The following is a 57,671-nucleotide window of genomic DNA, read 5'->3' as shown; positions in this document are numbered from 1 at the left end:
TTGAAGTTAGCTACTTGACCTCTGGCGTGTGTCCCAGCGTCTGTTCGACCAGAACCGATAATCTCAATCGTTTCACCGGTCATTTGCGAAATGATCGCTTCGATCTTTCCTTGGATCGTTTTTTCATCATTACCAAGTCGTTGCCAACCAGAATATCTTTTTCCATCATATTCGATCGTTAATTTTATATTTCTCATGTATTCTCCTTCTATTGGATCAAATGATCCATTGTTTTCATTTAGTGTCAGTATAGCAGATAACACCAGCTTCTTCTCAAAAAAAAACGCAATCCAGAAATTTCTCTGTTTTGCGTTTTTTTCTTTTATAATTTTGATCAACCTAAGAATTTGAAGACTTCTTCCCGGTCGTAAAGTTTTAAGACTTTTTCAAATACCAATTGCGTAAATAAAGCAGCCGCGACTGGTACGACGAACCAACAAATCAACACCATCACGATATTTAGTCCAGCATCTAATGAAGCAAGAGGGCCAACTAAACCAACGATCCCAAAGCCCGCAGAAGCTGGTGTTCCTGATACAGAGAAAAGTGCAACAGGTATCGCTGTGATAACCGCACTTACTAAACATGGAACTAAGATGATCGGTTTACGGAATAAGTTCGGCATCATCATCTTCATCGCACCTAACGCAATCGCAATCGTGACACCTGATTTATTGACACGCCAAGAATTGACGATCAACACAAAGGTTGTTGCTGCAACACCCATAGCAGCAGCACCAGCAGAGACACCGTCTAACTGGATTGCTAAACCAATCGCCACTGTTGAAATCGGTGAGATGATCAAAAAGGCAAATGAACAACCGATCAAAATAGACATCAAAAGAGGTTGCAATGTCGTGAAGTTATTGATACCTTCACCGATTGCAGAGGTGATCGCTGTCACATAAGGGAATAAATAAAACCCAATAAGACCTGCGCCCACACCGACTACGATTGGTGTCAATACGATTGCGACTGACCCAAAACGATCGCCGATCAATAGGATCAGACCAACAGCAATCGCTGCAGTAATCATAGTATTGATGATATCTCCTGTACCTGACCCTACATATACACCTGCTTCACCAAGGTCTGGCATAAAGCGGACAACACCAGAACCGACAAATGAAGCACCAGCTACTACCATCATTTGCATCGGATTAAACCCAAATTGTAACCCGATCAAACCACCAATGATCAACGGAGTCGCTAATTGGAAGATCACAGCTAGTTGTGCGATCGTCACAGCAACAGGATATTCACTGAAATACTTTAAAATAGCTCCTAAAACAGCATTTGGAATCAGTCCTACGATGATCCCTGTTGCTGTTCCAGCTAATACTTTGTTCAAAAAAATTCTTGGCGTTAATTTATTCGTCGTATCCATTTATTTGTTCCTCCTATTTCGCCTGTAAAATCTGTTCTTTTGCATGCACGAGCGCTGTCAAAAAGTCACAGTAAGGCGTAGCGATCCCGTATTTCTTTCCTTTACGTGAAATCGCACCGTTGATATAGTCGATTTCTGTCAATCGGTTGTTTTTGATCAAATCTTGATGCATCGATGGGAAATGCATACCGATCGTCTCAGGATCAAAACAAGTTTCACAGTGTGCGACTGCTTCTTCCACATCCAAATCAATATTTTCGGCTTTTGCTACTTGACCAAATTCATTTACGATAGCAACAACCATATCATGAGCCGTAGAAGTACGACCAAGTCCTGCCATGTTCACGTCTAAAATCGTACATAAGCCGTTCATTGTGCCATTGACACAAGCTTTACGATAGATCGAGTAATGGATATTACTTGAATACTTCGCATTCAAACCCGATTCAGCTAAAGTTTCTGCCAATTCTTTCGCAGCTTCTTCTTGTCCGTCTCCTAAGTTTTGTAGTTCTACTGAACCACTACCAAATAATTTCACACGTCCAGGACCTTCTAGGCCTGCCGTCCACATTGTATTACCAATAAAAATATTTTTCATTGGTACAAATTTTTCAATAATATCTTCATGGCCGATTCCGTTCAATAAACAAAGGACTTTTGTCTCATCTTTGATCATTGGACGAATATCTTCCAACATTTTTTCTAGTTGCATTGCCTTCGTGAATAAGACGATCAAATCAACTTTTTCTACGTCATTGATTTCTGATTGAAGAACGACTGGGATATCGACAACGATGTCCTCACCGTTAAAGTTAGCTTTCAATCCGTTTTCTTTGATCGCTTCTACATGGTCTTTCCAACCATCGATCAATGTCACGTCATTTCCACCTTTTTGCAACATGAGTCCAAACCGACTCCCCATTGCACCTGCACCAGCAATTGCTATCTTCATTTCTTTGTTCTCCCCCTTTAATTTGGTTATACGACGAATAAGCAAATAATTCCCCTTACGATCATTCAATCATTCACAATGTCCGCTAGTTATGACTGATTATTCGCTTGAAAAACTATTTTACTTGACTCATTTTCCCATTTCCTTTAATTTATTTCAAATAGCCTGATTGATTGCTCACAAACGTAAGCGTTATCTAATCATTTTAAGCCCAATTGGATGGGTTGTCGCACGACACTAAGGAGTATTATACACTAAAAACAGCCCGTTTTTTTAATATAACCGCGATTATTTTTCTTAAATTTAAAATCATAAGTGTTATATAACTAATCACATAAACTTGTGAACTAACACACGATCGTATTCTAAAAATAGTATATCTTGTATTTGGCGGACATACATTTCGCTAAAAAAATACCTATTCCTCTTATTCGACACAAAAAAGCAGCTGCCAGAAATGTTCTTTGGCTTGCTGCTTTTCATTACATCATCTTATCTATTTTTATCTTCAATCAGGGTGCCGCATCAATCGATTGATATGCACACCTAGATAGGTGACTTCCTCATTCGTGATTTCCTGTTGGATCATTTTCTGGATATACTGCCTTACTTTGTCTGCATTTTCCATCGCCAATGGATACAAGATACACATTTGTTGATATAGCCCATCATCTTGACCATCCAACATCTTATTCGCAAACAACCGTTCAACGAAAAAACGAACATGAGTAATAAAGCGACTATAATGGATCGAGTCTGGAGCAATGTCGATCCGAATCGAATATTTTACTAAGTTGACGATCCCACCAATCAGCTTTGCTTGCTTCATACTATCGGTTCCTTGACTTTCTTGAGACAATGAATTGATGACGTGAAAGGCGATATTTGCCGCTTCTTCAATGGGTAACTCCACATCGGATTTTTCATTGAAGATCATCAAGGCTTCCTCCGCTGCTTGATATTCCTCCGGATAGTAATTCTTGATTTCCCAGTATAAACGATTGGTGATGATGATCCCTTGGGTCATACGTTCAACTGAAAAATGTAAATGATCAGGTAATGTTAAATAAATACTAGAGTTCAACCGTTTCTCTAGTCGTTTTTCCATACTAGAGACCATTGCTTTCGTTAATTCAAAATAGGTCAAAGGAACTTCTTTGATCAAATCCAATAATTGCATGGCTTTGCCTTCATCATAGGGTAGATAGATTTCATCAATCGAATCATCCGAGATGATCTCCCCGGGCTTTTTGCCAAAACCGATCCCTTTTCCTAAAGCAATCATTTTTTGATGATTGCTGTCGATCAATACCACACTGGAGTTAAGCACCTTTAGTATTTTTCTCATGATACCCTCCTTCGATCCAGTTCACTCCTTGAGCGCATCGAACAGTTCCTTCACTTGATCGATCGACCATTCGTTCTAATAACTTCTTTATACCAGTAAAATGAATCTTTACGCAAGCGATCATAACTTCCATTTCCTTCATCATCCGCATCTACATAAATGAATCCGTAACGTTTTGACATTTGAGAGGTTCCGGCACTGACTAAATCAATAGGTCCCCAACTTGTATAACCAATCAAATCAACCCCTTCATCGATGGCTGCTTTCATCGCTTTGAAATGTGCAGTAAAATAGGCGATTCGATAAGGATCATGGATTTCATCGTCAATCACTTCATCAAAGGCTCCCATGCCATTTTCAACGATCATCAACGGTACTTGATAACGGTCATATAATTCTAGTAAAGAAATTTTCAAGCCTAAAGGATCGATTTGCCAGCCCCAATCTGTCGCTTCTAAATAAGGATTTTTAACACCCAAAACGGTATTCCCCGGTGTCCGCTCTGCCTTTGGATCTGCGGATTCACACATAGACATATAATAACTAAACGATAGGAAGTCTGCCGTATGTTCTTTCAATAATTCTTTATCACCAGGTAACATGTCGATCGTGATATGACGGTTGGCTAAGTCTTTCAACACGAGTGGTGGATACATACCTTTTACTTGAACATCCGCATAAAAATGATTGTTCATATTCTTTTTCAATGTTCGTTCCACATCTTCTGGTCGACTCGTCAACGGATAGGTCATCAATTTGGTCAACATACAACCAACTTGGCTACCAGGGATCTTTTCATGGCAATGTTTCGTTGCTAAAGCTCCTGCTACAAATTGATGATGTAACGCTTGATAGATAGCTGCTTCAATTTTGTCTGGTTCGATCGTATCAGTCAAAATCCCGGCAGTCGTAAATGGGTGTCTAAAAATACTATCCACTTCATTGAACGTCAACCAGTAATGAACATACTCCCCAAATTCATCAAAACAAGTATCTGCAAATCGAACAAAGTCATCCACCACGCTTCGTTGAATCCAACCGTTGCCTTTCATCGCTAATGCTAATGGCATCTCATAATGAGACAAGGTCACAATCGGTTCGATTCCTAAGCGCTTCATTTCTTTAAAAACTTCTTTGTAAAATGAGACACCTTCAGGATTAGCTGTCTTTTCATCCCCATTTGGAAAGAGTCGGGACCACGCAATCGACAAACGTAATGTAATAAACCCCATTTCTGCAAATAACGCTAAATCCTCTTTGTAACGATGATAGAAATCGACCCCTCGTCGTTTAGGGAACCACTTGTCTGTAGGGTCGGCTATTGCTTCTTCTACTTTTTCGATCGTCACACCTACATGAGCTGCGTAATCTTTGTTGTCTACATTGGGTTTGTAGGTTGCAACATCGGCCACAGATAACCCTTTTCCACCAATATTCCATGCTCCTTCTACTTGGTTTGCTGCAATTGCACCTCCCCATAGAAATCCTTCGGGAAAACCTGTTTGTGTCATATCCATTTTTCTATTCCTCACTTTTATTTTTTCATTTTGCTAAAGCAGAAATCATCAATAACTCAGTTTCGGGTGTCACTGATTGATTTTCTACTTGACGATCGATGTGATACTCCTTCTGATTGGTCACGACCACCACAACGACTGGATCAAATCCTGCTTGTTTGATTTTTTCAATATCAAACTCAAGTAAACGCTCGCCTGGTTGCACCATCTGCCCTTCTTGAACAAGGGCATGGAAACCTTCACCTTGTAACTTGACTGTATCGATTCCTACATGAATCAGTAATTCTACTCCGCTCACCGTTCGTAACCCGATTGCATGACCTGTCTCAAATAGCATGGTCACTTGTGCTTCTTCAGGAGAAAAAACAATACCTTCTTCTGGAATGACCCCGACACCTTCGCCAACCATCCCACTAGAAAAGACATCATCTGGGACTGTTTCAAGAGGAATCACTTGCCCTTTGACTGGGCTCACGATACCCCAAGTTCCTCCCCTACGACTCTCGTTCTCTTCTTGTGTGGTTGCTTCTTCTTGATCTTTAAAAAATACCAAGCCACCTACAAACGACACAACAAAAGAAAGAGCTGTACAGACGAATGCCCAGACAAGATTCATCGGTTGATCTGCACTGGCAAACATAGTGATACTCGCAATCCCTGGTCCAACCAATGCGAAAGCTTCTAAAGCCATGATTCCGGCAAATATCCCGCCGATGAAACTAGAAACCATCACGATACTCAATACCCTTTTGTGTAAGATCGTGACCCCATATAATGCGGGTTCAGTGATACCAAACAAAGCTGAGATTCCTGCAGAAATCGCTGTTTGTCGCAATTTCATATTTTTTGTCTTTAAACTTACGGCAAAACATGCACCAGATTCAGCGATATTGTGAGCCAAAGAAGCCGGTAAATAGAGCATCTCTTTTCCTAACTCTCCCATTGAAGAAACAGCATAAGGAATCATCGCTTTGTGCATACCAGTAACGACCATCAATGGTAGAACTGCGGCAAGTAAGCCTGTTGCTAACCAGCCTAATCGTTGATATAACTCGACGATCAAATACGAGAATGCGCCACCAACGTTATATCCTAAAGGGCCTAAAATCAGCAGTGCAACTGGAACAGTCACTAATAAAGCAACCATCGGAACAAAGAAAATACGAATCGGCTTCGGAGAAACCTTCGTGACATATTTTTCGACGATACTGTAAAACAACACCGTTAAGATTGCTGGGAAGACTTGAGAAGCATACGCAATATTTTCAATTGAGAACCCTAGAAAGGAGGTTCCGTCTGCTAGAAGAGTTGCCATCTCTGGTAAAAGCAAAGCACTCACTGCTGAAACAGCTACGATCTCATTGACTTTTAGCTTTCTTGCCGTCGTCATCGCAACTAAAATCGGTAAGAAATAAAGAGGCGCTCCTCCGATCAAATTCAATAGAAGGTAAGTAGATGAGTTTGCATCCATGACACCCAATAAAGATAAGAGCAGTAAAAGTGATTTTAAGACACCGCCACCTGCAATCGCGGGAATCAACGGTTGAAAAACTGAAATGATAAAATCAAGTAAAATTGTTCCAACAGGTTTCTTTTCTTTGTTTATGTTCTGATCTGCAGAGATTTCTCCGATCAGTTTGGCTAATTCGTCATAAACTTCCACTACTTCATTCCCAATGATTACTTGGAATTGAGCATTGCTACGAACACCGATGACCCCATCTAAGCGTTCTAACTCTTCACGATTTGTTTGTTTGACATCTTTCAACGTAAAACGAAGCCTAGTTGAACAATGTTCCAAATGAATGATATTTTCTTTTCCGCCAACGAATTGTAAAATATGCTTTGCTAAAGTTTGATAATCCATTTTTTCCACTCCTTCTTTCGTTTTCCTTTTTCGCTGCGCAGACAAAAAAGAAAAAAGCAGGCAAGACCATAAGAAATAACAACAAAGGATTCTTTGTGTGTCTTTCTTTAGGTCCTGCCTGCTTTACCAGTCACATGCCTGTTTTATTTACATTTACTATAACAAGTATTTTTTAAAATTGCAACCCCTTTCTTTTTATTCATTTAGCCACGGTTAAAAATCTCATAATCGATTTCATCGACTGATTTTGCCACTAGGATCGCTGAATACACATCAGAATTGACATTCAAAATCGTGCGCAACATCCCTACTAACCATTCAACACCAGTCGAATCAATCAATTTGTCATTAATTTTTATTGGTCATTCGCCACTCGCCACTCTAACTCGTCTAACAGCGGCGTATAATCCACTTTGGTAAAATCAGTCACATCGAATGTATAAAGCGTTCCAAGTTCAAAGTGTTCATACTTTCGATCATTTATAACAGCTCTAAATTCTTCTTTGGTGATATGATTGGTTCCTAACGATCGATCGTCCAACGTATCTCCATAATGATAATGGTCCATGATATAACTCAAATGACGTTCAGGATCACGATCTCTTTTATAACGTCGTTGCCATAGTACATCAAAGTCTGCGTGCAAGCGAATCGTGATCACTTCATAGCCATATTTTTTTGATAACGCTTCTAATGGTCCTTTTTGTTTGTCACTGAAAGGATACTCTGAAACAATCACTTTCTTCCCAGCTTCCATGTACAGTTCCAACGCCTGATAAAAGAATGGATACACCTTGTTTTTTTCTTGCTCTGCTCGTTCAGCTAAATTATCGAACCCAATTGATTCAGCGTAATACTCTTTGACTTCATCTAAGGTAAGACGATACATCGTTGGAAACCGTTCGAAGAGTCGTTCCATCAAATAGGTTTTCCCTGTCCCAGGACTTCCTGCCAAAAGAAGCAAATATTTTTTCATTTTAGCTCTTTCCTGCATAAATCTCACTTCCTGTATTCAAAAACAGTCCTATCTTGTGCTTAATGATCGATTTTACTGCTTCGTTGGCTGGGATCACATTGTGGCGTAATGATCGGCTGACTTCTGTTTCACTAAAGCTTTCTTTTGCTGTTTTCGTCCAGTTGACAAGTAGCTCTGTCCCAACATTGAATTTACGGATTCCATGGTTGATCAACTCTGGATAATCTTCCTCTTTCACTCCAGTACCGCCGTGGATGACCAAGGGAACATCGACTACTGCGTCGATTTCTTTCAGGAGTGGTAGATTGACTTCTGTTTTTGATTTGAATTGTCCATGATTTGTTCCAATAGCAATTGCTAATGCGTCTACTCCAGTTGCTGCTACGAATTCTACCGCATCTTCGGGTTTCGTATACACTTTATCATCTTCTGCCACATGGATTCCTTCTTCCGTCCCACCAATCGTCCCTAGCTCCCCTTCCACTGAGACACCACGAGCGTGGGCGTATTCAACGACTGCTTTTGTTTTCAAGATATTTTCTTTAAAAGGTAAATGGGAACCATCATACATTACTGAAGTATAACCGCTATCGATTGCTTGCTTGATATCAGAGAAATCACGCGCATGATCCAGATGAAGAACAGCATCCACCATTTCTTCTTCAGCGATCGTTTTCACTACATTGACTAAGACATTCATCCCAATATATTTCGCCGTATCCACACTTGTTTGGATAATGATCGGCGCACCCATTTCTTTGGCTGCCCGTAACATTTCCGGCAACATCTCCAAGTTATGCGCATTGAATGCGCCCACGGTAAAATTCAAAGCTTCTGCTGTTTTTGTTACTTCTTTTAATGTCGTATACATTTTTTATAGCCACCTTTATTCTTATTTATTCCCTGTAATCGTGAGTTGTTTAGCAATTTGTCGCATCTCGTCCATTTTCCCCATATAATGATCAATCCCTTGATCGTTCCCAGCTCGTGCAGCTTCTGCTCTTTTTGCATTATATAAAGACATCAACTTCTTGTACCCATCATTGATACTTTTCTTCAGTGATAAACTTTTCTCAAGCTGTTCGATTGCCTGATCGTTATCCCCTAACTCAGCGAGTTTTAGTCCTACTTGTTCAAAAAGAACCGCTCGTTGGTCTGTTTCTTCTGTCTGGTCGATCTCTTTCTTGAGTCGTTCGATTGCTGTTTGAAGTTCTTCTTTTTCTTCGCTGGAAAGCGTCTGTATTACTTCAGGTTGCTCTTTTTTCTTTTTCAAAAAACCAAACATCATGATCCCTACTTTCACATTAGAATGCTTTTAAAATCGGACTTAAGATCCAAGCGTAAAGTAGCGCTACCACTACTGTATCGACATCTGTCGCTGTCGCACTGACAAATCCCATTGAGTTAAAAATCGTTACTAGTAATGCTGGCAACAAGGTAATAAAGAAACCATGAGCGATCCCGCCAATGATTGCTCCTCGTCGTCCCCCAACTGCATTACCAAAAATCCCCGCTGTCCCTCCAGCAAAGAAATTCGTCAACATCCCTGGCAGAATCATCGCTAATCCAAACATCGGCAACGTAAACATCGCAATGACCGTACCGATCGTTGTTGTGATAAACCCTAAAATCACTGCATTCGGACTATAAGGGAAGAACACCGGACAGTCTAACGCTGGAATCGCATCAGGAACTAGTTTCATCGCAATCCCACGAAAAGCTGGAACGATTTCGCCTAGTAATAAGCGGACCCCTGAAAGTAATACGTATACACCCACCACAAACTGGATAGCTTGTAAAAAGGCAAACATGATGTAGTTTTGGCCCCCTGATAGTTCAGCCGCAAACGTCTCTCCTGCAAACAACACAGTCACGATATAAAGAGGTACCATCACCACCATGACCGATAGATACGTATCTTGTAAAAATTCAAAGTGAGCAGGCAATTTGATATCTTCAATCGATTTCTTGTTCTCGCCTTTTTCACCAAAAATTTTTGCCACCCCAGCCTCAAATAAATAACCGATCGTACAAAAATGCCCTAAAGCAATATCGTTTGAACCAGTGACCTTGCGTATGATTGGTTGCGCCATCGCTGGCATCGCAATAGCAAAAACTGCCCCAATGAAACCACCAACTAAAATCAAGACAATCCCACGTAACCCAGCAAAGTATCCAAATACAGTGGTCATCGTCGCCATCCATAAGATTGCTTGACCAGTCAAGAAGATATATTTCCATTTGGTAAACCGTGCCAGTAAAATATTGAAGACAAAAATAGCTAAAAATGTTAATGCGATATCTCTACCTAGACCAAGTTCATTCATTGCTTGACCATTGATTGCTTCAATTGACGGGATGATTCCTTCCATTTGGAACCCTTCGGTAAAAATTTGCCCAAAATACGTCAAACTACCGACGATGATACTCGAACCCGCACTTAAAACTTGAAAGCCTAGCAATGTTTTCAATGTACCCGAAATAATTTGACCCGTTGATTTCTTTTGCAGGATCAGGCCTAGCATCGCAATCAAGGCAATCGTGATCGATGCTTGAGTCAAAATATTTTCGATAATAAAATTGATAACGCCCATGTTTTCTCCCCCTATTTTTTCTTGATTAGATAGCTCCCTTACTTTGTAAAACTGGTGTTAACTTCTCTTCGATCTCAACTTTTGAGACGATATTTTTCAAGTAAATCATGGCTGTTGTCGGATCAATGGTAAATTTCTCAAATTGTGAACGAAAATTCTCTGCGGTAATGATCACATCCGGTTTCATCGAAACGGCCGAAGAGATATCGCAGTGATCCAGCTTAGCTGCTACTCCTAATTTATTCAATACATCCTCGGCTGACATTTGAGCGGCAAAACTACTTCCTAGTCCTGCGCCACATACAAATAAAATATTCAATTTGTTCATTCCACTCTCTCCTTTTAGCTACTTAAATAGTCGTTTTTTAAATGAATCTACATTAGGACTTTCGATCAAACGAGTCAATTTCGTTTCGTCATTGATCAACTCGATCAACTCCTTCATGATTGTCAGATGGGAATATGAATCCACCGCTGCCAAGCAGAAAATGATTTTAACCGGATCCATCTCTTCATTGCCAAAATCAACTGGCTGACGAATTGTCGCGACACTCACCCCTAACTTATTGACGCCATCTTCTGGTCTGGCATGGGCTAATGCCAGATGCTTGCCAATAACGATATAGGCGCCATACTCTTCTACTGCACGAACCATCGCATCAACATAACTTGACTCAACGATATTTTCTTTCAACAATGGTTTAGCCACTCGTTCAATCGCTTCTTGCCAATTGTCTACGTGTTCTTGGATCAATATATGATTATCTGTCAAAATGTCTTTTAGCATTGGTTGGATCTCCCTTTTATTGATTTCTAAATGATTTTGCTCAAATAATGTTTCTAATTTGGTGTAGATTGGCCGATCGATCTTGCCTCCACTTTCTTCCACGATCCGCAAGACGTCGGTAAACAATTTTGTTTGCCCACTCTCTGTCGGAATCAGTCGTTGGACCTTTTGGTGAGCATTTAAAAAATCTGCAATGATCGGACGATTCGCATCGGTTAAAATAGGCTCCAACACAAGCAGCGGTTTGTTCTGATCTGATAATTGGAACGTACTGAAAATCAAGTCGACATCTAACTTATCCACCAACTCCGCTTCTTTAGAACTTAATACCGCGACAACTTCAATTTGTGGGAACTTCTCTTTTAAATTTTCTGCTAATAGATTGCCTGTTGCCAATCCATGGTGACAAACCACCACTGATTTATACATGTACATGACATTCTGTTTGATCGTGCTAGCAATCGTCGAAAAATGGATCACTAGAAAAGCAAGTTCATCTTCGATTATCTCTCCACCAATGACTTCCTCGATCGTTGGGACAAATAATTCAACTGCTTCATAGATGGGGCGGTAATTGGCCCGAATATTTTCTTTCAAAGGATTCGTGACTTGGATTCGATGTTTGATGCGAATGATCAAAGCCGTCATATGTTTATAAAGGTTTTCACACAGGATTTCTTCTTTTAAGTGAAATGGGATACGGGTCTGTTCCTCGACGAACTGGATCAGTTGGATCGTCAACAGTTGGGCTTGGACCCATTCCAACGAATTACTGATATCTTTTGAACTGAATGTCTCGATCGTAAAACGGAGGTAGTTTCTTTCAACCGGTGGAACGTCTGTCAAGCGAAACTCAACGATGACTTTTTCAATAAAATCAGTGAAACCGTCTTTTTTTTCGTTACTATTTTTCCAATTGATGGCTGCAATAAGTTCATGCTTTCTGACTCGCTGGACCCAAATCATCGTAAACAGCAACAGTTGATTTTTGTAGATATCATCTTCTTGTCTGATCATAGTATCTGTATAGATGGCTTCGAGCTTTGCAATCTCCGAAGATGGAAAATACTGTTGGAAAATTCTTTGAACTGCAGTGATTTTCGTACCATTTCTTGCTGAAAAATCAATTCTTCCTAGATTCTTATTGATCAAGTCATAAATCATCGTGCGGATGGAGCGCTCCGCTCCTTTATAGACTAATCCCTGTCTACCAAAACTCACGATCTCGATACCGTATTTGATCAAATCCGCTCGCAAACGACGCATATCTTCGTCCATCGTACTTTTCGAGATCATGAATGCTTCTTCCTTACGATTCAAATAAACTGGCTGTTGCTCATAAGCAATTGATAACACTAAATCAAAGGTCCTCTCGTCACGATTCAACAACTCCTCTTGATAAGTCACCAATGCTTCTGCCAGTCTTTTTTCTTCCTCATCGCTTAAACGCAACAGAAACCCTTGCTTACGAACCGTTTGGATTTCTCCCAACTGATTGACTCGCAGCCAACTATTGGCATCCAGCACATCTTGACGAATCGTTCGTTGACTGACTTGATACTCTAATGCTAATTGTTCCGCTTTGATTGGATAATGATATGCGCTAAATCTTTGAAGTAACTCAATCGTTCTCGTTTTCATATGATTGGATTTTCCTTTCTGAACCAAGTATATGTTGGCGCTTCCAAAATAAAAAGTAGAGATTTCTGCCAATTAAGTTGGCAAAAAAGTAAGAACGCCTGGACTAATTTTTCAAGCAAGAAAGTAGCAGATGTACCTACTTTCGAGAAATAAGCCGCACAAGTCGAAAATAGTCTCTCCTATTTTTGGCTTGCGCGGCTCATTTTCTGAAAAAAACCTTCAGGAAGCTCGCTTATTCGATTGTTTAGAAATAACCATTTCGCTCAACCAAACAGCTATTTTGTCACTCGTTTTAGTTGGTTGATACCTACTGATACGATCGTTAAATAATTGAAGAAGTAACTCAACCTTTGACAAAAACCTAGTTTATCTAATAGTGGAAGGTGATTCAGCACTGGGATCCTTGCCAGTCCGTAAATCATCGCACTCAGCAGACTCAAGCTTATTAAGACGATATACATTCGACTGATTGGTTGATTCGCTTCTTTTCGATAGAGCAATAAAGCAAAAACCGGAAATAAAAGAAAGCCACTATAGCCTAAACTAGAACCAACATTATGTACCCACGTTGAGAAATCCCACGAAGTAGCTTGGGTGTTAAGACTAAACAATCCTGTAAAAAGGCAATCGCCTATCGCATAGAAACCTAGTGAAACAACCAACCATTTCGCTAAATGAGTAGATACTTTTTCAAACGAAGCATACAGCGCAGGTAAGGATAAGCTAAAAAAGATGCCTGAAAAAACAGAACAAACAAGAAAGAATGTTCTCACTGGACTTGTGACGTCACCGAATACACTGATTGGTAGCCTCAGTTGATCTAAGCCTGGATAGAACAAGCCCAAAATATAAGGTGTAGAAAAATCACTCAACACTCCTAGAAATAAAAAATAAAGCCCATAACGTCGTAAAAAAACCATGTACTCCTCCAAAACACTTTTATTCTTATATACAGAATAACATTTTCAATTTAATTGCAAAACAAAAAATCCTATTGATTCTGTCACACTCAGTGGTTTAGGATCAAAGGATTTTTTGCTTTGATATAGCTTATTAACTATATTCTCAAAAACGTTATCATTTTAAAATCAATGGCTCACGACGAGCTAGTTTAAGTGAATGGATAATGAATGACCTCTTTGTACGTTTCAAATAATTCAGCATTCAATTGATGACCACCATCTATATTGGCAGAATAAAAAATCGGTGGGTGTTTCACTCCCTCAGAAATCAACTCTTCACAAACTTCTACGATGATCGTATTGAGAATGGTCCCTCCAATCACCGTAGAAGAAGGACCGACCTTTTGTGATAACTCTGTTAACAAATGACAATAGAAAGATTCCTCTATTGCAATTCACTCAAACGACTTTTGATCGAAACATCCTCGCCATTTCTTTTTCTAGCACCTAGTTCACCAATTGCGGTAAATAGTAAGTCACTGGAAGAATTTAGAGCTGTCTCAACTGAGTCTTGGATGACCCCAATAATAAACCCGATTCCTACCACTTGCATCGCAATATCATTTGAGATGCCAAATAAGCTACAAGCCAAAGGAATCAATAGTAATGAACCCCCAGCTACGCCAGATGCACCACAAGCAGCTAAAGCCGCCAAGATGCTTAAAATCAATTTTAAGCCAAAAGAAGCTTCGATACCTAGTGCCTGAACAGTCGTTAACGTCATCACTGTAATTGTCACTGCTGCTCCCCCCATATTGATCGTTGCTCCTAATGGAATCGAAATGGCATAAGATTCTTTTGTTAATTTCAGTTTTTCTGCCAACATCATATTGATCGGAATGTTCGCCGCAGAACTACGCGTAAAGAAAGCAGAGATTGCACTTTCTTTTAAACAAAAGAAAATTAATGGATAGGGATTTTCTTTGATAAACAAAAAAGTAAGTAATGGATAGATGATCAAAGCAACAAAGAGCATCGTACCTACTAACACAAGAACTAATTGGAGATACTCGGTCAGTCCAGAAAGACCTGTTGTTGCAATTGATTCATAGACTAACCCCAAAATACCGATCGGAGCGAAAGAAATAATTAATTGAACGACCTGTGACAATGCGACCGAAATCTGATCGATAACTTCTTTCGTTGCTTCCGTACGTGTCCGCAATGCCAATCCTAATAATACCGCCCAAAATAGCACACCTAAATAATTAGAGTCAATAATTGCTTGAATCGGATTTTGAGTGACATTGGTCAGCATCGTTGATAAAACAGTCCCAATATTTTGAGGCGCTTGTTCCGAAGCAGTTTCCTGCAGAGTAATCGGTACCGTAAAAATCGAACTAGTGATCACCGCCACAAAAGCCGCTAAAAAAGTCCCCCCTAAATACAATCCTAAAATCGGCTTTACGAATGTCTCATTCCCCATTTTATGTTTTGCAATTGAAGCTGCAGTTAAGAAAAACACTAAAAGCGGCGCAATCGCTTTTAAACAGCTAACAAACAACGTTCCCAATAAAGCAATAAATCCCCAGGTAGGTAAAAAAATACCTAATATTATACCAATTAAAATACCACAACCAATACGTTGAACTAACGACATGTCCAAGAATTTCTCTAACAAATAACCACCCCTTTATAGTTTAACAACCATTCTAACATCTTCATGAGAGAAACAAAAGGATAATTTTCAGAAAATTCTTGTTATTTTACATATCTATGTGTCCCTAAAAAAAATGACGAACGATTTTGATTTGGAAAAATAAAAAACATCATTGTAATCTTAGGCACAAATTACAATGATGACTCCTATAAATATTTTTTATAAAAAGAATGAATTTAGTGATAGATTTATCTTAAAGGCTAGTTCTTCGCCTAAAGACACGCTATCAATCTAAAAATATCGGTTGAATAAAATCTGCTTGCCAAATTTTGTCTTTTTCAGAGTAGTTGAAATACCATACTTGCGAAAAATAAAGCCTTTCCCGCTTATCTCCTGAAATCAACTGCTGGTTCTTTCGATCGACTAAGTAATCAAAACAACTAAAATCGATTCGAATAGAGAAACTAGTATCATTGATTTGTCGGTAGTTAGCCAATTCTTGAATGGCTATTTTCGTTGTATGATTTCTTACACCTTCATCTTTATTTTTTTGTAATACTTGCTGATGCTCTTCAAATAATCTTAAAGTATAACAATTTCTTACTTTTTCAGGAGCCTCTTCTTCCCAAGATTTTTGTATTGCATAAAAGATTCTGTTAATCTCAGAAAGCAATTTTTTCTTTTCACGCTTTGTTCCAGGCATTCTTGATAACAAATCATTGATATCCATATTGTGCCTTTTCTTTTTTTTAAATAAAGAAAAAACAAATATACTTCCTAATGATAAGCCAAAAAAGAGAAAATCTTCTGATGTACTGTTACTATTAGTCGTCCGACTCCTCCGATAATAGGAATTGGAACCTCCCCCTATCGAACCGCCACCAGAGCCCCCACCGGTTGAACCACCACCATGCCCACCTGCTACGGCAAAAGTTTGAACGGGCGTAAAAAACAAAAAAGCCATGATCAATAGACAAATCACTTGATAAGTTTTCTTCATCTGAACCCTCTTTCTCAATCCCCCACGATGATACCTTATCAAATAATTATTACAAGATTCCTATGGAACAATGAATGATTTCCTAATTTTTCTTTATTTGGTAGGATTTCATGATAGATACTCAAAGATACAGCACCTATGCTCCTAAATGCTTAAAGGTGGACTTAAAAATAAATACATATTCTATATAAACTTAAATTTTGGAAATTCTAGTAGTCATATTATTTCTTTTCAAACATTCTTCTGTTTATTCCCGTAATAGATTAGAATAATGGTTTCAAATGTACAATCCTTTCAATTGATGATCTTTCATGTGATTTTTATCTTTTTTCAATTTGATATTTAGAAGATACATCTGGAACTTCTCTTAAATTTGATATGATTTTTCCAAATATTAACGAAATTGTAGGTGATACTAATGAAACAAAAATAACCACTCCAAAGTCACCTGATAAAATTGCCGATACAAATAGGTAGCTTACAAACATACCATATACACATGATAAAAAATTACTCAGAAATACATAAATTTTTGACCTTTTATTTTCAACAAGTATTAACTGTACAATTGTCGTATCTTTAACGATTTCTTTCACTTTCTTATTGCTGTGTAATAGTCGACAGGTCGATATTATTCCATATGTACTAAGAACACTACCAATCAATAGAGCTAAGTATATTGATTCAAGATAGCCCAAAAATATAAGAAAAGGACTAATTACAAAAACTCCGAAAATCCCATAAGATTCAGGAACATAAAATTGTCTTTCAGGTGTTTTTTTACCTTCAATAATTTCTGCTGATCCAGTTACTTTATAAGCAGTCCAACTTTTTTTCGGAGCGTTGTTGTAAAAGGTACTAAACGGAAAAAAGTTTCTTAGCCTCATTAACTTAAAATAATCAACAATGTACGATCCATCATGTAATTCCAGTAAATAATATCTGCCATTAATTCTTTTAATATCTTGGACACAGTTGTTTTCTATCATTTAAAGCCTCCTCCAAGTTTCTCAGTTGATTCTGGAAAATTTAGCACTATAAGCTATTACTTAATTAGTTTCAAAACAGTTCTATAGTATTTTATTTCTGTGATTTTTTCATAAAAAACCAACCAAAACGATCTTCCTCCTCATCTTTAAATTGTATTTGATGGGCTTAATAATCCTTGCTAGCATTCTCATTAACTCAATATAAAATTAAAAACCAAATGTTTCTCCTTCCAATAAAGATTTTTTTCCTAAATCCCCGTATTCTTTTTTCTTAGAAGTATGTTTTAGATCAATAACTTTACCTTTAGGGATATCCAAATTATTTTGCTTCCATTCTTCTAAGACTGTTAAAACTGTTTTTTCATTTTTACTTATATATCCTTGATATAAAATTTCTCGAATGTCCTCGTTATTAAAATACGCTATTTCTTCAATATTATTTAAACCAGTTAGTTGAATTACTGCAGCATAATCTAAGTAATAAATTTCCTCTTGCATCTTCAAAATCGGTTGTCGCGCAACAATTAGTAATGGCATAATTCCTTCTTTCATGTACACAACACTACCTAAAGGCAGTAAGTTAGTTTGTTCCATATGTATTCTCCATTCTAGTTATTGTAGCTGTTGCTATTAGTAGGCTTAATCTTTTATTTCCGTCTTCTATTCCATAATACAAAAAAAGGATATAAACACTTACCGATCATCTTTATCAAAAATTATTTTATATTTCACCTTTTTTGTTGAATAGATTTTGCCATTAAATATAGTACTCACAAGAATAAACACTGTAAGAACAAATAATAATCTTTCTTGTATTATAAAAGGAATGACTAACGTAAACATGCCATAAAATATAAGCAATCCTATCAATACTGTTAATGCCTTTACATAATGAATCATTTTCATTCTCCTCACCACCATTTTAAAATTTTTTGTGTAATGATCAATGGAGTAATTGCATATCCCTTACCTATACGTTTTAAAGAACCACCTCTTTTTTCTAATTCCTTTTTTAGTCTATTTTTTCGCCAATAAGATACCACAGAAAGACAAATGACTAATGCTAACCAGAAGAAGAATAAATTAATGGTTCCTTCCAACATATCTATTGGCAAATTACTTTTGCCCCAAAGCCAATTCTGTGGAATAAAGTCCCTCACTAAGTTACTTAAAGGAAGTCCAATGGCTACTCCTAAATAACTTTTTTCTGATTTTTTCTTGATTTCCTTTTCCATTTCTAAACCAGAAATACTGAATTCACTCAAAGAAATACTGGCTTGATAGATCTTTCTATTAACCCTATACTGCTTGAAACCTACCATGAAATTGTTTTTTCTTATTAAATATTCTTCATTATTATCTGAAATCAATAGACACCAACCTGGAATTACTCTTTTTTTATCAAAGCATAAATTTCTAATCACACCATCTTCTATTTCCATATCATTTACTCAAGATACACTTTCTAACATTATATAGTTCACATCATTATTAACGAACCAAACTTTACCATTGAACAAAATAATTTTAACTATATAAAAACTCAACAAACTTAGCGATCTTGCTTGTACTAAAAAAGGTATTATAAACAAAAAAATGATTGTAAAACAAATAATCAAAACTAGACCAACTAGATTATTTATTGTCCATACTTTTTTTGTATATTTAGAATTATTAATCAGATTTATCCTTCCTAAAAAACTTACATCAAAACCATTATTCATCATTTTAAAAAGAAAATTTCTTTTTCTAAAGAATGAACAAAAGTACAAGCAAACTATTATAGTTAGCCAAAAAAACAATAGATTTTTTATACCTATAGAAAAATTAAAAGATTGATCAGAATTACCCCATAACCATTCAGCTGGAACTGTTTTTCTTATTATTGGATATAATACTAAAGCAATAGCACGACCTATGTAATTATTGTTTGATTTTTTCTTATCCTCTTTTTCCGCCTCTTTGTAGTCAACAGAAAAACTCTTTAAAGGAGTATTAGATTTATATATTTCTCTTTTTAAATGATAGTTGCCCAATCTTAACAAATTAGAGTTTTGTCGTACAATAAATTCCTCATTGTTTTCTGTTACTAATAACAACCATCCACGAATAATTTTATTTTTATGAAATGCAATATTATATATTTTGCCCTCAGCAATTTTACGGTTATATTCCATCTAATAGGCCTCCAATAAAACCACTTACCCCTTCAGTGAAATCACCCCATCCAGATACTACTGCTTGTCCCACACTATCTTCAAAATCTCTAACAAATTTAAATTTTTCTCTTAAAATATCATTCGCAATACCTACACCTATACCTACAGCTATAGAACCTACTATACCAATACTTACAGGAGCAGAAATTAGTCCAACTGCAGCTAATGCTCCCGTACTAAGCTTTATACCACTTACTAATCCTGCACTCGCTAATCCTGTAATTATTCCTTTTCCCCAAGCCTCTTCAGCACTATCACCTGAAGCTATATCTATCCCTACATCAATTAATAATCCTGCTCCTTCTGTTATTGCCTTGCCTCCATATTTAAATACCCCTTTTATTGTATTCTCAGTCGATTCTCTTGCAGCTAGAGTAGCTCCAGGAACTTCTCCCAAAATCTTTCCATCTGGTAATTCTAAAGAATATCGGTTTTTCCAGATATAATCGCAAGCTTTTTGGCCATGCTGTATCCCTTTGTGTATAAATATTCCCTCTGTTTTCTCACTAGCCAGAGCAACACCTGTTGTTTTAAGTACTGAAATAACGTTTTCATAATTTGCTAAGTTCATTTGATTAGAAGTAAACCACTTTTTATTCGTTCCCTCTGGTAACAAATATGAACCATCTGTCCTCACTTTCGTATTCTTTAATACTAATACACCCTGCATCGCCAGTTTCAATTCATCCAAACTATGACTGAATAATCCACTAGTTTGAGAATTGAAATTATGTAATTTTTTTAGCTTGTTTTGTATTTGATCAATATCTTGTTGAAAGCTCTCTGACATACGATCTAGATCTCGTTGGACATTTAGCAATGTTTCAATAATACCGACGAACGGATTACTTTGTGCTTGGGATCGGACAAAAGCAGAAGTCGTGTCTACTGATGCTTTCATTGTCCGTGTCGTCGCCAGTTGCTGGTTCAGTTTGTTTTCATCCAAGTATCCTTCCATAGCTACGATTTGATCCGCGACTTTATACCTCTGAAGCTCTTGTTCAATTTTTTCAATCGCATCCGTTGTTCGTGTAATTGTCGGAATGATCAATTCACTAAATAATCCTTTTCCTGCTGTATATGCTGCGCCGGATAGCTCTTTTCCATTGACAGCTGATATGATTTTTTGACTTCCTCTCTTTAGTTGATTGATCGTTTCTCTACTACTTGCTAGATTCTTTTTAAGCACTGACATAAAGTCTGATGATTCTCCACTCACATAAACTAATCCCACTCGAATGTTCTCCTTTCTGCAAACAACTCTTCTCTTTCTCCTTCTAATACTTGTAAAGTTTTACTATAAGAAACATCCAATTCTTCGTATGCCTGATGAAACCGCTGTTGAAATGCTCGTTGCTTTACTTCATACTCCTTCTGCATCCAAATTGCATTGGTCATACCTTGTTGGATATCTTCATGATTCAATTCAGATAATTGGCGAAAACCTCTTTGAAGTTCTTTTTCTAATTGAAGGAGCTGGTTTTCTAACCTACGTTTCCCATTTGCTAATTCGTCTTGTTGCTGTTCCACTTTCCAAATTTCTTTTTGATTCTCATAAATCCTTTCATTGTCTATTGCCATTCGTTCACCTTCCTAGAGATTTGATTGTTGGTTTCTTGAAACGTTCTTTCTTCATAAATGACAGGTGTTTGTCATTAGGTATTAGCCTTCTTAAACTAAATACGCATTTCATCTGCATTATTTTCACATTCAAATGATTAGAGTGATTTTTATCATTTAATAAAAAACTGTTACCCTTGCTTAACAAAACATATAAAATAACATATTAGATTTTTAAAAAATTTTATTCGCTCTCATTTTAATATAAAAAACATCTTTAAAATAGAATAAATAATAAAGTGTTGTTTTGATTTCATAATCGTTAAAATAACGAATTTAATAAAAAATTCAATTCATATTTTTATACTGGTCATCTAGAAGGGATAACTATATGAATCATTCTTTTTTATAGGATTATCAAAAGACAAAGACCGACTGTGGTTACTTCCAGTCGGTCTTGATACCTCGTACTTTATATTATTTCTGATACAGCGATGGCTATCGTGAAAAAAATTTTTTTCAAAATTAGTTAGTATACTACTAGATGATAAAATAAAAACAAAAGATGATTTCAAACAATTCTATTATTTCAGAACCCATTTGATAAAACTTATTTCAACCATTTTATTCAAAAGATTCCTTACTACAATTTCTTACATTCCTACAAGATTTCGCATCCACTTATTCATTTTTCAAACTATGAATATACGCTACTGCACTCCCACTACCAAATTTAATATCTGGTAAAGATCGTTTATATAAATTAAGTTCTCTCAACGTATCATCTCTATTCGATAATGCCTGAAACGCATAACGAGTCAAGCCATTTTCAAATTTCTTCGACTCTGAATAGCGCGAAGAAACTTTATAAGCAGCGACAACCGCATTATCTGCTCCTGTATTAACAGCTATAACATAGCGAATCCGATGTATTTTATCTCGACCGATCACCCAGTTACCTAGCGTACGAGATTTTTTAAATTAGTATCATCACGAAATCTGTCATCAATCAAATATTCTTGTGATTCGTCTTTACTTAGATCAAAAGCATCCCTCACTTTTACTGCTAATATCAATTCATCTGTTGCTATTTCATTGATTGGCATCGGTTGAAAACCATATCGGTCTTCGATTTCTTCAACTGACATCACCTTAGAACCATGTCCTTTTACTAAATTAGTTAACGAAATTCCTTGGATCAATTGAGCATAATTGATCAACGCGTTCTCACTGGCATAAGCCTCGCTCTCAGTTAAACCATAGCTAAGTATATAACTCGATATTTTCAGTTTCATCTCATTTATTTCTTGGATGGTTCTTATTTTTAAGGTTATAGCTGTTTCATTTTCGTCAAGTAAATCATATTTTCTCAACATACTCAGTGTCGCTTGACGATGGGCAAAAATACGATTTCCTTTTCCTTTCCCAATATAAAAAGTCTGGTTATTTCTAGGATCAACCAAACAATAGACATAGTAAGGATGTTTCTCGTCTTTTTGCAACTCGGCTAGAGTAGACGCAGAAAAATGGTTAAGTTCACTCATTTGTTACTCCCCTGTTTTACTATTTTTTCTCTGTCTTTAAAAAAATATCATTATTTATGATACGGCGCCCCCGTATTGATCCGAAACGCCCGATAGATCTGCTCAACGAGGATCAGGCGCATCAGTTGGTGCGGGTAGGTCATTTTGCCGAAGGATATTTGGGCATTGCTGCGTTGCATGACGTCATCGCTTAATCCTAACGAGCCACCGATGACAAAGACGAGCTGGCTTTTTCCTTGGATGCCTAATTGATCGATTTGCTTTGCAAAGGCTTCACTAGTAGGATTTTCACCTTGGATCGCTAAAGCGTAGACAAATTCATGATCTTTGATTTTTGCGAGTATACGCTCGCCTTCTTTTTCTTTGACTTGGCGCATTTGGGCTTCGCTAAGATTTTCTGGTGCTTTTTCGTCAGGTACTTCTATTAGTTCGATTTTCCCGTAGGCTTTCAGTCGCTTAACGTACTCATTGATTCCTTGAATCAGATATTTCTCTTTTAATTTTCCTACTGAGATGATTTTTATGTTCATAATTATTTCCTTTCCTCATTCTTCCAGGTCGATTTATTCCTTCCTTATTATAATTGAGGATGCTTATTCAAGAAAGTAATTTAAAAAAGTTTTCCCACATAGTTATACACATCTTCCACAGGTTTATCCACAGTTTATCGTGGTTTTATTGCTTATTTCATAAGTATTTCTTAAGCAAACATATGTTTCGCACAGGTTTTTCCACTTTTTCCACAAGTTGTTGATAACTTTTATGGACAATTATACGCATTTTTTACAAATACTTTTCCACAATTTCTGTGTATAAGTTTGTATTTAATTTTTTCATCTGAAAACAATTATTTTTCCTAATGTTTTTCATAAAAAGTTCACAGTCTGGAAGTAGACTAAATTTAGTAAATAAGTCTATACTTAACTTATCTAGAAAATAATAAATGGAGGCAGATCACATGGACAGAAGAGATGTGACACCAAAAATGAAAAAAAGAAAATCTAATGGCATTTGGCGAAAGCTAGGTCTTGGCGTAGTTGGTGGCGTGATTGGCGGATTACTGACTTTCGGTATTTTTTATGCAGCAACTGGAGGTGGTAACTCAGTAACGACTTCTTCTAGCAGCGGGACACAAAATGCATCAGGCGAAACAGTTGTCGAAAATGTAAAAGTCAATGTAGATTCAGATATTACTTCTGCGGTGGATAAAGTGCAAGGAGCAGTTGTTTCTGTTATCAACCTACAAAAACAAAGTTCATCATCTGACCCGTTTGGTTCATTATTTGGCCAACAACAAGAAAGTAGTGGTGAAGATGGCGAATTGCAAGCTTACAGTGAAGGTAGCGGTGTGATTTATAAAAAAGAGGGCGATTCCGCTTATATCGTGACGAATAATCACGTTGTCGATGGACAACAAGGACTAGAAGTTTTATTAAAAGATGGAACAAAAGTGAAAGCAGAATTAGTCGGTACAGATGCTTATACTGATTTAGCTGTTTTAAAAATCAGTGCTGATAAAGTCGATACTGTTGCTTCATTTGGCGACTCTGCTTCATTGAAAGTCGGCGAACCTGCGATTGCGATTGGCTCTCCTCTAGGTTCTCAATATGCAAACTCGGTGACATCAGGGATTGTTTCTTCCTTGAATCGTCAAGTAACAAGCTCGAATGAATCTGGTGAAACGGTCAATATCAACGCGATCCAAACAGATGCGGCGATCAACCCGGGGAACTCTGGTGGTCCACTAGTTAATATCGAAGGACAAGTCATTGGTATCAATTCAAGTAAAATTGCATCGACTTCTGATTCTTCAAGTGTAAGTGTTGAAGGAATGGGTTTTGCGATTCCAAGTAATGATGTCGTAAATATCATCAATCAACTTGAAAAAGATGGAAAAGTAACACGTCCTGCGCTTGGCATCACAATGACCGATCTTTCCGCCGTTTCTACACAACAACAGGAACAGATCTTAAAATTACCATCTTCTGTAACAAATGGCGTGATCATTCGTTCGGTTCAACCAGCAACACCTGCGGAAAAAGCTGGTTTAGAACAATATGATGTCATTACAAAAATCGATGACACAGAAGTCTCATCTGGTGTTGAATTACAGTCTGTGCTTTATGGTAAAAAAGTTGGTGACACTGTGAAGATCACTTATTACCGTGGCGAAGAAGAAAAAACTGTAGATATCAAATTGACAATTGATAATACTGCATTAAATCAAGGAAATTCAAATAGTTCCAATGGCTCAAATAATTAATAAAAAAGACGGCTGCCTCAGTGGAGGTAGTCGTCTTTTTTATTCATGCTAGTTTTTGAATGCTTCGCCAACTATCGCATCTTCAGGTAAAACTAAGATGCCTTTTTTCTCTGGAGCGTTAGGTACGTGAAGTTCCTTTGCAGAGCAAATCATGCCATCACTTTTGACCCCTCTTAATTCTCCAGGCCAAATCATCATACCGTCTGGCATCATTGCACCAGGTTTGGCAACGACTACTTTTTGACCAGCTTCGATATTCGGTGCGCCACAAACGATTTGTAAAACTTCACCACCATCTACTTCTGTTTCAGTTACAGATAAATGATCAGAATCTGGATGGGGTTCACAAGTTTTGACATAACCGACAACGATTTTCGGTTGGTCGTCTTTCTCCAATGTTTCTTCAAAGCCAGCTTCTTTGATCAAACGGTTCAATTCAGCTAGTTGTTCTTCTGAGATTGTTACTTGGCCATTGCCTTCAATTGTTAGATGATCTGAGATATGGAAAAAGTTCCATGCAACGATTTGGCCAGATTCATCTTTGATCTGCGCAACATTCCATTTGCGAATAGCGGTATTTTCCGTCCCTTTATCGTCGGCTACGATCACCATTAGTGTGTCGCCCACATGTGCGCGATTATAAGCAAAAATCATTTTGTTTCCTCCAATATCATTTGTTGAAGTTGTTTTTTATTTATGGCAACTGAATACATCGTACTTTCGGGAAACCCAACATAGTCCAGCGCCAAACTCTCTTGCTTTATCTTAACAAAAAAAGGCGGTTCTTGCATGATAAATTCTCTTAGAAAAGCTTGCCGGAATAAAAAGAAAGCACGGATCACAAAAAAAGACGAGGAAACGAAATGCACCATCTTTCGTTTCCTCGTCTTTTTTGTTCAAGGATCTGCCTATTGAATCAAAAACTAGGCTTCTCTTGGTTCTGAAACGACTAAGACATCACACGGAGCTTGTCGAATCACATAGCTTGCCACACTACCAGTCATAAAACGTTCAACGGCATTTAACCCTGATTGACCAATCATGATCAAGTCGATTTGATATTTCTTTGGTAGTTTTACTGCCATAGATTCTCTGACCGAACCGTAAGCCACAATACCTTCTATTTTTTGGTAGTCAACGGATTTTCCGTAATTTTTACATTCTTCAATCAATTCTTTTGCTGATTCAGTCTGTTGATCGATCAAGGATTGGTCAATAGGCGTATACCCCATAAATTGATAAAATTGTTGGTCGATCACATTCGTCACATATACTGTGCCTTCATTTCTACGAGCTACCTCAACGGCTTTTTTGAATGCAGCAAACGCTTGCTCGCTTCCGTCGATTCCAACTAATATTTTCTTATATGCTTGTTCCATTATTCCCACTCCTCTCGTTTCTCACTGCTGAATCGTTTTTGTTAAAAATTGTTCGATTTCTTCTTTTGTTTTACGATCTTTATTGACCAGACGACCTAGCTCTTTCCCATCTTTAATGACAATAAAACTTGGAATACCGAAAATATTCCATTCTGCTGCTAAGTCGATATACGCATCACGATCCATTTCGACAAATGTCCAATCTGAAAAGCGACGCTCGATCTCTGGCATTTGTGGTTTGATGAAGCGGCAATCGCCACACCAATCGGCAGTAAAGAAAAAGATATGATTGCCTTTTTCAACATAACCGGCTACTTCTTCAAGACTTTTAGGAGTAATCATAGGTTTACACTTCTTTCTTATTCTATATTCTACTTAAATTATACACCTTTACAAAAAACTGACCAAACTATATCTAAAAAATAAAAAACGAGCAAAAGCGGATAGCCTTCACTCGTTGATTACTTATTTTCCGTAAACGATCGTATTCACCGTTGATTTATCTAAGCCCTTCAATGTTTGGATCAACATTTCTCTGGCTGCTTCAAAGTCACGGATACTAAACATTGTTTGATGCGTATGGATATAGCGTCCAACCACACCGATAACAGTACTTGGGATTCCTTCATTTTGTGTATGAGCAGCACCCGCGTCGGTACCACCTTTTGATACAAAGTATTGATATGGAATATTGTTTGTTTCAGCAATATCTAGTAAATATTCACGTAAACGTGGCAACATGATCAATCCTGGATCTTGGATACGCATCAAGGTGCCTTCTCCTAGATGACCAAATGTGCCTTTTTTCGTTACTGTATCATCTGCTGCAGAGCAGTCTACCGCAAAGAATAGATCGGGTTTGAATTTGTTCACAGAAGCTTTTGATCCGCGTAAGCCCACTTCTTCTTGGACGTTGGCGCCGGCGATCAGCGTATGACCTAGTGTTTCTTTTTCTAGGGCTTCTAATGCTTCCAAGACCATCGTGCAACCGTAGCGGTTGTCCCATGATTTACTGATGATGTTTTTGCCGTTTGCTGTTTTGATCGTTTCTGCAAAAGGCACGATCGTATCTCCTGGTAAGACACCAAAACTCATTGCTTCTTCTTTTGATTCAAAACCAGCATCAAATAAAATGTCAGTTACTTCGACAGACTTTTGACCGCTTGTGCCACGTAATAAATGTGGTGGAACAGAAGAAGAAATACATGGGTAATTTTTACCTGATGACGTCTTCAATGTAAAGCGTTGAGCCGATACTACATAAGGATTCCAACCGCCTAGCGGAACCACTTTGAACAATCCGTTATCTTGGATCTGTGTCAACATAAAGCCAACTTCGTCCATGTGTGCTGCCACCATGACACGAGGTGCATCTGCTTCTTGGTGGTGGCGTAATCCAAAGATCCCACCTAATCCATCTAATTGTAATTCATCAACTAGTGGCTCCATGTGTTGTTCCATGTACGCGCGGATATCTTGTTCAAAACCGCTTGTTCCTTGTAATTCTGTTAGTTCTTTGATACGTTGAAATGTTTTTTCATCCATAATAATGATCGTCTATAATTCAGACTTGTCTCCTTTCAATCTCAGCTTTGATTTGTCTTAAAAAATAGTATCTGGACAAATCTATCGTGATTATTATACCGTATTTTATTTCAAAACGGTTATTTATTTCAAAGAAAATCAGATAGTGTGGTAAAATAAAGCCAAAGAAACTTGTGAAAGTGTAAAGGAGGGCAAGCAGCATGTATGAAGAAAGTGAACAGGCCTATTTCAAAGGTGGTTTAGCTGTCGGACTTGGTTTAGGATTATTAAGTGGCGTGGCAACTGCACTATGGTACAATCGCAACAAAACGATGTCCGCTGATGAAGTCTTAGCTACCATCAAAGAAGCATTTTTAGATGAAGGCTCGATTGAAGGCTCCTGGATCTCTTTTGAGAAAGAACCGACACGTAAATTTGCAATTCATTCAAAAGCTTATCGTGGTGGGATTTCTCGCATAGAAGATGGTGAAGTCGTCTATTATGAATTTTTAGCAGATGCCTATACTGGTACTGTTTTAGATATTTCTAGAAAAAAAGGAACAGATGCTTGATTTCATTTTTTAAAAGATTCTCTTAGAAATAGGCTTTCCTATGGATAAGAGCTTCTTTTTTTGCATAAAAACTGGTATAAACGTACATGATAGGTTATGCTTAGTTTAAACTTTTTCAATTTATTTAGGAGAGTGAAAAATGAATCACACAGAAAAAATTGCTGTCCTGATTCCTTGTTATAATGAAGAAGCAACGATTCCAACAGTCATTGCCGACTTTAAACGAGAATTACCAGAAGCAGATATTTATGTTTACGACAATAACTCAACGGACAACACTTACGACTTAGCAGTTGCAGCGGGTGCTATTGTAAAAAAAGAACCTCGTCAAGGTAAAGGAAATGTCATTCGTCAAATGTTTTTTGATATTGATGCAGACTACTACTTGATGGTAGACGGAGATGATACTTATCCAGCCGAAGCCGTACATGGACTTTTAGAAAAATTACGTTCTGGCGAAGCGGATATGGTCATTGGCGACCGTCTTTCTAATGGTACTTACTTTGAAGAAAATAAACGTGCCTTCCATGATTTTGGTAATAATTTAGTCAAAAATACGATCACTCGTTTATATAAAACAAAAATAAGAGACGTGATGACTGGCTACCGAGGATTTAACCGTATTTTTGTCAAAAGCTTCCCGATCATGAGTGCTGGATTCCAAATCGAAACGGAATTGACCATTCATGCCTTAGATAAAAAATTCAAATTAGTTGAGCTCCCTATTGATTACCGTGATCGCCCAGAAGGTAGCGAATCAAAATTGAATACCTTTTCTGATGGATTCAAAGTCATTATGATGATTATTAAAATGTGTAAAGATTATAAACCTATCCTATTTTTCAATATCTGGACAGTCATTTTCTTTTTAGCTGGTCTGTTCACTGGGATTCCTGTCATTCGGGAGTTTATGTTGACGAGCTTTATTACTAAAGTCCCTTCAGCCATATTAAGTACAGGATTGATGATCCTAGCTTTACTTTCACTAGTTACCGGTATGATTTTAGATACGGTCGTTACAAATGCAAAGAAAGAGTACGAACTGAACCTCTATCATGTATATCATGAGTATCATCAAAATAAAAAAGAAGAGAGATGATTTTATGCAATCATCCTCTTCTTTTTATCTTATCATTTATTTCTCTGATGCAATCGTCACAAACTTCACTTCGACATATTCCTCTACCCCAAAAGTTCCGTTCTCACGGCCAAACCCTGAATGTTTGACTCCCCCAAATGGTGTCGCAGAATTTGAGATTGTCGTATCATTGATACCGACCATGCCATATTGCAATTTATTGCTTACATTGTTGATCGTATGGATATTCGTCGCAAAGAAATATGATGCTAAACCAAAAATCGTATCATTGGCATCTTTGATTACTTGTTCTTTGTCTTCAAATGTAATGATTGGGATCACTGGTCCAAATGTTTCATTGTAGAAAATATCCATTTCCTTTTTCACGCCATCTAATACTGTCGGTTCAAAGAAGAAGCCATTTGCATACTCTCCGTCCGTCAGACGATGACCACCAGCCAAGATTTCTGCTCCTTTAGCTACTGCATCTTTTAATTGTTCTTCAACTTTTTTTACGCCTTCTTCATTGATCAATGGCCCCGTAGTTGGATCGTCTAACCCATTTCCAACAGTCACTTCTCTGATTTTTTCCACAATCAATTTTGTTGCTTGTTCTTTGATTTCTTTATGGATAAAAATTCGATTTGGTGACGTACATACTTGTCCATTGTTGATAAATTTCGTTTTGATCAATGTATCGACTGCTAATTCTACATCGGCATCTGGAAAAATAATAAATGGCGCATGTCCACCTAGCTCCATAGAAACTTTTTTCAAGGTAGGTGCTGCTTGTTCATTTAGAATTTGTCCAACTTCTGTTGAACCTGTGAATGTGATTTTTTGGATATCATCCGATTCAGACAAAATCTTTCCAATAGTTGAGGAGTCCCCCATGACGATATTTACGACGCCATCTGGAAAGCCAGCTTTGTGGAATAGTTCCATCAGCGCAAGTGCTGATAGAGGCGTTGATTTTGCTGGTTTTAAGATTACCGTACAGCCTGCGGCGATTGCCGGCGAGATTTTACGAATGATCATGTTGGATGGAAAGTTCCATGGTGTGATGGCGCCGACGACACCTACTGGTTGTTTACGTGCTTGCCATTGTTTCCCTTCAGGTGAAGGAATGATTTCTCCCATGATTCGTTGGCCTTGCGCTGCATTCCAGCGAAGGTTTTCGACATTTGTTTGGATTTCTGCTGTCGCTTGAGCAAGCGGTTTCCCTTGTTCCATCGTCATGATTTTTGCTAAACGTTCGCTGTCTTCTTCTACTAGATCAGCCATTTTATTCATTAATTTTGCTCGTTCGCTTGGTGCTGTTCTTGACCAACCTTCGAATGCCTGGTTGGCAGCTTCAATGGCTTCTTTTGTCTCTTTTTCGCCACCTTGTTGGACGCTTGCTAATGTTTCACCAGTTGCTGGATTGACGACATCAACTGTTCCTTCAGAGCCTTCAAGCCATTTGCCATTAATATAAAGATGAGTTTCTACTTGCGGTAAATCATATTTCCCCATAGTTTGCCTCCTCTATTCTTAATTACATAACAACCGTAACATTAATAAAGTCAAAGCTCAAACCATCTGTTTAACGTGACTTTGTCTCACTCAGCCTTACAAATTCAATTTTTTTATTCTTTTGAAGAATAAATTGCTCGTTCATTCAAAAGCTTTGTTACAATGAAGTAGATTACTAAAATGATTTTATCCTACGACTAAAGGAGTGTTTTTATGGGGCTATTTGATGGCTTGATGGGTAACGCTACCCAAAAAGATACAACCAATATCACAAGAGAAGTTCAAGAGATCCTGATTCCAATGGAACAGGTAGAGTTAGCGTTCAAATTAGTACGTGATTTGATTATTTTCACCGACCGTCGGATGATTATCGTCGATAAACAAGGAATGACTGGTAAAAAAAGCGAATATAAATCGATCCCTTACCGTTCGATTTCACGTTTTTCGATTGAAACAAGTGGGCATTTTGATTTAGATGCTGAATTGAAAATTTGGATCTCTAGCGCAGAACTACCCGCTGAATCGTTACAATTTAGAAAAGATAAGAATATCATCGCCGTACAACAGGCACTTGCAACAGCTGTTTTATCTTAAACTCATAATCAATACAAAGAAGCCTACTCATCCAAAACTTGAAGTATTTTGGGGTGGGTAGGCTGATTTTGCAGTGTTGTCGACTTCTGCAAAAACGCTTCTAGAGACTTAAAATTTTATAATACATAGCCTTCATTTTTTTGATCTTTTGCTCTTTTTTCTTTAAAGTCCATTTTTTCTAGTTTAAGTTTTTTCATATTTTCCGCTTTGATTTTATTGATTTCTGCAAAAGAACGTTGTTTGATACTCTCAATTTCTTGTCTTCTTTTTTCTTTTATCTTATCTAGATCTTTTTCTTTCATCTTGCTCTCCTTTCTTTTTGAAGAAGTTTGGTTTCTAAGATTCACTGTAACCCTACAAATCTAGAAAGTAGCATCAATCGAACAAGAGAGTGGGACGTTCAAGTATCTTCTATTCATATTCTAGATTTTTGAAAATTTATCTCTCTTTATTTTTTTCACTTTGCCCAATAGCCTGAGAATCACCACTGTGTGATACTTCTTTACTATCTTTAGTTACTTCTTTATTTCTGTCGACTTCATTTAATGCTTGCTCTTTAACTGTTGCTAAAATTCGCGCTTTTCTTTCTTTAAGACTTTCTAGTGTTTCGTGTTCCATCGTAATCCCTCCTTTAGCAATTATTCTACTGAATAAATGGATAAAGAATGAACAAATTTTTTTTGAAAATAAAAAAAGTATTTCCTCCAAACTATAAAGAGAAAAATTACTGTTGGATAGTCGCTTGTGAACATTCAGCAGACTAACTGTATTATTGATTCATCACTTCACTCTTCAAACAAATAAAAATATACAAAAAACTGCATGTATCCACTTGATTCAGTGAATACATGCAACTATCTATTTTGCTATTATTTACTCACTCTATCAGCCTTGTTCTTTTTGAAGAAAATCTTTGAACCAACGAAAGCTTTTTTTGGGTACGCGTTTCATATCACGCAGATCATGATTTCCTCTATTAACGTAAACCATTCCGTATCTCTTTTCCATATCACCTTTTGAGCTAGGTAGATCAATTAATCCCCAGCCTAGATAGCCTAGTACTTCACAGCCGTCAATGCGCATGGCATCTTGCATCGCTTTAATATGTTGTTCATGGTAATAAATGCGGTAATCATCTTGAATAGGTGTACTACCATCCCACTTTTCCTGCGTGCCTATCCCATTTTCAACAGGGAAAATCGGTAGATTGTATTTTTGATACATCTTGTTGATGATATCTCTAAAGCCAAGAGGATCAATTCCCAGATTCCACTCATTCATCGAAACAAATGGATTTTCCACTTCACCATACGTCAAATAATAGTTTGGTGCGACATCTGCTGGAATGTTTTTATGGCTGATACTTCCGGTACAATAGTAACTGAATGCTAAATAATCACTTGTTACTTTTCCGATCTCAGCAAGTTCTTCCTCTGTCATATCTACGTTCAAATGCTGTTTTTCAAACGTCAAAACTTGTTTCGAATAACCACGTCCACAAAAGGCATCCAAAAGATTCTGGTTGATAAATTCATCCCATTCTCTCGCAACCAATACATCTTTGGGATGATTAGTCGCAGGGTACATATTAGAATAAGCTAACATCCCACCGATTTGCCCCTCTGTTGTTTCATGGATGTAGTTGGCGATTTTTGCATGTGCGACCATGATATTATGAGCGATTTGATGAATATTATCCGCTGTATCTTCCGTATTCAATGTTCCCCCATATAATAGTGCCAAAGGTGTTGAATACAAATTTTGTTCATTGAAAGTCACCCAATATTTGACTTTGTTCTTGTAGCGATCCACCATTTTTTTTCCGTATTCCACAAAAGCATCTACGACATGTTTACTCATAAAGCCATCGTAATTCTGCGCAAGATGAAGCGGCATATCAAAATGATAGAGACATAGCATCGGTTCAATATTCCGTTCTAACATCGCATCGATATAGCGATCATAAAATAAGAGTCCTTCTTCATTGAATGCCCCATCACCTGTTGGATTGACACGTGACCAAGAAGTTTGGAAGCGATAAAAGTTCATGCCCATTTCTTGCATCAAATCAAGATCTTCTTCATATCGGTGATAGCGATCAATCCCATGCTTCCAATCTGAGGTAGTTTCAGTGGCTTCACGAACGTCATAAACAGACAAGCCTTTTCCGCCTTCGTTCCAAGCGCCTTCTGTTTGCATACTTGAGGAGGAATCTCCCCAAAAAAATTTTTTCTTTCCCATCTTACCATTCCAATCATCGTTCTATTTATCATTTGTGTATTTCCTTTAGCAATCGGTTAAGAAAGACTCATCTCAGCATTTGTACGAGCAACCCGTTCACTGATTTTTAAGAATGGCAGATATAAGAAGACTAACGCGACAATAATGACTGCTTGAACAACAATTGCTCGCCAATCACCTGCAGTTGCTAAAAAGCCACTTAAAAACGGTGGTGTTGTCCAAGGAATGGTCACCACACAGCGATTGACTAGCTCCATTGATGTTGCTAAATAGCCAATAGTCGTACCTACGATCGGTGATAATACAAAAGGAATGATCATCGGTAAGTTGAAGACGATCGGTAATCCAAAAATCACAGGTTCATTGATGTTGAAAATATTAGGACCTAACGCCAACTTAGATAAATCTTTATATGCTTGATAGCGACTAAAAAGTAAAATTGCTATCACTAAAGCAATGGTCGAACCAGTACCACCCATCAAAGCGCCATATACTTGGTGGAACGCTGAGTTGATAATGTGAGGAGCAGCTTCCCCATTCGCAGTAGCTGCCATATTCTCATTCATATTTACCATCAATAATGGATCTAGGATCGGACCGGTGATGACAGATTGATGGATACCGAAAGAAAATAGTAAGTTTCCAAAGCAAACTAAAAACAAGTAGCCAAAAAATGAAGTCCCTACACCACGTAATGGCTCTTGGATGAATTGTTCAATGATTCTCATAAAATCATTTCCTGTTAATTGGATCAAAAATGAAGCAAAGGCAAACAATGAAACGACAATGATCAATGGGAACATCGTGTTAAAAGATTTTCCTACTGCTGGCGGTACACTATCTCCTAAATTGACTTGCAATTTCTTAGAACGTGTCAAACGAATGTATAGCTCTGTTGCCAATAATCCAGTAATGATGGCAGCAAAGACTCCTTTTGAACCAATATTCCCGTAACTGATGACCCCACTGATTTCCACAGCCGTTTCCCCATTGATCGGTGTTGTCTCAATCATTGTTGGAAGCAACGTCAAAAATGCTGGAACAACAGCGATCACAACCCCAATTGGGTTATCATATTCTCTATTTTTTGACAAGAAATAGCCAATGGTGATCACAAGAATAATCCCAGTGATATTAAGGGTCGCGTTCGTAATGATCGATCCCCAGTTTTGCCAAGATGCCATTGTGTCCGCGCTGATCATATTTTGGAACCAACCTGACGGATCTAACACGACCGAATTAATTAAAATAGCAATACCTGCTAAAATGAATAAAGGCATGATAGTAGCAAACGAATCACGTAGTGTTCTCAAATAAATTTGATTGCCGATTTTTTGTGCTGTTAAAACAAATTTCCCCATCAAAGCTTCCCTTTTTTTCACATCCATTTATTTATGCCTCCTAAATTGTCTATAGTTGTATATCAACTTCTAATACAGAATATCACCTGAAAACGTTTTTGTAAATACACAATTAAAATTAGTATATACTTATTTCTGAGAAAAAGAAAAAAGACCACACTTGATCGTGACAAGCACAGTCTTTTAAGCATTATTATCTAATTGATATCGGCTACTATTTTTCCTGACGTATAGGGATATCTTGTCTTAGATAGATCAAACGGCGTACCATCATCAAAAAAGACGATCTGATTGGTTTCTAAAATCGGTTCTCCTACCTCGATCTCAAACTCTTCACTGTCTAAATGATTTGCTTTTGAAGCAATGATCACTCGACGGGCCGCACTGACCACATAACCCAACTCTTCTCTGATATAGTTGTAGATAGACCCCTTTAAAATCTCTTCATCCAAATCTTTGATATACTTAAGAGGCATGATGGATGTCTCTATACTTCTCGCCTCTCCATTTACATACCTTACACGTTTGATGTCATAGACCGGATCAGTCGCTTTTATTTTCAGTTCCTCAGACTCATAAGAAGTGGGGAAACGCACGTCAAAGCGGATGATTTTACTGGTCACCTCCGTCCCTTCTTGAGCAGAAGTCCCGAATACACTATTGATCTGGGTCACATTCTCCTTGTCCTTTTTAATGTTGCTTCTCACATATGTCCCCGATCCTCGTCTTGTGTACAGTAAAGATTCATCGATCAGTAACTGTATCGCTTTTCTAATCGTTACTCGACTCGTATTGTAGGTTTTTGCTAATGTTTCTTGATTTGGTAATAGCTCGCCTTCTTTAAACTCCCCTTCAATGATTTTATTTTTCAAGGAGTGGGCAATTTCTATATATTTAGGCATGTTTATTTCACCTCCGGAAATTTGTATACACTTATTATAATATTAGATAAACAACTAATTGTAAATAACCTTTACAACTATAACACATAAATAATCGATTCATTGACCGAATGTTTCTTCATTTATCCAAATAAGCAAGATTCGGAGTCAAAAAAAGCCTTCAGAGAATCTATTTCTCCGAAGGCCATATGCCACTCAAGTCTTTATCACTTATTACCTATTGAATTTTATCATGTTTGATCAAAAATAAGCGTACAACTATTTCTGACTTTTGCAATTATTATTTTACTACGAACAAACATATTTTCAGTCTTTACTTCGCCAAACGATAGATAGCATCCGCATAGATCGCTGTCGCACGAAACAAGTCATCTAGACTCATAAATTCATTCGCTTGGTGCATTGTATCTGTGTAGCCTGGGAACATTGCGCCATACGCAACACCGCGTTTTAATAAGCGTCCGTATGTGCCGCCACCGATGATTTGTTCGTAGCCTTTTTCGCCGGTATGATCTTCGTAGACTTGTAATAATGTTTCAACCAACGGATCATCCATTGGTACATAATGTGGTTCCATTACACGGGCACCACGAGTAACTGATGCACCTTCGTCTGCTACTGTTTTGTTCAATTTGCTTTCTAATTCATCTGTGGTTGTGCCTTTAGGAAAACGGAAGTTCATGTTGATATAGTTATCGTCTTCTGAACCATTTTCTTTAAACGCAAACAACCCAGCGTTCATTGTTAGTTTACCCATTTTTTCGTCTTCGTGGGCAACGCCTAATTTCTCACCATAAAAGTCTTCATGGACGTAAGTAGCTGCCACATGGATGAATTGTTTAGCTGCACCGATAAATTCGTAATCATCAAGGAAGTTTGCTAAGAAAGATCCGGCATTGATCCCTGATTGTGGGCTTGCGCCATGTGCACCTTTTCCGACTACGTTGATCGTAACAAATGTATGCTCTGCTTCGATCGAACCGTTGATTGGATTTGCTTCAATAAATTCATAAAATGCCTTTTCTAATGCAACTGCTGCATCTGCGCTTGGTACTTCGATTTTTGCAGTCGCTGTTCCTGGCACCATGTTTTCACGTAAACCTGACGTAAATGATTTCAGTACATAGTCGCCGGCGTTATCGCCTTTAAAGCGGAATGCGAAAGAAACATTGCCTTTTTCTCCGTTGATGATCGGGAATTCCGCATCTGGTGAGAAACCGAAATCAGGTTCTTCTTCATGTTCAAAGTAGTAAGCCATGTCTGCCCAACCACTTTCTTCGTCACTACCTACGACAAAGCGAACTTTTTTCGATAATTCTAAGTCTAGGTCTTTGATGATTTTCATCGCATAGTAGGCAGCCATACTTGGTCCTTTGTCATCACTTGAACCACGAGCAAAGATTTTTCCATCTTTGATCACTGGTTCGTAAGGATCAGTATCCCAGCCATCGCCAGCGGGCACTACATCCATATGACCAAAAATACCTAAGGTTTCGTCTCCTTCACCTAGATCGATGTGTCCTGCGTAATTGTCCACGTTTTTTACAACGAAGCCATCACGTTCACCATAAGCAAGCATGTGTTTCAATGCGTCACGAGGCCCAGGTCCAAATGGTGCATCTGCAGTTGCTTTTGAATCATCACGTTCACTGCTTACGCGTAAAAGATTTTTTAAGTCTTCAAGCAAGTCTTCTTTACGTGCTTCGACTTCTTTTTGCCAATTGATTGTCATAAAGTTACTCCTCCACTCATTCAGTCTACGAGTTCATCATAACATAAATCAGACAAATTGTTTAAAAAATCAGACAACGGATAAACGAAACAGTTTTTTCCCTAAATATTATGGGCTATAATGAAAAAAAGGAGGCTTTCCCATGGAACTAAATGAACAATTACTCCAACAAGTGATTACTCCTCGCCCCATCGAATCTCATAAAGGTACATTTGGTAAAGTCCTGTTGATTGGCGGAAACGAGCAATTCGGTGGTGCGATCATCATGAGCGCTTTAGCAGCTGTCCATAGTGGGGCTGGCTTGACAACTGTTGTAACAGATCCTAATAATCATGTGGCCGTCCATAGTCATTTACCAGAAGCAATGGTGGGGGATTGGACAAATAAAGAAACATGGTATTCGGCTTTTGAAGATGCGGATGTCTTACTAATTGGTTCGGGATTAGGAACCAATCAACAAAGCCTTGAACTTCTGCAATTTGTCTTGACCAATCAAACAAAAAAACAATGGTTAGTCATTGACGGTTCTGCTTTGACATTGCTCGCTACGCATTCGCTGGAGCTTCCTTATCCAGAGCATACCGTTCTCACTCCCCATCAAATGGAATGGCAACGTGTCAGCGGATTGAGTTTAGAGGAACAGTCTAGAGAAAATAATCAGCTGAAGCAACAAGAATTAGGTGCATCACTTGTTTTAAAAAGTCATCAAACAACGATCTATGGGCAAAATGGGATCTATTACAATACAGCAGGTTCACCAGCCATGGCAACAGGTGGTATGGGTGACACGTTAGCTGGTATGATTGCTGGTTTTTTAGCTCAGTTTCAAAAAAACGAGGAAACGATCAGTGCCGCTGTCTATTTGCATAGCTTTATCGGCGACCAATTAGCAAAAGAGCGATATGTCGTTTTACCAACTGAAATCAGTCAGCAGATCCCAAGATGGATGCATTATTTTAGTCAAAGATAAGAAGGAGCATCACAATGGAAAAATATACCGGCTACCTTAGAGAGCCTTTTTATTACGAAACCGATCAAATGGGTATCATTCACCACAGCAACTATATCCGCTGGTTCGAAGAAGCACGTGTTGCCTTGTTAGAACACTTGGATTTTAGTTACAAGAAAATCGAAGAACAAGGCATCATTATCCCTGTACTAGGCGTAAGTTGCGAATACAAAGAAATGATCCGTTATGGGGACAAAATCTTGATCCAACCGATTATCGAAAGCTACACAGGCACACGCTTGAATTTCCGTTATGAGATTTACGGTACAGAAGATCAGCGTTTACGGACGACCGGTACAAGCCAGCACTGTTTCTTACTTGCAGAAAATCAACGTTTAGTCAAACTAAGCCGTGTCAATCCTAGCTTGGATAGTCTGTTTAAAACTTATGCAAACATCGACGCAGCCCCTGATTCTGCAACAGAAATAAAATAAAAGAAAAAATAAGTGTTTATTCTTGCCTTTTAACCCCCGATTTGTATAATGGAAAGAAAAAAAGCAGGTGATTATGATGTATGTCGTGAAAGTACTACACGGTTATATTGATAAAACTGGCTGTCGCACACGTGAAAAAAACCCGGAAAACTTGCTTGTCTTCAAAGACAAAAAAGAATCAGAAACCTTTGCCAATCAAATCGGTGGTCGTGTCAAACAACTGCAGGAAGTTCGCCCAGATTGACTGTTGCTTTCGTGAAAGGATGAGATGTTCGCACTATGGATATGTATTGAAAAGAGTCGACAAACCAATTGTTTGCGGCTCTATTTTTGTGTTTCTGTTCGCTGATCAGCTCGTCCCCTTACTCTATTCTCAGGAAAGGATATGCTATACTAGGTATAGCTTTTTGAAAGGGGTGTTCTATGGGGAACAATTTGCAACAACAAGCATACGAAGCCATCAGACAACAAATCATCTATTCTGAATTAGCTCCTGGGAGTAAGATTTCCGACAGAATCTTAGAAGAACAACTAACGATTGGACGCACGCCAATTCGAGAAGCATTGATCCAACTTAGAAATCAGGAATTGATCAAAACAATTCCTCAATCCGGTACATATATCTCAAAAATCGACATACGTTCCGCAGACTTGGCACGTTACATGCGAGAAAAATTAGAACAACCGATTTTACAAGAGTGCAGTGCTAAAATGAACGATACCGCTCATCAACGCTTGGAGATGATTTTAGAACAGACGGATCAAGCCATCTTGGCACAAGACAAAAAAACCTTCTTTCTTTTGGATAAAGCCTTTCACCAAATGTGTTACAAAGTTGCGGGGAAAGAAGAAATATGGACTTGGCTTGAAAGCTATAGCACTCACTTAGATCGTTTCCGTTGGTTGCGTTTGACGATTTCTGAATTAGATTGGGGCCGTGTATTAGATGAACATCAAATCTTATTGAGAGCCATGAAAGAACACGCACTTGATGAAGTGGGATTTCTTTGTAACCTCCACCTCCATATGATCATTGAGGAACAAGAACAAGTGATCCTTCATTATCCGAATTATTTTGAAGCATCCTCTGAAAGATGATTCAAAAGAGGCGTAACGCTCCGCAATTTTTAGGAACGTTTGCGCCTTCTTTTGCCTTATTCAAATAGATTTACAATGACTGAACAAGTCGCTCACAGAGTAGAGGATCATACGGCCAAATCATAGCGACTTCTAACACATATGGTGAAAATCCTACGTTATTCAACTTCTCCGAAAAGCTCATCGCTGCAATCTCACTCAATGTTCGGATCTTAGACTGATGGCGATACCCAAAAAATCGCCATAGTTCTACAGTTTTCTGTTGGGTATACAATGTAGGATCGCATGTTTCAAGATGATGATACAATTCATGCGCTAAAATCAAAGAGGTAACTTTTTCCAACGGGAGCGCAGTGATCTTTTCCTGTTCAAACTTCTGGATTGGTTCTGTCATTAAACAGATCCCCGTTGTTTCATCGTAAGTGGCGAGTGTCAAACGATCATTCCGCCATGCTGTTTCTCCATAGGAGATAGCGACATTTAATGTACGACAAAGCGCATGAATATTTCTTGTATGGTACTTTCGATAAATTACTTCTGCTAACCTTTCTCCACATTGTCTCGCCAGTTCTCCCCACGCTCTTTGCTCAGAAAGTGAGAGTTTCCCTACTAAAATCTCTCGTTTAAATTGATAATCACACCACTGTTTATCAGAAATCGTCATTAATTTTGAAATCAACTCATCTAGTTTACTTTTGCTTGATATTTCCCGCAATCACGATCACTTCTTCCGCTGGTTCCAACATCGCGATTTCTAACTCCATCAAGAGTTGTAGTTGTTCAAATTCTGTCGCCGAAAAATCTGCGACACGTGCGCCGATACATAGATAAAATTCTGGACGAGCAATCAGTTCAGTCTGATAGACCGCCAGTTCATCCCATAACTGTTGAACAGCGAAGAGATATTGTTCAGCTGTGGTTTTTAAACATTTGGCATACCCTCTTTGAACTTTGATAAATCCTTTTTGGTCGATAATCCGTAATGCGCCGATAGAATGTTCTGGACTATTTTCCCCAATCACATAGAAGAAGTCAGTATTCGCTAATAAGGAAACAGCTTTTAGAGGCATCCGCAGGTCTTCTGACGCTATTGACAACGCCTCATTTTTACTGATCTGTTTTGTTAAATCAGTCGCTTTGACTTCCGTTGATCCTGTGGCAATTGCTGTGATTTTTGAGGTTTGAGGATCAATTTCAACATGGACTTCAATCGATTCCGGTGTGGCGCCAGATTCGATTGCTTTATTCATCGCTTCATTTTTCAATCCTCGAATATCTTCTTTGCTTGGTGAAGGAATGATCCGTTCCACTACATCTCTCACCATCGCTAATGCCACACCGATCGAAGAAATCACTTCTGCATTTTCCGGTATGGAGTACTTAACACCCATTTTCCGACTAAAATAGGTGATCAAGGAAGCTGCTCCACCGCCTACACCCACCAAAGAGATTTGTTCTTTCTCCAATTGATATTTTTCTGCCAGTTCCAAAATGACTGGTTCGATTTTTGCATAAGCTTTTGCCATGATCTGCTCAGCGATGTCTTCCACAGTAGTCTGACAATACGCAGCCAAAGCTTCCATGGCTTTTCTTGCGGCTTGTGGATCACCATAGGAAAAATGTTCTTCTTGGACAAGACCAAGAACATTCGCTGCACAAGAATTGGTGATAGTGACCTCTTTTCCGTCTGCCAAAATTACTTTGACATAATCAGCCGGATCTCCTTCAACAGGGGAGAAAAAGACAACTTTCGGTTGATCGATTTTTTCAATCGGTGTGAATACAGCATAATCCAACCCAGCGATATGGGCAGAACGTGGTCCTACATCAAGAATCCCTGTCCGATCTGCCCGAACCATCGAACCACCGGCAACACCTAAGACACGAACATCTAAAGAGGAAATATAGGTCGCATGCCCGCCGACCACTGAGTAATCGATGGCAGGACGCCCATTTCTGATGACACCAATATTTGTCGTTGTCCCTCCTACTTCAAAATACACACCATTCGAGGCACGTAAATACATCAAAGAACCCATGACAGAGGCAGCTGGTCCTGAAAGCAACGTTAAAACTGGCCGCTTCTTCATTTCAGCGATTTCCATTACCCCACCATCGCCACGCATGATCATCAAAGGAACATTGACACCGGCAGCTCTAACCGAACGTTCAGTCGACGTCGCTGTCTCCAACATTTTAGGCAAAATCGAGGCATTGATCGCTGCCGTTCGCGTTCGTCTCGTCAACCCATAAAGCTTAGTGATCTCAGAAGCCATCGTTGTTGGTATCCCTTGTTCCGAGGCAAGGGAATAAATGACCTGTTCCGACTCACTATTATCTACGCCAAAAGCCATTGAAGAAACCAAAACTTCCGCCTGTTCCTTTTTCAGTGTAGCAATCGTCTCTAACACTCGTTCGTTTGTCAGTTGTTTAAGTGGTAAGAAGACATTTGCAATGTCTATTTTTCGATTATTCCCTAAATCGATCGGGGCTAACCGAGTTTGTCTTTTCGCCAAAAAACCTTCGAATCCACCCTTTGCCATTCCGATCACTCCTACTTTTGCCACATCTCCTTCAATCAAGGCATTCGTTGCTTGGGTCGTAGAATGCGCGACAAAAACGACATCTTCCGGACTGATCAGATTTTCTTGCAAACAATTTTGAAACGATTGTACGACCCCGGCAGCTACACCCTCTGGATGGTGATGCGTTGTTTTAACAGATGATTTACCGATGATTTCATGTGTCGCATTGTCGATTGCGACTGCTTTTGTATGGGTACCACCTACATCGATGCCCATTCTTACTGCACGCTTCATTTTTGCATCCTCCAAATTTTTTACTTTCTATAACTATCAAAAATTACCATAAAGGATCAACGTCAAGATACAGACGATCACACCGATCGCCCACCCTGTCGGAATCGATTTTTTCATGAATTCACGAGAGGAAACTTTTGTATACCCTAATCCCCAAGCGATCCATGATTGAGTTATATCTAAATGCTGCGGCGCAATGGTCGTTGTCGCAAATAATGGAAATAAAAAGGCAACGGGCATCGTCGGATTGACTGCTAAAACTACTGCTAAAATCGCTGATCCCGAACCGACTAGACTCAACGGACCACGGAAAAACCCGAGAGGGGTCAACAATGCAAAGGCAAGTGCCAATACAACAGGTGTCTGGGGAATAAAATCGCCAAGGATCGCAGAGAAATAAGAAGAAGCATACACCGCCGAATTATTGAACATCGCTAAAGTCATCAAAAAGCCAACCATTGGTGCCACATCTGTTGCTCCATCTGTAAATAATTTAGCGAATTGTCGACAGATCTCCTTGTATCCCCCACGTAATTTCCCTGTAAATAGCAACGCCCAGATCCCAGCCAACATAAAACCAAGAATGATCGGGATTTCTAACACCACCACTCCTAACACAGGTATAACGACTGCCAACCAAGAAATCATTGGCGCTTCCCCACCTTCTCGTGGAAGTTCAGCTGCCATTGCATAGCGTTTCTTCGGGTTCATTGATATATTAGCTACAAGCAGAACGATTACTAAACTTACGATCATGCCAATCATTCCGATTTGAAAGTAATCATTGTATGTATAATTTTCAGCCGCAGAATTAAACCCTGCATAGATCGTTTGGTATTGCTTGAAATTGACAATATTTGCAAAGATCCCTGCCATAATCGAACCCATGAATGCAAATAGAGCAACAGGTGCAGCAATTCCTAACGACATCAAAATCGGTAAGACGATCACGGCAATTGAAATCACTGGGCCAATCCCGGTCATCGACATAAAAATAATTGACGTTACAAGACATAAAAGGCTCATCGTGATCCGCGGTTTATCACCGCCAAGCTCTACGACTTTTCGAATCAATGTAGCCGCTATCCCACTATCTACCAATACTCGACCAAAAAAAGCACCAAAGAATACATTCACTAAAATCGATTTCGCATATTCCGCTGGACCAGTAGCATATACATGGGTCAACACATCAATGACTGACTGTCCTTCCATTGCGGCATTCGGTGAGAAAAAATTACCAACCAGCGCCAATCCCATCCAAATCGTCGCCATGATCGCTAAACCGACCATCAAATTAAGTCCTTTGACACAATACCAAACCATAAAGAAGAACGACAAAATCAACAACATACCAATAATCATTTCACTCATAGACTCACTCCATTCTATTTCATCTCACTGATATATCAGTTGATTCATTCTACCTCACAGAGAAATCGCTTTCATTAAATATTGACGACAGAACAAGGACATATGATTAAAGAAGATTCATTACGAGCTACTGAAATGTTTTTTTAAAAAACATTTCAGTCAGATAACTATATACACAAATTCATTATCTAAGACATAAAATGAGCTATAATCACCTCTCTTTTCAAAAAAATATCATGTACTTTATCTATTTGGTTATTTCAATTTATTTGTACATAACAGAAATTTTATTGAAGTTTGATAGATATAAAAAAACACATCCAGAAAACCTGGATGTGTTTAGCTATTCTAGCGCTTATTTAGCTAAAGCGTCTTTTGCTTGGTCAGCTAATGCAGTAAATGCTGCTGCATCATGGACAGCCAAGTCAGCTAACATTTTGCGGTTGATGTCGATTTCAGCTAATTTCAAACCGTGCATCAATTTTGAGTAGCTTAAGCCATTCATACGAGCCGCTGCGTTGATACGAGCGATCCACAATTTGCGGAAGTCGCGTTTCTTTTGACGACGATCGCGATATGCGTAGTTGTATGAATTCATTACTTGTTCTTTTGCTGTTTTAAATAAAGTGTGTTTTGAACCGTAGTAACCTTTTGCTAATTTCAGCATTTTTTTGCGACGTTTACGAGTTACTGTTCCACCTTTTACACGTGCCATGTATAATTCCTCCTAATAAAAATAAATCTTTAAATTTCAGTTATTTTACGTTCTTATTTCATTTTTGCTAGTTGTTGACGAATACGTTTGAAATCGCCACTAGAAACCATGCGCGCTTTACGTAATTGACGGCGTTGTTTTTTAGTTTTACCGTGGAAACGGTGACTTGTAAACGCACGGAAGCGTTTCAATCCGCCTTTACCAGTACGTTTGAAACGTTTTGCTGATCCGCGGTGTGTTTTTTGTTTTGGCATGACTATATTTCCTCCTCAAAATCTTTCGTTATCCGACTATTGACTGTCCAACAATCAGTTAGTCATTCAAATTACTTACTGTCGTTTTTCGGTGCCAGCGTCAAGAACATGCTGCGTCCGTCCATTTTCGCTTTTTGTTCCACTGTTGCAATATCAGCAGTTTCTTCAGCTAAGCGATCCAAGACTTTTTGACCAATTTCTTTGTGGGTAATGGCACGGCCTTTGAAACGGATAGAAGCTTTCACTTTATCGCCTTTCTCTAAGAACTTACGTGCATTACGAAGTTTTGTATTGAAGTCATTCAAATCAATCGTTGGACTTAAACGAACTTCTTTTACATTGATCACTTTTTGTTTTTTACGCGCTTCGCGGTCTTTCTTTTGTTGCTCGAAACGGTATTTTCCGTAGTCCATGATTCGCGCTACTGGTGGTTTCGCACCTGGAGCAACTAACACAAGATCCAAGTTTGATTGTTCTGCAATTTGCAATGCTTCTGCTTTTGACTTAACTCCTAATTGCTCACCATCTGAACCGATCAATCGTAATTCACGTGCACGAATGCCGTCGTTAACCATCATATCCTTTGCTATGGTCATTCACCTCCAAATATTATGAGAGAAAGAAAAGCTTACCGAATGAACGGCAATAAAAAAAACGAGTTCTTTTGATAGAACCCGCACGTACTCCATCTATACTACATATAGATGAAAACTATCTAGCCCAGTGACTGTATCAACTAAGGCGAGAAGCGGGTGCTTCTGCTTTTATTTCTCAACTTAATTATCATACCAAATCTATTTCTTTTTGTCAATCATTTCTTCACTTTTTTCTATTTGATCGTAGCACTTCCTCATCTTGTACGCATTCTAAATGGACTGTTGTTCCGCATATCACCAATCGAATATAAATTCCTTCTGCTACTACTCCATCTACGTTTTATATAATTCCATTTCTTTTATTTTAAGATAACTACAACAAAACCTGAACAAATCATTCATTTCTTAATCCCCTAAAAAGTATCCTTTTATCAAAAATTTATTTACGCTTTCAAAAAAAGGTACTAAAACCCTTAAAAATCAACATTATAACAAATCGTATTATTTATGTTCCTATTATTTTTTTACCTACACATCGGTATAAACTGATTCGTAACTACTTGTTTTTTTTGATAATCTTAATTTCAGATAACATAAAAAAATGATAATTACGAAACTCATCGTTCAATATATGTTATCTAAATCTTATTTACATATGGAGGAAAAAATGAAAAAACAAATTTTGGGTACAGTTTTATGCTCGGGGATCTTATTTGGAGCAAGCTTAGCGATTGGAGAACAAGACGCTTCTGCTCACGGGTATGTCGAATCACCGATCAGTCGTGCGTATCAAGGACATTTAGATCGTAATGTTAATTTATCCGCTGCAGCAGCAAAATATGGTCCTGTCATTTATGAACCACAATCATTAGAAGCTGGGAAGGGATTCCCAGAAAGAGGTCCTGTCGACGGTCGTATTGCTTCTGCAAACGGAGCGGTTGGCGGAAGCTTTTTGCTAGATAATCAAACAGAAACAATGTGGACAAGACAAAACTTAGATACAGGCGTGAATACATTCAGATGGCGCTATACACAATCTCACCGTACAACTAAATGGCATTATTACATTACTAAAGTAGGATGGAACCCGAATGCACCACTGAAACGTAGCGATTTAGAGTTGATCACAGAAATCCAACATGATGGAACTGCTTCTGCAAATAATCGTAACCACACAGTTAACATTCCAAACGACCGTATCGGTTATCATGTTGTTTTAGCTGTATGGGACATTCATGATACAGGCGGTGCCTTCTATCAAGTAGTCGATGTCAACTTGAAAGGTGATTCAGCGATCCCAGTAGCACCAACAGCACCACAAAACGTGCGTGCGACGAATGTAACTTCTTCAACTGTCCAATTAGCTTGGAATAGTCAAGCGAACACTGCATCTTACAATGTTTATCGTGATGGCGCATTGGTCGGAAATACATCATCGCCAGATTTCAATGATACAAACTTAACTGCAGATACTTCTTATAACTATGAAATCGAAGCAGTTGGACAAACTGGCTTAGTCTCTGCTAAAACAGCTTTGACAGTAAAAACTGCAACAGAAAATACACAAGAAAAACCAACTACACCGACTCACTTGCACTCAATGGGTCAAACAAGTTCAAGTGTTTCATTGATGTGGGGCGCTTCTACTCATTCAAAAGGAATCAAACAATACAACATCTACCGTAACAATCAATTGATTGGTTCAACAAAAGAAACAGAATACGAAGTGTCTGGATTAGCTGCAAACACTGCCTACTCATTCGTGGTTCGCGCAGTCAGCAATACGGATGAACTATCTGATGCAAGCAATGCGTTATCTATTACGACAGATCGCGATGACAATGGCGGCGACGGTGGTGGTGAAGTCACTCCAGGACGTCAATGGACAGTAGGAAGCTTATTCGCACCGGTTTCTTATACAGCAGGTGAAGAAGTTGTTCACAACGGTGTGACATATATTACTTGGCAATCTCACTTGAACTATGGTGATACAAACTGGGCGCCAGGAATTGCTCATGCTTTATTCTATCCTAAATAAAATAAACCTTATCAACGTAATTAAAACGATAATATAGAAAACATTCCACGTAAACAAAACCCTATAAGAATGAGGCTAGAACAACTTTCTTTGCCTCAAAAATAAGCCAGCACCTGTAACATTCGAGACGAATATTACAGGCGCTGTTTTTTTCAAAGCGCTTATCCATTATCACAGATTGCAAAAAACATTCTCCCTCTCTTCGCATCCAGTTCCTTCTATAATTAGGTAAAATATATAGAATTGCTTGTGAGGTGGTATTTAGTCATCTCGAAACTCTTGAATCCGAATAAATGATATTCTAAATTGACTTTTTTCGATAATAAGACCGAACACTCCTATCACAATCTCAGACCAAAAAATCGATGATCAAATCCATAAAAAAGGAATAAAACAGCCAATAAAAAGATATATTTTAAAAATAAGTAAACGTTAAAAAATAACTGCAAACGCCAATACAAGCTTTCTCAATTAGAATGAAATTTTATCTTTTTGTTTTCCCGTTGTTATTCATTATGCAAAATAAATAACTGATAAAAAATAAAAAAGACAACAAAAATGCCTTTAAATCAATATTTATTCATGTTTCGAATAAAAACACCGTCATCTGAAGTCAAGACCCAATTTTACCTAATGTTCGGTATAAACAGATTATCCAATAGTCCAATTCTCTGATAATATTAAATACAGATAACAACGAGACACATCGAAAGAGTCATACTCATCGACCTTATTAGTTATCTAAAATATCATTTTATCTATGGAGGGAAACATGAAAAAACAAATCTTAGCAACAGTTCTATGCTCTAGCGTTTTAGTAGGAGTAGGTTTATCTATCGGAGGACAAGACGCTTCAGCTCACGGTTATGTGCAGTCACCGATCAGTCGTTCATATCAGGGACACCGCGACCGCTTAATCAATCATGATGCAGCATTAGCAAAATACGGTCCAGTGATTTATGAACCACAATCATTAGAAGCATTGAAAGGCTACCCAGCAGCTGGTCCTGCTGACGGACAGATTGCTTCTGCAAGCGGTGCAGTTGGAAACAACTTCAACTTAGACCGTCAAACTTCGACAATGTGGACAAAACAAGACTTGAACACAGGTCTTAATACATTCACTTGGCGCTATACACAATCACACCGTACAACTAAATGGCATTACTACATCACAAAAGCTGATTGGAATCCAAATGATCAGTTAGATCGTAGCGATTTTGAATTGTTAACAACGATCAACCATGGTGGGGCTCAAGCTGCAACAAATCCATCACACTCAGTGAACATCCCTAATGACCGTCTTGGTTACCATGTTGTTCTAGCTGTTTGGGATGTAGATGATACAGCAATGGCATTCTACCAAGTAATCGATGTGAACTTGAAAGGTGATTCAGCAATTCCAGTAGCACCAACAGCACCACGTAACGTTCGCACTACTAACGTAACTTCTTCAACAACTCAATTGACTTGGGATGGACAAGCAAATGCTTCATCATTCAACGTTTACCGTGATGGTCAATTATTAGGAAACACAGCTTCACCAGATTTCAGCGATCAAAACCTAACTGCAGAAACTACATATAAATATGAAATCGAAGCAGTTGGACAAACAGGGCTAGTTTCTGAAAGAACAGCTTTATCTGTTACAACTTTATCTGAAACTACAGAAGAAAAACCAACTGCACCTAGCCACTTACACTCAATGGGTCAGACAAGTTCTAGCGTTTCATTGATGTGGGGAGCTTCTACTCACTCAAAAGGAATCAAAGAATACGAAATCTTGCGTGATGGCCAAGTCATTGGTTCAACAACTGAAACTGTTTTTGAAGTAGAAGGCTTAAAAGCTGAGACACAATACTCATTTGTAGTACGCGCAATCAGCAATGAAGGCGATGTTTCAGATGCAAGTAACACATTAACAATCACAACTGATCGCGATGAAAATGGCGGCGGTGACGAAAATGGTGGCGATGGCGGAAACGGCGGCGGTGAAGTCGTTACTGGACGTCAATGGACAGTAGGAAGCTTCTTCTCACCTGTTTCTTATACAGCCGGTGAAGAAGTTGTCCACAATGGTGTGACTTATATTACTTGGCAGTCTCACTTGAACTACGGTGATACAAACTGGGCACCAGGAATTGCTCACTCATTATTCTACCCTAAATAAATCAACTCACTACCCTTTGTTCGACTAAACAACGATTTAAATAAAAAAAAGGCAATCACTCATTCGTGGTTGCCTTTTTTGTGATTTCTTTATTTGAGCAAATAAAAGTTTCGCTAACGTCAGAACAGTTTTAGACACTTAATTCTTCACGGATATCTGTTAGTTTTTCTTCGATCATTTGTAACACTTGCACTTTTGCTGTTTCATCTTCCACAAAGTTCAAACGATCACCATCAATTTGAATCTTAGGACTTTCATCGTAAGCTTCATACCATTCATCATAACGGCGATTCAACTCTTGATAATACTCATAGAGACTAGGGTCAAAAGAAAGTTGCTCGTATGACCGACCTCTTTTTTCGATCCGTTCTAACATGGTTGAAAAAGATACACGAATATGAACCAATAGATCGGGATGTTTTTTCGATGCCGCATAGGGCAATTCTTCCATCATGTTTGCCAATAATTCATCGTAGACTTGGACTTCTGTTGCTGTCGCTCGACCAAGATCTGCATTTAAATGAAACAATAATGAATCCTCATAGATCGAACGGTCTAACACATTGTTATCCTCTTGCATCGCTTGCTTGATACTTGCAAATCGCTTATTCAAAAAATAAATTTGCAATAAAAACGCATATTGTTCAGGGTTTGCATAAAACAAAGGCAATACTTCGTTGTCATCGATTGATTCGTAAAACGCCTGACTCTTAAAATGGTCAGCAATCATTTTTGTTAAGCTTGATTTCCCTGCTCCTATCGTTCCTGCTAAAACAATCACACTCATTTCCCTCCAACTCACTTCTCCCACTAAATACAGTGTTTTTTTCTCATGTTTCTAAATATAACCCCAATATCTTGTGGTGTCAAACGAAATCGACAAGATTCTTTCCTATGAAAAATCAAAATTTTATTAAGAAAATCACGTTTTTTGTCGAGAAATCGTATTCTTTATTTTACTTCTTGACTGGTTTTAGTAAAATAAAGAAGGACTGTTTTTTTGGACAAACATTGCGCACATAGTAATAGGCGCTTTATTTTTTGTTAAAAAGCTACTCTTAGAGGAAAAGAAGGAGTTGTATTATGGCAATTCATGGCCAAGGGGAATCGAGTGGAAAACTGATTTTAATGGGTGAGCATGCTGTCGTTTACGGCGAGCCTGCCATTGCCTTTCCGTTTTATGCAACAAAAGTAACAGCTACACTTGAAGCACTCCAATCATTCAATAAAGATCAACTTATTTCTTCCTACTATATAGGAAATTTACATGATGCACCACATGCGTTGAATAATATCAAACAGCTGATTGCTGGTCTGAAAACTCACTACCATGTGCAAGACACATTGCGTTTAACGATTGAGAGCACCATCCCTGCAGAACGTGGGATGGGTTCCAGTGCAGCCGTAGCCACTGCGATCACACGAGCTTTTTATTCCGCCTATGAGTTGCCATTATCACGAGAAAAATTATTGGCACATGTGCAAGTTTCTGAAAAAATCGCACATGGAAATCCCAGTGGAATCGATGCTGCCGCAACAAGTGGATTCGAACCGATTTATTTTACAAAAGGCCATCCTTTTGATTATTTTGCGTTGAATATCGATGCTTTCTTGATTGTCGCTGATACGGGAATCAAAGGACAAACACGTGCAGCGGTGAAAGATGTCGCACACCTTTTTGAGAAAGATGCGCAGAAAACTGGACAAAAAATCCAACAACTAGGATACTTGACGAAACAAGCTAAAAAAGCAATTATCGAAAATTCGCCAGAAAAGCTAGCTGAAGCAATGAATGATGCTCAGCGCATTCTAAAAAGTTTGACGATCAGTAATGACTTTTTAGATAGTCTGATCGCTACCGCACGTGCTACTGGCGCTTTAGGAGCAAAATTGACCGGTGGCGGACGTGGTGGATGTATGATTGCCTTAGCACAAACAAAAACAGAAGCTCAAGAAATCAGCCACGCACTAATACAAGCAGGCGCAGCTGAAACTTGGATTCAAGGATTAGGAGTACATACCTATGCTTAGTGGTAAAGCCCGTGCCTATACAAATATCGCCTTGATCAAATATTGGGGCAAAAAAAATGAAGAATTGATTCTTCCAATGAACAACAGTTTATCTCTCACTCTCGATGCTTTCTATACAGAAACCGAAGTGATTTTTTCAGATTCGTTCACAGACGATCTGTTCTATTTAGATCATGAATTACAAACAGAAGCAGCAACAAAAAAAATCAGTCGCTTCCTTGATCTTGTACGCATACAAGCGAATACAAACAAACGCGCAAAAGTGATCAGCCATAACTTTGTTCCAACAGCCGCAGGTTTAGCTTCTTCTGCAAGCGGTCTAGCTGCGTTAGCTGGCGCCTGTAATGAAGCCCTAGGACTAGAATTGGATAAACAAGCCCTGTCCAGACTCGCTCGTCGGGGTTCTGGTTCGGCTTGTCGTAGTATTTTTGGTGGCTTCGTGGAATGGGAAAAAGGGCATGATGACCAAACTTCATATGCGCAACAAATCCCTTCTAATGGATTTGAAGACGAACTCGCCATGGTATTTGTATTGATCAATGATCAACAAAAAGATGTATCTAGTCGTGATGGGATGCGTCGAACAGTGGAAACTTCGCATTTTTATCAAGGGTGGCTTGATTCAGTCGAAACAGATTTACGGGAGCTGAAACAAGCAATCGCTGAAAAGTCGTTCCAAAAAATGGGCGAAATCATGGAGCGAAATGGGTTAAAAATGCACGGCACCACGTTAGCGGCTAATCCACCCTTCACCTACTGGTCTCCAGATAGTCTGAAGGCGATGCAAGCAGTTCGTGAGCTACGTGCTTCAGGCATTCCTTGCTATTTCACGATGGATGCAGGTCCAAACGTCAAAGTATTAGTTGAAAAGAAAAATCAAACGGCTGTTCAAGCAAAATTCATTGAATTATTTAGCCGTCAACAAGTGATTCTTGCTCATGCGGGGCAAGGAATCACGATTATTGAATAAAGGGAGATTGTTATGGTTGAAGTATCTGCACCTGGAAAACTTTATATCGCTGGAGAATACGCAGTTGTCGAAACGGGGCATCCTGCAATCATCGTGGCAGTCGATCAATTCGTCACAGTAACAGTGGAAGCTGCTCGGAAAGTAGGCAGTATCCAATCTGCACAATATAGCGAGATGCCTGTGCGTTGGACAAGACGAAAAGGCGAACTCGTTCTAGATATCCGTGAAAACCCGTTCCATTATATCCTTGCTGCTATACGTTTAACTGAGAAATATGCACAGGAAAAAAACATTCTTCTTTCATTTTATGATTTGAAGGTAACCAGTGAATTAGATAGCTCAAACGGCAGGAAGTATGGACTAGGTTCTAGTGGCGCAGTAGCGGTAGCGACGGTTCGAGCATTGAACCAATTTTACGCACTGAATTTATCTCAGCTTGAGATTTTTAAAATTGCAGCCTTAGCTAATCTAGCTGTCCAAGACAATGGTTCTTGTGGTGATATTGCGGCTAGCTGTTATGGTGGTTGGATCGCCTTCTCCACTTTTGACCACCAATGGCTCAAAGAACAAGAATCAAGTAAAACGATCAGTGAATTATTAGCGCTCGATTGGCCTGGTTTATCTATTGAATCCTTACACACTCCGGAAGATCTCCGTTTATTGATTGGTTGGACTGGTAGTCCTGCCTCTACTTCCGACTTAGTGGATCAAGTACATCGCTCTCGTGAAGATAAAATGGCGGCGTATCAACAATTCCTTGAAGATAGTACGCTTTGCGTCAACACGATGATCCAAGGTTTTAAAGAAAACGACGTTGCTTTGATCCAAGAAATGATTCGTAAAAATCGTGAATTATTGCGTGATCTGTCTGCTATCACTGGCGTGTTGATTGAAACACCAGCATTAAATAAACTGTGTTGTTTAGCTGAACAATTTGAAGGTGCGGCGAAATCTTCTGGCGCTGGCGGTGGGGACTGTGGCATCGTGATCGTGGACCAAAAATCAGGTATCCTTCCATTGATGAGTGCTTGGGAAGAAGCTGAGATCACCCCGCTTCCATTACATGTCTACCATCAACAGAAAGAGGACAAGTTATGAATCGAAAAGATGAACATGTATCATTAGCTAAAGCATTTCACAACAAACAGATAAATGAATTTGACTTCGTTCGACTTGTCCATCGTCCACTTCCACAAAGCAAGGTTGATGAAGTGTCTTTGAAGACAGAAGTTGCAGGTTTTACTCTTTCTAGTCCTTTCTATATCAATGCCATGACTGGCGGTAGTGAAAAAACAAAAAAGATCAATCACGACCTTGCACAGATTGCTAAAAGTGCTGGGTTGATGATTGCTACCGGTTCTGTCAGCGCCGCCTTGAAAGATCCTTCCTTGGCAGATTCTTATACGGTGATGCGAGATGTCTATCCTGAAGGGAAGATTTTAGCGAATGTCGGTGCTGGTACTTCTGTCGCACGTGCCCAAGAAGCTGTAGAACTCTTCCAAGCGGATGCGTTACAGATCCATTTAAATGCACCACAAGAATTAGTCATGCCTGAAGGGGATCGCGATTTTTCGCAGTGGAAAGAACTGATCTCAGAAATCCAACAAACACTTGATGTGCCAGTGATCGTAAAAGAAGTGGGCTTTGGGATGACGAGGGAGACCATCATTGAACTGTCTGAACTAGGTATCAAGACGATTGACGTCAGTGGACGTAGCGGAACAAGCTTCACACAAATTGAAAATGCTCGTCGTAAAAAGCGGGAATTGGCTTATTTGACGGATTGGGGGCAATCTACTGTGTCCTCCTTACTTGAAGCGAACGAAGCAAATACAGCCGCCGAAATCATTGCTTCGGGTGGCATACGAAATGCTTATGATATCTTTAAAGCATTGTGTCTTGGTGCGAACGCTGTAGGGATTTCCGGAACGATCTTGACGCACTACATGACACACGGGATCGATGAGACGATTGCTCTTATGGCACAGTGGCAAGAAGAACTACGAATGCTCTATGCTATGGTCGGTGCAACAAAAACAAATGATTTAACCAAACAATCCTTGATTTTTTCTGGCCCGGTCAAAGAATGGTGCGAAGCCAGAGACATCCCATTATCAAAATATGGCCGACGCAAATCATAACCACCCTTCAAAAGGGTGGTTTGCTCTAGGGCTATAAGCCCTTAACACCGGCCAGCGCCTAAAGACGCTGGCTTTCTCATTTCATGTTCAAGCCATATTGCCTTTGTCACTTTTGCCTACCTTTAAAAAGGTGTTTGTTCTACTCTTTAACCCTTAAAAGGGTCTTCATATTCTCGAACGCTCAATTTATCTAGCGCTATATCATGTTTCTCCTGTTCTTGAATGTATTTCCTTATGGTCGCTTCATTCAATCCCACAGTGCTTACATAATATCCTTCTGCCCAAAAATGTCGATTGCCAAATTTATATTTTAAATTTGCATGCTTATCAAAAATCATCAATGCACTCTTTCCTTTAAGATAACCCATAAAACTTGACACACTTATTTTTGGCGGGATACTCAGTAACAGATGGACGTGATCTGGCATCATATGTCCCTCCAAGATTTCTACTCCCTTGTACTTACATAGTCGTTTGATAATTTCTTGAATACTTGCTCGATATTGATTATAGATGATTTTTCTTCTATACTTTGGTGTGAATACAATGTGGTATTTGCACAACCACTTTGTATGGGCTAAACTATTTGCTTTATTAGCCATTTCTTTTCCCTTCCTTTCGTTATCAATATGACCTGAACAATCATATTTTAACGATAGGAGGGGCTTTTTGGTAGAACCTTTTATTCCCCACCCGCATAGCAGGTGGTTTTCTGTTTCACTCGCTTTGCGAGCTCAACTTGGTCTAAAGACAACAATAAAAATGACGAGTGCATACGATGCACTCGTCATTCTTTGTTTATTATGGTTGTTTTCCGATATAAGCTAAGATACCGCCATCTACATACAAGATATGTCCGTTAACAAAATCAGACGCACTTGATGCTAAGAAGACAGATGGTCCAGCTAAGTCGATTGGATCACCCCAACGAGCGGCTGGTGTACGGCCAACGATAAATTGATCAAATGGATGACGCTCCCCGTTTTCTTGTGTTTCTCTTAATGGCGCTGTTTGCGGCGTCGCGATATAGCCAGGTCCGATCCCATTACATTGAATGTTGTACTGACCATATTCTGAAGCAATGTTTTTCGTCAACATTTTTAATCCGCCTTTAGCAGCAGCATAGGCACTTACTGTCTCACGGCCAAGTTCACTCATCATTGAACAAATATTGATGATTTTCCCGCCACCTTTTTCAATCATATCTGGGATGACTGCTTTCGACATGATAAATGGTGCGTTCAAGTCTACGTCGATGACTTGACGGAAATCCGCCGCATCCATTTCGATCATTGGTGTACGTTTGATGATACCTGCATTGTTGACCAAAATATCGATTGGACCAACTTCTGCTTTGATTTGTTTGACCATTGCTTGTACTGCTGACTCATCCGTCACATCACAAACATAGCCTTTTGCTTCAATGCCGATTTCTTTGTAGTTGGCAATTCCTTCATCTACTGATTCCTGAGTTAAATTATTGAAGACGATCGTTGCTCCAGCTTCTGCTAATGAGCGAGCGATCTCAAAACCGATTCCGTATACCGCACCGGTGATTAAAGCGACTTTATTGTCTAAGCGAAACATATCCATATTGAATGACATTTTTATCTTCCTTTCCTATTTCAATTGATCCATTGATACCATATCCATATCTGTATAGGTGATATTTTCACCACACATTGCCCAGATAAACGAATAATTGCTTGTGCCAACACCTGAGTGGATCGACCAGCTTGGTGAAATCACGGCTTGTTCATTATCTACGACTAAATGTTTAGTTTCATCTGGTTTACCCATCATATGGAACACACGTGTGTCTTCATTTGCATAATCAAAGTAAACATAAGCTTCCATGCGACGTTCATGTGTATGACAAGGCATCGTGTTCCATGAACTACCCGGTTCTAAAATGGTG

The 57,671-nt window shown here is 38.6% G+C and carries 57 protein-coding genes, 3 pseudogenes and 1 other annotated feature (2 of these 61 running past the window's edge); of the genes and pseudogenes, 14 read left to right on the top strand and 46 right to left on the bottom strand.

Annotated features, from left to right (window positions below; all coding sequences use genetic code 11):
- The 25 genes and pseudogenes from truA to rlmH form a co-directional block, all read right to left on the bottom strand.
- Window positions 1–197 carry the 5' portion of a tRNA pseudouridine(38-40) synthase TruA gene (gene truA, locus IGJ14_RS01420; protein WP_074799635.1) on the bottom strand. 541 nt of this gene lie to the left of the window's left edge, so 197 of the gene's 738 nt are visible here — the first part of the coding sequence; the start codon lies at window positions 195–197; its stop codon lies beyond the left edge, outside the window.
- Between the two features lie 137 nt (window positions 198–334).
- Window positions 335–1,387, bottom strand: a complete 1,053-nt coding sequence (locus tag IGJ14_RS01415; RefSeq protein WP_071866187.1) for a PTS transporter subunit IIC — start codon at window positions 1,385–1,387, stop codon at window positions 335–337.
- Between the two features lie 13 nt (window positions 1,388–1,400).
- Window positions 1,401–2,339 (bottom strand): 2-dehydropantoate 2-reductase, encoded by a 939-nt coding sequence (locus IGJ14_RS01410; RefSeq protein WP_019722895.1) that lies wholly within the window; start codon window positions 2,337–2,339, stop codon window positions 1,401–1,403.
- Window positions 2,340–2,847: 508 nt separating this feature from the next.
- Window positions 2,848–3,687: a PRD domain-containing protein gene (locus IGJ14_RS01405; RefSeq protein ID WP_071866185.1), complete on the bottom strand. Its 840-nt coding sequence runs from the start codon at window positions 3,685–3,687 to the stop codon at window positions 2,848–2,850.
- Window positions 3,688–3,737: 50 nt separating this feature from the next.
- On the bottom strand, window positions 3,738–5,198 hold the full coding sequence (locus tag IGJ14_RS01400) for a glycoside hydrolase family 1 protein (protein WP_071866226.1): 1,461 nt from the start codon (window positions 5,196–5,198) through the stop codon (window positions 3,738–3,740).
- A gap of 31 nt (window positions 5,199–5,229) precedes the next feature.
- Complete coding sequence (locus IGJ14_RS01395) at window positions 5,230–7,071, bottom strand: beta-glucoside-specific PTS transporter subunit IIABC (protein ID WP_071866184.1); 1,842 nt, start codon at window positions 7,069–7,071, stop codon at window positions 5,230–5,232.
- A 203-nt stretch (window positions 7,072–7,274) separates the two neighbouring features.
- A pseudogene (locus IGJ14_RS01390) lies at window positions 7,275–7,397 on the bottom strand (dicarboxylate/amino acid:cation symporter); the annotation flags it as partial.
- Window positions 7,398–7,426: 29 nt separating this feature from the next.
- Window positions 7,427–8,047, bottom strand: coding sequence for an AAA family ATPase (locus tag IGJ14_RS01385; RefSeq protein WP_430608189.1), 621 nt, complete (start codon window positions 8,045–8,047; stop codon window positions 7,427–7,429).
- 1 nt (window position 8,048) lies between these two features.
- Window positions 8,049–8,918, bottom strand: coding sequence for a class II fructose-bisphosphate aldolase (locus tag IGJ14_RS01380; protein WP_019722889.1), 870 nt, complete (start codon window positions 8,916–8,918; stop codon window positions 8,049–8,051).
- A 21-nt stretch (window positions 8,919–8,939) separates the two neighbouring features.
- Window positions 8,940–9,332, bottom strand: a complete 393-nt coding sequence (locus tag IGJ14_RS01375) for a hypothetical protein (protein ID WP_019722888.1) — start codon at window positions 9,330–9,332, stop codon at window positions 8,940–8,942.
- A 19-nt stretch (window positions 9,333–9,351) separates the two neighbouring features.
- On the bottom strand, window positions 9,352–10,641 hold the full coding sequence (locus tag IGJ14_RS01370) for a PTS sugar transporter subunit IIC (RefSeq protein ID WP_029593985.1): 1,290 nt from the start codon (window positions 10,639–10,641) through the stop codon (window positions 9,352–9,354).
- Between the two features lie 25 nt (window positions 10,642–10,666).
- On the bottom strand, window positions 10,667–10,969 hold the full coding sequence (locus tag IGJ14_RS01365) for a PTS sugar transporter subunit IIB (RefSeq protein ID WP_066025878.1): 303 nt from the start codon (window positions 10,967–10,969) through the stop codon (window positions 10,667–10,669).
- 18 nt (window positions 10,970–10,987) lie between these two features.
- The gene (locus IGJ14_RS01360) at window positions 10,988–13,069 is read right to left on the bottom strand and encodes a BglG family transcription antiterminator (protein ID WP_430608186.1); all 2,082 of its coding nucleotides are present in this window, start codon (window positions 13,067–13,069) and stop codon (window positions 10,988–10,990) included.
- Window positions 13,070–13,344: 275 nt separating this feature from the next.
- Window positions 13,345–13,989, bottom strand: coding sequence for a DUF998 domain-containing protein (locus tag IGJ14_RS01355; protein WP_195273728.1), 645 nt, complete (start codon window positions 13,987–13,989; stop codon window positions 13,345–13,347).
- Window positions 13,990–14,180: 191 nt separating this feature from the next.
- Window positions 14,181–14,384 (bottom strand): annotated as a pseudogene (locus IGJ14_RS01350) (hypothetical protein); the annotation flags it as partial.
- Window positions 14,385–14,416: 32 nt separating this feature from the next.
- Complete coding sequence (sstT, locus tag IGJ14_RS01345; RefSeq protein ID WP_019722851.1) at window positions 14,417–15,652, bottom strand: serine/threonine transporter SstT; 1,236 nt, start codon at window positions 15,650–15,652, stop codon at window positions 14,417–14,419.
- Between the two features lie 265 nt (window positions 15,653–15,917).
- A complete protein-coding gene (locus IGJ14_RS01340; protein WP_195273730.1) occupies window positions 15,918–16,631 on the bottom strand; it encodes a TIM44-like domain-containing protein in 714 nt (237 codons plus the stop codon).
- Window positions 16,632–16,951: 320 nt separating this feature from the next.
- Complete coding sequence (locus IGJ14_RS01335; RefSeq protein ID WP_430608184.1) at window positions 16,952–17,620, bottom strand: hypothetical protein; 669 nt, start codon at window positions 17,618–17,620, stop codon at window positions 16,952–16,954.
- Between the two features lie 207 nt (window positions 17,621–17,827).
- Window positions 17,828–18,214 carry a DUF4176 domain-containing protein gene (locus IGJ14_RS01330; protein ID WP_065096943.1) on the bottom strand — a complete coding sequence of 129 codons (387 nt, stop codon included), beginning with the start codon at window positions 18,212–18,214 and terminating at the stop codon, window positions 17,828–17,830.
- Between the two features lie 317 nt (window positions 18,215–18,531).
- The gene (locus IGJ14_RS01325; RefSeq protein ID WP_065096942.1) at window positions 18,532–19,062 is read right to left on the bottom strand and encodes a hypothetical protein; all 531 of its coding nucleotides are present in this window, start codon (window positions 19,060–19,062) and stop codon (window positions 18,532–18,534) included.
- A gap of 9 nt (window positions 19,063–19,071) precedes the next feature.
- Window positions 19,072–19,797 (bottom strand): hypothetical protein, encoded by a 726-nt coding sequence (locus IGJ14_RS01320; RefSeq protein ID WP_065096941.1) that lies wholly within the window; start codon window positions 19,795–19,797, stop codon window positions 19,072–19,074.
- Complete coding sequence (locus IGJ14_RS01315; RefSeq protein WP_065096940.1) at window positions 19,787–21,073, bottom strand: T7SS effector LXG polymorphic toxin; 1,287 nt, start codon at window positions 21,071–21,073, stop codon at window positions 19,787–19,789. The genes IGJ14_RS01320 and IGJ14_RS01315 overlap by 11 nt, the downstream gene beginning before the upstream one ends.
- Window positions 21,064–21,420 (bottom strand): hypothetical protein, encoded by a 357-nt coding sequence (locus IGJ14_RS01310; protein WP_065096939.1) that lies wholly within the window; start codon window positions 21,418–21,420, stop codon window positions 21,064–21,066. The genes IGJ14_RS01315 and IGJ14_RS01310 overlap by 10 nt, the downstream gene beginning before the upstream one ends.
- Window positions 21,421–22,080: 660 nt before the next feature.
- A pseudogene (locus tag IGJ14_RS01305) lies at window positions 22,081–22,943 on the bottom strand (LEM-3-like GIY-YIG domain-containing protein).
- Window positions 22,944–22,993: 50 nt separating this feature from the next.
- Window positions 22,994–23,473, bottom strand: a complete 480-nt coding sequence (rlmH, locus tag IGJ14_RS01300; RefSeq protein ID WP_034689953.1) for a 23S rRNA (pseudouridine(1915)-N(3))-methyltransferase RlmH — start codon at window positions 23,471–23,473, stop codon at window positions 22,994–22,996.
- A gap of 428 nt (window positions 23,474–23,901) precedes the next feature.
- On the opposite strand from rlmH, the gene IGJ14_RS01295 reads away from it, so the two are divergent.
- Entirely contained in the window at window positions 23,902–25,206 is a 1,305-nt protein-coding gene (locus tag IGJ14_RS01295; protein WP_065096938.1) for a S1C family serine protease, read from the top strand.
- A gap of 48 nt (window positions 25,207–25,254) precedes the next feature.
- Here IGJ14_RS01295 and ytpR read toward each other — a convergent pair whose 3' ends face one another.
- The 4 genes from ytpR to pepA all read right to left on the bottom strand — a co-directional run bounded on the left by ytpR (window position 25,255) and on the right by pepA (window position 28,130).
- A complete protein-coding gene (gene ytpR, locus IGJ14_RS01290; protein ID WP_065096937.1) occupies window positions 25,255–25,860 on the bottom strand; it encodes a YtpR family tRNA-binding protein in 606 nt (201 codons plus the stop codon).
- A 269-nt stretch (window positions 25,861–26,129) separates the two neighbouring features.
- The gene (locus IGJ14_RS01285; protein WP_019724277.1) at window positions 26,130–26,585 is read right to left on the bottom strand and encodes a universal stress protein; all 456 of its coding nucleotides are present in this window, start codon (window positions 26,583–26,585) and stop codon (window positions 26,130–26,132) included.
- Window positions 26,586–26,606: 21 nt separating this feature from the next.
- The gene (locus IGJ14_RS01280; RefSeq protein ID WP_019724278.1) at window positions 26,607–26,927 is read right to left on the bottom strand and encodes a thioredoxin family protein; all 321 of its coding nucleotides are present in this window, start codon (window positions 26,925–26,927) and stop codon (window positions 26,607–26,609) included.
- A gap of 123 nt (window positions 26,928–27,050) precedes the next feature.
- A complete protein-coding gene (gene pepA / locus IGJ14_RS01275) occupies window positions 27,051–28,130 on the bottom strand; it encodes a glutamyl aminopeptidase (protein WP_065096936.1) in 1,080 nt (359 codons plus the stop codon).
- Between the two features lie 200 nt (window positions 28,131–28,330).
- On the opposite strand from pepA, the gene IGJ14_RS01270 reads away from it, so the two are divergent.
- On the top strand, window positions 28,331–28,681 hold the full coding sequence (locus IGJ14_RS01270) for a PepSY domain-containing protein (protein WP_019724280.1): 351 nt from the start codon (window positions 28,331–28,333) through the stop codon (window positions 28,679–28,681).
- 139 nt (window positions 28,682–28,820) lie between these two features.
- On the top strand, window positions 28,821–29,780 hold the full coding sequence (locus IGJ14_RS01265; protein ID WP_062805833.1) for a glycosyltransferase family 2 protein: 960 nt from the start codon (window positions 28,821–28,823) through the stop codon (window positions 29,778–29,780).
- 36 nt (window positions 29,781–29,816) lie between these two features.
- On the opposite strand, the gene IGJ14_RS01260 is transcribed toward IGJ14_RS01265, so the two are convergent.
- Entirely contained in the window at window positions 29,817–31,274 is a 1,458-nt protein-coding gene (locus IGJ14_RS01260) for an NAD-dependent succinate-semialdehyde dehydrogenase (protein ID WP_065096935.1), read from the bottom strand.
- Between the two features lie 213 nt (window positions 31,275–31,487).
- On the opposite strand from IGJ14_RS01260, the gene IGJ14_RS01255 reads away from it, so the two are divergent.
- On the top strand, window positions 31,488–31,868 hold the full coding sequence (locus IGJ14_RS01255) for a PH domain-containing protein (RefSeq protein WP_065096934.1): 381 nt from the start codon (window positions 31,488–31,490) through the stop codon (window positions 31,866–31,868).
- 116 nt (window positions 31,869–31,984) lie between these two features.
- Here the strand turns inward: IGJ14_RS01255 and IGJ14_RS01250 are convergent, their stop codons facing one another.
- The 6 genes from IGJ14_RS01250 to pepV form a co-directional block, all read right to left on the bottom strand.
- Window positions 31,985–32,170 (bottom strand): hypothetical protein, encoded by a 186-nt coding sequence (locus IGJ14_RS01250; protein WP_065096933.1) that lies wholly within the window; start codon window positions 32,168–32,170, stop codon window positions 31,985–31,987.
- 136 nt (window positions 32,171–32,306) lie between these two features.
- The gene (locus IGJ14_RS01245; protein ID WP_065096932.1) at window positions 32,307–32,486 is read right to left on the bottom strand and encodes a hypothetical protein; all 180 of its coding nucleotides are present in this window, start codon (window positions 32,484–32,486) and stop codon (window positions 32,307–32,309) included.
- A gap of 267 nt (window positions 32,487–32,753) precedes the next feature.
- Window positions 32,754–34,109 carry a glycoside hydrolase family 1 protein gene (locus IGJ14_RS01240; protein ID WP_065096931.1) on the bottom strand — a complete coding sequence of 452 codons (1,356 nt, stop codon included), beginning with the start codon at window positions 34,107–34,109 and terminating at the stop codon, window positions 32,754–32,756.
- A 56-nt stretch (window positions 34,110–34,165) separates the two neighbouring features.
- Window positions 34,166–35,497, bottom strand: a complete 1,332-nt coding sequence (locus IGJ14_RS01235) for a PTS sugar transporter subunit IIC (RefSeq protein WP_081277470.1) — start codon at window positions 35,495–35,497, stop codon at window positions 34,166–34,168.
- Window positions 35,498–35,667: 170 nt separating this feature from the next.
- Window positions 35,668–36,372 (bottom strand): GntR family transcriptional regulator, encoded by a 705-nt coding sequence (locus IGJ14_RS01230; RefSeq protein ID WP_065096930.1) that lies wholly within the window; start codon window positions 36,370–36,372, stop codon window positions 35,668–35,670.
- A 313-nt stretch (window positions 36,373–36,685) separates the two neighbouring features.
- Window positions 36,686–38,104 carry a dipeptidase PepV gene (gene pepV, locus IGJ14_RS01225; RefSeq protein ID WP_065096929.1) on the bottom strand — a complete coding sequence of 473 codons (1,419 nt, stop codon included), beginning with the start codon at window positions 38,102–38,104 and terminating at the stop codon, window positions 36,686–36,688.
- A 142-nt stretch (window positions 38,105–38,246) separates the two neighbouring features.
- Here pepV and IGJ14_RS01220 point away from each other — a divergent pair, with 142 nt between their 5' ends.
- From IGJ14_RS01220 to IGJ14_RS01205, 4 genes are all read left to right on the top strand, one after another.
- Window positions 38,247–39,074 carry an NAD(P)H-hydrate dehydratase gene (locus tag IGJ14_RS01220; protein ID WP_065096928.1) on the top strand — a complete coding sequence of 276 codons (828 nt, stop codon included), beginning with the start codon at window positions 38,247–38,249 and terminating at the stop codon, window positions 39,072–39,074.
- Between the two features lie 14 nt (window positions 39,075–39,088).
- The gene (locus IGJ14_RS01215) at window positions 39,089–39,547 is read left to right on the top strand and encodes an acyl-CoA thioesterase (protein WP_065096927.1); all 459 of its coding nucleotides are present in this window, start codon (window positions 39,089–39,091) and stop codon (window positions 39,545–39,547) included.
- Between the two features lie 76 nt (window positions 39,548–39,623).
- Window positions 39,624–39,791: a hypothetical protein gene (locus tag IGJ14_RS01210; RefSeq protein WP_019723404.1), complete on the top strand. Its 168-nt coding sequence runs from the start codon at window positions 39,624–39,626 to the stop codon at window positions 39,789–39,791.
- A gap of 179 nt (window positions 39,792–39,970) precedes the next feature.
- A complete protein-coding gene (locus IGJ14_RS01205; protein WP_019723403.1) occupies window positions 39,971–40,645 on the top strand; it encodes a GntR family transcriptional regulator in 675 nt (224 codons plus the stop codon).
- Window positions 40,646–40,715: 70 nt separating this feature from the next.
- Here the strand turns inward: IGJ14_RS01205 and IGJ14_RS01200 are convergent, their stop codons facing one another.
- The 6 genes from IGJ14_RS01200 to infC all read right to left on the bottom strand — a co-directional run bounded on the left by IGJ14_RS01200 (window position 40,716) and on the right by infC (window position 46,403).
- Window positions 40,716–41,360, bottom strand: a complete 645-nt coding sequence (locus IGJ14_RS01200; protein WP_065096926.1) for a hypothetical protein — start codon at window positions 41,358–41,360, stop codon at window positions 40,716–40,718.
- The gene (locus tag IGJ14_RS01195; protein ID WP_430608181.1) at window positions 41,335–43,464 is read right to left on the bottom strand and encodes a hydantoinase/oxoprolinase family protein; all 2,130 of its coding nucleotides are present in this window, start codon (window positions 43,462–43,464) and stop codon (window positions 41,335–41,337) included. The genes IGJ14_RS01200 and IGJ14_RS01195 overlap by 26 nt, the downstream gene beginning before the upstream one ends.
- Before the next feature lie 36 nt (window positions 43,465–43,500).
- Window positions 43,501–44,838 (bottom strand): citrate transporter, encoded by a 1,338-nt coding sequence (locus IGJ14_RS01190; RefSeq protein ID WP_065096924.1) that lies wholly within the window; start codon window positions 44,836–44,838, stop codon window positions 43,501–43,503.
- 355 nt (window positions 44,839–45,193) lie between these two features.
- Window positions 45,194–45,553, bottom strand: a complete 360-nt coding sequence (gene rplT, locus IGJ14_RS01185; RefSeq protein ID WP_019723984.1) for a 50S ribosomal protein L20 — start codon at window positions 45,551–45,553, stop codon at window positions 45,194–45,196.
- A gap of 53 nt (window positions 45,554–45,606) precedes the next feature.
- A complete protein-coding gene (rpmI, locus tag IGJ14_RS01180; RefSeq protein WP_010736566.1) occupies window positions 45,607–45,807 on the bottom strand; it encodes a 50S ribosomal protein L35 in 201 nt (66 codons plus the stop codon).
- A 71-nt stretch (window positions 45,808–45,878) separates the two neighbouring features.
- Window positions 45,879–46,403 carry a translation initiation factor IF-3 gene (gene infC, locus IGJ14_RS01175; RefSeq protein WP_010736567.1) on the bottom strand — a complete coding sequence of 175 codons (525 nt, stop codon included), beginning with the start codon at window positions 46,401–46,403 and terminating at the stop codon, window positions 45,879–45,881.
- A gap of 44 nt (window positions 46,404–46,447) precedes the next feature.
- Window positions 46,448–46,577: a sequence feature (ribosomal protein L20 leader region), on the bottom strand.
- A 493-nt stretch (window positions 46,578–47,070) separates the two neighbouring features.
- Between infC and IGJ14_RS01170 the strand changes: the two genes are divergently transcribed.
- Both IGJ14_RS01170 and IGJ14_RS01165 read left to right on the top strand, forming a co-directional pair.
- Window positions 47,071–48,441: a lytic polysaccharide monooxygenase gene (locus IGJ14_RS01170; RefSeq protein WP_104871856.1), complete on the top strand. Its 1,371-nt coding sequence runs from the start codon at window positions 47,071–47,073 to the stop codon at window positions 48,439–48,441.
- Between the two features lie 772 nt (window positions 48,442–49,213).
- Window positions 49,214–50,611, top strand: coding sequence for a lytic polysaccharide monooxygenase (locus tag IGJ14_RS01165; RefSeq protein ID WP_195476169.1), 1,398 nt, complete (start codon window positions 49,214–49,216; stop codon window positions 50,609–50,611).
- 130 nt (window positions 50,612–50,741) lie between these two features.
- Here the strand turns inward: IGJ14_RS01165 and IGJ14_RS01160 are convergent, their stop codons facing one another.
- Window positions 50,742–51,398 (bottom strand): deoxynucleoside kinase, encoded by a 657-nt coding sequence (locus IGJ14_RS01160; RefSeq protein WP_195273792.1) that lies wholly within the window; start codon window positions 51,396–51,398, stop codon window positions 50,742–50,744.
- 296 nt (window positions 51,399–51,694) lie between these two features.
- Between IGJ14_RS01160 and mvk the strand changes: the two genes are divergently transcribed.
- From mvk to fni, 4 genes are read left to right on the top strand one after another with little or no spacing between them, the layout of a single operon-like run.
- Window positions 51,695–52,642, top strand: a complete 948-nt coding sequence (gene mvk, locus IGJ14_RS01155) for a mevalonate kinase (RefSeq protein ID WP_104775623.1) — start codon at window positions 51,695–51,697, stop codon at window positions 52,640–52,642.
- Window positions 52,635–53,612, top strand: a complete 978-nt coding sequence (gene mvaD / locus IGJ14_RS01150; protein ID WP_195273793.1) for a diphosphomevalonate decarboxylase — start codon at window positions 52,635–52,637, stop codon at window positions 53,610–53,612. Before mvk ends, mvaD begins: the two co-directional genes overlap by 8 nt.
- A gap of 12 nt (window positions 53,613–53,624) precedes the next feature.
- Window positions 53,625–54,710, top strand: coding sequence for a phosphomevalonate kinase (locus IGJ14_RS01145; protein ID WP_019722409.1), 1,086 nt, complete (start codon window positions 53,625–53,627; stop codon window positions 54,708–54,710).
- On the top strand, window positions 54,707–55,753 hold the full coding sequence (gene fni / locus IGJ14_RS01140; protein ID WP_195273795.1) for a type 2 isopentenyl-diphosphate Delta-isomerase: 1,047 nt from the start codon (window positions 54,707–54,709) through the stop codon (window positions 55,751–55,753). Before IGJ14_RS01145 ends, fni begins: the two co-directional genes overlap by 4 nt.
- A gap of 146 nt (window positions 55,754–55,899) precedes the next feature.
- On the opposite strand, the gene tnpA is transcribed toward fni, so the two are convergent.
- The 3 genes from tnpA to kduI all read right to left on the bottom strand — a co-directional run.
- Window positions 55,900–56,355, bottom strand: coding sequence for an IS200/IS605 family transposase (tnpA, locus tag IGJ14_RS01135; protein WP_100917284.1), 456 nt, complete (start codon window positions 56,353–56,355; stop codon window positions 55,900–55,902).
- A gap of 199 nt (window positions 56,356–56,554) precedes the next feature.
- The gene (locus IGJ14_RS01130) at window positions 56,555–57,358 is read right to left on the bottom strand and encodes a gluconate 5-dehydrogenase (RefSeq protein ID WP_195274152.1); all 804 of its coding nucleotides are present in this window, start codon (window positions 57,356–57,358) and stop codon (window positions 56,555–56,557) included.
- A gap of 15 nt (window positions 57,359–57,373) precedes the next feature.
- Window positions 57,374–57,671 carry the final stretch of a 5-dehydro-4-deoxy-D-glucuronate isomerase gene (gene kduI / locus IGJ14_RS01125; protein WP_019722412.1) on the bottom strand. The gene runs 545 nt beyond the window's last position, so the window shows 298 of its 843 coding nt (coding positions 546–843); its start codon lies off the right edge, out of view; the stop codon is at window positions 57,374–57,376.

Source organism: Enterococcus sp. DIV1304_2 (assembly GCF_050555445.1).
GTDB classification, from domain to species: Bacteria; Bacillota; Bacilli; order Lactobacillales; family Enterococcaceae; genus Enterococcus_B; species Enterococcus_B pernyi.
Note: the sequence above shows the minus strand (reverse complement) of the source record. Positions and strands in the feature narration are given on the sequence as shown.

What these genes read in the sequence shown, in the direction of transcription:
- IGJ14_RS01210 (WP_019723404.1), top strand. Translation starts at nt 39,624, where the DNA reads ATGTATGTCGTGAAAGTACTACACGGTTATATTGATAAAACTGGCTGT.
- IGJ14_RS01400 (WP_071866226.1), bottom strand. Translation starts at nt 5,198, where the DNA reads ATGACACAAACAGGTTTTCCCGAAGGATTTCTATGGGGAGGTGCAATT.
- IGJ14_RS01370 (WP_029593985.1), bottom strand. Translation starts at nt 10,641, where the DNA reads ATGGGCGTTATCAATTTTATTATCGAAAATATTTTGACTCAAGCATCG.
- IGJ14_RS01385 (WP_430608189.1), bottom strand. Translation starts at nt 8,047, where the DNA reads ATGAAAAAATATTTGCTTCTTTTGGCAGGAAGTCCTGGGACAGGGAAA.
- IGJ14_RS01365 (WP_066025878.1), bottom strand. Translation starts at nt 10,969, where the DNA reads ATGAACAAATTGAATATTTTATTTGTATGTGGCGCAGGACTAGGAAGT.
- IGJ14_RS01295 (WP_065096938.1), top strand. Translation starts at nt 23,902, where the DNA reads ATGGACAGAAGAGATGTGACACCAAAAATGAAAAAAAGAAAATCTAAT.
- IGJ14_RS01320 (WP_065096941.1), bottom strand. Translation starts at nt 19,797, where the DNA reads ATGGAATATAACCGTAAAATTGCTGAGGGCAAAATATATAATATTGCA.
- IGJ14_RS01415 (WP_071866187.1), bottom strand. Translation starts at nt 1,387, where the DNA reads ATGGATACGACGAATAAATTAACGCCAAGAATTTTTTTGAACAAAGTA.
- IGJ14_RS01220 (WP_065096928.1), top strand. Translation starts at nt 38,247, where the DNA reads ATGGAACTAAATGAACAATTACTCCAACAAGTGATTACTCCTCGCCCC.
- IGJ14_RS01250 (WP_065096933.1), bottom strand. Translation starts at nt 32,170, where the DNA reads ATGAAAGAAAAAGATCTAGATAAGATAAAAGAAAAAAGAAGACAAGAA.
- rlmH (WP_034689953.1), bottom strand. Translation starts at nt 23,473, where the DNA reads ATGAACATAAAAATCATCTCAGTAGGAAAATTAAAAGAGAAATATCTG.
- IGJ14_RS01375 (WP_019722888.1), bottom strand. Translation starts at nt 9,332, where the DNA reads ATGTTTGGTTTTTTGAAAAAGAAAAAAGAGCAACCTGAAGTAATACAG.
- IGJ14_RS01170 (WP_104871856.1), top strand. Translation starts at nt 47,071, where the DNA reads ATGAAAAAACAAATTTTGGGTACAGTTTTATGCTCGGGGATCTTATTT.
- mvk (WP_104775623.1), top strand. Translation starts at nt 51,695, where the DNA reads ATGGCAATTCATGGCCAAGGGGAATCGAGTGGAAAACTGATTTTAATG.
- IGJ14_RS01335 (WP_430608184.1), bottom strand. Translation starts at nt 17,620, where the DNA reads ATGATAGAAAACAACTGTGTCCAAGATATTAAAAGAATTAATGGCAGA.
- IGJ14_RS01230 (WP_065096930.1), bottom strand. Translation starts at nt 36,372, where the DNA reads ATGCCTAAATATATAGAAATTGCCCACTCCTTGAAAAATAAAATCATT.
- IGJ14_RS01235 (WP_081277470.1), bottom strand. Translation starts at nt 35,497, where the DNA reads ATGGATGTGAAAAAAAGGGAAGCTTTGATGGGGAAATTTGTTTTAACA.
- IGJ14_RS01280 (WP_019724278.1), bottom strand. Translation starts at nt 26,927, where the DNA reads ATGATTACTCCTAAAAGTCTTGAAGAAGTAGCCGGTTATGTTGAAAAA.
- IGJ14_RS01255 (WP_065096934.1), top strand. Translation starts at nt 31,488, where the DNA reads ATGGGGCTATTTGATGGCTTGATGGGTAACGCTACCCAAAAAGATACA.
- tnpA (WP_100917284.1), bottom strand. Translation starts at nt 56,355, where the DNA reads ATGGCTAATAAAGCAAATAGTTTAGCCCATACAAAGTGGTTGTGCAAA.
- IGJ14_RS01195 (WP_430608181.1), bottom strand. Translation starts at nt 43,464, where the DNA reads ATGAAGCGTGCAGTAAGAATGGGCATCGATGTAGGTGGTACCCATACA.
- mvaD (WP_195273793.1), top strand. Translation starts at nt 52,635, where the DNA reads ATGCTTAGTGGTAAAGCCCGTGCCTATACAAATATCGCCTTGATCAAA.
- fni (WP_195273795.1), top strand. Translation starts at nt 54,707, where the DNA reads ATGAATCGAAAAGATGAACATGTATCATTAGCTAAAGCATTTCACAAC.
- IGJ14_RS01260 (WP_065096935.1), bottom strand. Translation starts at nt 31,274, where the DNA reads ATGGGGAAATATGATTTACCGCAAGTAGAAACTCATCTTTATATTAAT.
- IGJ14_RS01325 (WP_065096942.1), bottom strand. Translation starts at nt 19,062, where the DNA reads ATGGAAATAGAAGATGGTGTGATTAGAAATTTATGCTTTGATAAAAAA.
- IGJ14_RS01310 (WP_065096939.1), bottom strand. Translation starts at nt 21,420, where the DNA reads ATGGCAATAGACAATGAAAGGATTTATGAGAATCAAAAAGAAATTTGG.
- IGJ14_RS01330 (WP_065096943.1), bottom strand. Translation starts at nt 18,214, where the DNA reads ATGGAACAAACTAACTTACTGCCTTTAGGTAGTGTTGTGTACATGAAA.
- IGJ14_RS01395 (WP_071866184.1), bottom strand. Translation starts at nt 7,071, where the DNA reads ATGGATTATCAAACTTTAGCAAAGCATATTTTACAATTCGTTGGCGGA.
- IGJ14_RS01145 (WP_019722409.1), top strand. Translation starts at nt 53,625, where the DNA reads ATGGTTGAAGTATCTGCACCTGGAAAACTTTATATCGCTGGAGAATAC.
- IGJ14_RS01165 (WP_195476169.1), top strand. Translation starts at nt 49,214, where the DNA reads ATGAAAAAACAAATCTTAGCAACAGTTCTATGCTCTAGCGTTTTAGTA.
- rplT (WP_019723984.1), bottom strand. Translation starts at nt 45,553, where the DNA reads ATGGCACGTGTAAAAGGTGGAACAGTAACTCGTAAACGTCGCAAAAAA.
- pepV (WP_065096929.1), bottom strand. Translation starts at nt 38,104, where the DNA reads ATGACAATCAATTGGCAAAAAGAAGTCGAAGCACGTAAAGAAGACTTG.
- IGJ14_RS01270 (WP_019724280.1), top strand. Translation starts at nt 28,331, where the DNA reads ATGTATGAAGAAAGTGAACAGGCCTATTTCAAAGGTGGTTTAGCTGTC.
- IGJ14_RS01160 (WP_195273792.1), bottom strand. Translation starts at nt 51,398, where the DNA reads ATGAGTGTGATTGTTTTAGCAGGAACGATAGGAGCAGGGAAATCAAGC.
- ytpR (WP_065096937.1), bottom strand. Translation starts at nt 25,860, where the DNA reads ATGATTTTTGCTTATAATCGCGCACATGTGGGCGACACACTAATGGTG.
- IGJ14_RS01265 (WP_062805833.1), top strand. Translation starts at nt 28,821, where the DNA reads ATGAATCACACAGAAAAAATTGCTGTCCTGATTCCTTGTTATAATGAA.
- IGJ14_RS01190 (WP_065096924.1), bottom strand. Translation starts at nt 44,838, where the DNA reads ATGAGTGAAATGATTATTGGTATGTTGTTGATTTTGTCGTTCTTCTTT.
- IGJ14_RS01380 (WP_019722889.1), bottom strand. Translation starts at nt 8,918, where the DNA reads ATGTATACGACATTAAAAGAAGTAACAAAAACAGCAGAAGCTTTGAAT.
- IGJ14_RS01130 (WP_195274152.1), bottom strand. Translation starts at nt 57,358, where the DNA reads ATGTCATTCAATATGGATATGTTTCGCTTAGACAATAAAGTCGCTTTA.
- IGJ14_RS01240 (WP_065096931.1), bottom strand. Translation starts at nt 34,109, where the DNA reads ATGGGAAAGAAAAAATTTTTTTGGGGAGATTCCTCCTCAAGTATGCAA.
- infC (WP_010736567.1), bottom strand. Translation starts at nt 46,403, where the DNA reads ATGACCATAGCAAAGGATATGATGGTTAACGACGGCATTCGTGCACGT.
- rpmI (WP_010736566.1), bottom strand. Translation starts at nt 45,807, where the DNA reads ATGCCAAAACAAAAAACACACCGCGGATCAGCAAAACGTTTCAAACGT.
- IGJ14_RS01285 (WP_019724277.1), bottom strand. Translation starts at nt 26,585, where the DNA reads ATGGAACAAGCATATAAGAAAATATTAGTTGGAATCGACGGAAGCGAG.
- IGJ14_RS01410 (WP_019722895.1), bottom strand. Translation starts at nt 2,339, where the DNA reads ATGAAGATAGCAATTGCTGGTGCAGGTGCAATGGGGAGTCGGTTTGGA.
- IGJ14_RS01245 (WP_065096932.1), bottom strand. Translation starts at nt 32,486, where the DNA reads ATGGAACACGAAACACTAGAAAGTCTTAAAGAAAGAAAAGCGCGAATT.
- IGJ14_RS01360 (WP_430608186.1), bottom strand. Translation starts at nt 13,069, where the DNA reads ATGAAAACGAGAACGATTGAGTTACTTCAAAGATTTAGCGCATATCAT.
- pepA (WP_065096936.1), bottom strand. Translation starts at nt 28,130, where the DNA reads ATGGATGAAAAAACATTTCAACGTATCAAAGAACTAACAGAATTACAA.
- IGJ14_RS01405 (WP_071866185.1), bottom strand. Translation starts at nt 3,687, where the DNA reads ATGAGAAAAATACTAAAGGTGCTTAACTCCAGTGTGGTATTGATCGAC.
- IGJ14_RS01205 (WP_019723403.1), top strand. Translation starts at nt 39,971, where the DNA reads ATGGGGAACAATTTGCAACAACAAGCATACGAAGCCATCAGACAACAA.
- IGJ14_RS01355 (WP_195273728.1), bottom strand. Translation starts at nt 13,989, where the DNA reads ATGGTTTTTTTACGACGTTATGGGCTTTATTTTTTATTTCTAGGAGTG.
- IGJ14_RS01340 (WP_195273730.1), bottom strand. Translation starts at nt 16,631, where the DNA reads ATGAAGAAAACTTATCAAGTGATTTGTCTATTGATCATGGCTTTTTTG.
- IGJ14_RS01215 (WP_065096927.1), top strand. Translation starts at nt 39,089, where the DNA reads ATGGAAAAATATACCGGCTACCTTAGAGAGCCTTTTTATTACGAAACC.